At 61.8% G+C, this 57,671-nt stretch carries 50 protein-coding genes (2 of these 50 running past the window's edge); 27 read left to right on the plus strand and 23 right to left on the minus strand.

The features are described 5' to 3' along the window. The 4 genes from BSIN_RS13265 to BSIN_RS25830 form a co-directional block, all read left to right on the plus strand. A protein-coding gene (locus tag BSIN_RS13265) for a hypothetical protein (RefSeq protein ID WP_143757437.1) crosses the window boundary here: on the plus strand, positions 1 to 743 show its 3' portion. 466 nt of this gene lie to the left of the window's left edge; only the last 743 of its 1,209 coding nucleotides appear in the window; its start codon lies off the left edge, out of view; it ends in the stop codon at positions 741 to 743. Positions 744 to 1,066: 323 nt separating this feature from the next. Then, positions 1,067 to 2,821, plus strand: coding sequence for an N-acyl-D-amino-acid deacylase family protein (locus BSIN_RS13270; protein WP_089340853.1), 1,755 nt, complete (start codon positions 1,067 to 1,069; stop codon positions 2,819 to 2,821). Positions 2,822 to 3,005: 184 nt separating this feature from the next. Next, a complete protein-coding gene (locus tag BSIN_RS13275; RefSeq protein ID WP_059519771.1) occupies positions 3,006 to 3,563 on the plus strand; it encodes a PadR family transcriptional regulator in 558 nt (185 codons plus the stop codon). 179 nt (positions 3,564 to 3,742) lie between these two features. Continuing rightward, the gene (locus BSIN_RS25830; RefSeq protein ID WP_159935958.1) at positions 3,743 to 3,958 is read left to right on the plus strand and encodes a transposase domain-containing protein; all 216 of its coding nucleotides are present in this window, start codon (positions 3,743 to 3,745) and stop codon (positions 3,956 to 3,958) included. A 6-nt stretch (positions 3,959 to 3,964) separates the two neighbouring features. On the opposite strand, the gene BSIN_RS13285 is transcribed toward BSIN_RS25830, so the two are convergent. Further along, complete coding sequence (locus BSIN_RS13285; RefSeq protein WP_089340855.1) at positions 3,965 to 4,861, minus strand: alpha/beta fold hydrolase; 897 nt, start codon at positions 4,859 to 4,861, stop codon at positions 3,965 to 3,967. A gap of 33 nt (positions 4,862 to 4,894) precedes the next feature. Next, positions 4,895 to 5,188 carry a hypothetical protein gene (locus BSIN_RS25375; protein WP_143757439.1) on the minus strand — a complete coding sequence of 98 codons (294 nt, stop codon included), beginning with the start codon at positions 5,186 to 5,188 and terminating at the stop codon, positions 4,895 to 4,897. 160 nt (positions 5,189 to 5,348) lie between these two features. Here BSIN_RS25375 and BSIN_RS13295 point away from each other — a divergent pair, with 160 nt between their 5' ends. The 3 genes from BSIN_RS13295 to BSIN_RS13305 all read left to right on the plus strand — a co-directional run bounded on the left by BSIN_RS13295 (position 5,349) and on the right by BSIN_RS13305 (position 7,835). Next, positions 5,349 to 5,795: a hypothetical protein gene (locus BSIN_RS13295; protein WP_059519774.1), complete on the plus strand. Its 447-nt coding sequence runs from the start codon at positions 5,349 to 5,351 to the stop codon at positions 5,793 to 5,795. 76 nt (positions 5,796 to 5,871) lie between these two features. Then, positions 5,872 to 6,123 carry a hypothetical protein gene (locus tag BSIN_RS13300; RefSeq protein ID WP_069235884.1) on the plus strand — a complete coding sequence of 84 codons (252 nt, stop codon included), beginning with the start codon at positions 5,872 to 5,874 and terminating at the stop codon, positions 6,121 to 6,123. A gap of 200 nt (positions 6,124 to 6,323) precedes the next feature. Further along, a complete protein-coding gene (locus BSIN_RS13305; protein WP_089340857.1) occupies positions 6,324 to 7,835 on the plus strand; it encodes a cryptochrome/photolyase family protein in 1,512 nt (503 codons plus the stop codon). A 165-nt stretch (positions 7,836 to 8,000) separates the two neighbouring features. Here the strand turns inward: BSIN_RS13305 and BSIN_RS13310 are convergent, their stop codons facing one another. The 3 genes from BSIN_RS13310 to BSIN_RS13325 all read right to left on the minus strand — a co-directional run bounded on the left by BSIN_RS13310 (position 8,001) and on the right by BSIN_RS13325 (position 10,086). After that, positions 8,001 to 8,660: a carbonic anhydrase gene (locus BSIN_RS13310; protein WP_059519776.1), complete on the minus strand. Its 660-nt coding sequence runs from the start codon at positions 8,658 to 8,660 to the stop codon at positions 8,001 to 8,003. Positions 8,661 to 9,225: 565 nt separating this feature from the next. After that, a complete protein-coding gene (locus BSIN_RS13320) occupies positions 9,226 to 9,633 on the minus strand; it encodes an Hsp20/alpha crystallin family protein (protein WP_089340859.1) in 408 nt (135 codons plus the stop codon). Positions 9,634 to 9,648: 15 nt separating this feature from the next. Further along, the gene (locus BSIN_RS13325) at positions 9,649 to 10,086 is read right to left on the minus strand and encodes an Hsp20/alpha crystallin family protein (RefSeq protein ID WP_059519779.1); all 438 of its coding nucleotides are present in this window, start codon (positions 10,084 to 10,086) and stop codon (positions 9,649 to 9,651) included. Between the two features lie 249 nt (positions 10,087 to 10,335). Between BSIN_RS13325 and BSIN_RS13330 the strand changes: the two genes are divergently transcribed. Then, a complete protein-coding gene (locus BSIN_RS13330) occupies positions 10,336 to 10,719 on the plus strand; it encodes a hypothetical protein (protein ID WP_059519780.1) in 384 nt (127 codons plus the stop codon). Between the two features lie 281 nt (positions 10,720 to 11,000). On the opposite strand, the gene BSIN_RS13335 is transcribed toward BSIN_RS13330, so the two are convergent. Both BSIN_RS13335 and BSIN_RS13340 read right to left on the minus strand, forming a co-directional pair. Further along, the gene (locus BSIN_RS13335) at positions 11,001 to 12,464 is read right to left on the minus strand and encodes a sensor histidine kinase (RefSeq protein ID WP_089340860.1); all 1,464 of its coding nucleotides are present in this window, start codon (positions 12,462 to 12,464) and stop codon (positions 11,001 to 11,003) included. Beyond that, positions 12,461 to 13,135 carry a response regulator gene (locus BSIN_RS13340; RefSeq protein ID WP_089340861.1) on the minus strand — a complete coding sequence of 225 codons (675 nt, stop codon included), beginning with the start codon at positions 13,133 to 13,135 and terminating at the stop codon, positions 12,461 to 12,463. Before BSIN_RS13340 ends, BSIN_RS13335 begins: the two co-directional genes overlap by 4 nt. Before the next feature lie 124 nt (positions 13,136 to 13,259). Between BSIN_RS13340 and BSIN_RS13345 the strand changes: the two genes are divergently transcribed. From BSIN_RS13345 to BSIN_RS13360, 4 genes are all read left to right on the plus strand, one after another. Beyond that, on the plus strand, positions 13,260 to 14,360 hold the full coding sequence (locus tag BSIN_RS13345) for an ABC transporter substrate-binding protein (RefSeq protein ID WP_089340862.1): 1,101 nt from the start codon (positions 13,260 to 13,262) through the stop codon (positions 14,358 to 14,360). A gap of 99 nt (positions 14,361 to 14,459) precedes the next feature. After that, on the plus strand, positions 14,460 to 16,241 hold the full coding sequence (locus tag BSIN_RS13350; protein WP_089340863.1) for an ABC transporter permease: 1,782 nt from the start codon (positions 14,460 to 14,462) through the stop codon (positions 16,239 to 16,241). Beyond that, positions 16,234 to 17,301, plus strand: a complete 1,068-nt coding sequence (locus tag BSIN_RS13355) for an ABC transporter ATP-binding protein (RefSeq protein ID WP_089340864.1) — start codon at positions 16,234 to 16,236, stop codon at positions 17,299 to 17,301. Before BSIN_RS13350 ends, BSIN_RS13355 begins: the two co-directional genes overlap by 8 nt. A 131-nt stretch (positions 17,302 to 17,432) precedes the next feature. Next, positions 17,433 to 18,518: a porin gene (locus BSIN_RS13360; RefSeq protein ID WP_089340914.1), complete on the plus strand. Its 1,086-nt coding sequence runs from the start codon at positions 17,433 to 17,435 to the stop codon at positions 18,516 to 18,518. A 230-nt stretch (positions 18,519 to 18,748) separates the two neighbouring features. Here BSIN_RS13360 and BSIN_RS13365 read toward each other — a convergent pair whose 3' ends face one another. Further along, positions 18,749 to 18,883, minus strand: a complete 135-nt coding sequence (locus BSIN_RS13365; RefSeq protein ID WP_059570723.1) for an entericidin A/B family lipoprotein — start codon at positions 18,881 to 18,883, stop codon at positions 18,749 to 18,751. Between the two features lie 262 nt (positions 18,884 to 19,145). On the opposite strand from BSIN_RS13365, the gene BSIN_RS13370 reads away from it, so the two are divergent. The 4 genes from BSIN_RS13370 (at position 19,146) to BSIN_RS13385 (ending at position 24,313) form a co-directional block, all read left to right on the plus strand. Further along, positions 19,146 to 20,441 carry an aspartate carbamoyltransferase gene (locus tag BSIN_RS13370; protein ID WP_089340865.1) on the plus strand — a complete coding sequence of 432 codons (1,296 nt, stop codon included), beginning with the start codon at positions 19,146 to 19,148 and terminating at the stop codon, positions 20,439 to 20,441. A 203-nt stretch (positions 20,442 to 20,644) separates the two neighbouring features. Next, positions 20,645 to 22,891, plus strand: a complete 2,247-nt coding sequence (locus BSIN_RS13375) for a TonB-dependent receptor (protein ID WP_089340866.1) — start codon at positions 20,645 to 20,647, stop codon at positions 22,889 to 22,891. A 4-nt stretch (positions 22,892 to 22,895) separates the two neighbouring features. Beyond that, on the plus strand, positions 22,896 to 23,633 hold the full coding sequence (locus BSIN_RS13380) for a tetratricopeptide repeat protein (RefSeq protein ID WP_089340867.1): 738 nt from the start codon (positions 22,896 to 22,898) through the stop codon (positions 23,631 to 23,633). Further along, complete coding sequence (locus BSIN_RS13385) at positions 23,630 to 24,313, plus strand: Fe2+-dependent dioxygenase (RefSeq protein ID WP_059519790.1); 684 nt, start codon at positions 23,630 to 23,632, stop codon at positions 24,311 to 24,313. The genes BSIN_RS13380 and BSIN_RS13385 overlap by 4 nt, the downstream gene beginning before the upstream one ends. A gap of 75 nt (positions 24,314 to 24,388) precedes the next feature. Here the strand turns inward: BSIN_RS13385 and BSIN_RS13390 are convergent, their stop codons facing one another. Continuing rightward, positions 24,389 to 24,973, minus strand: a complete 585-nt coding sequence (locus tag BSIN_RS13390) for a cysteine hydrolase family protein (RefSeq protein ID WP_089340868.1) — start codon at positions 24,971 to 24,973, stop codon at positions 24,389 to 24,391. Between the two features lie 185 nt (positions 24,974 to 25,158). Here BSIN_RS13390 and BSIN_RS13395 point away from each other — a divergent pair, with 185 nt between their 5' ends. Beyond that, positions 25,159 to 25,746, plus strand: a complete 588-nt coding sequence (locus BSIN_RS13395) for a nucleotidyltransferase family protein (RefSeq protein ID WP_089340869.1) — start codon at positions 25,159 to 25,161, stop codon at positions 25,744 to 25,746. 196 nt (positions 25,747 to 25,942) lie between these two features. On the opposite strand, the gene BSIN_RS25380 is transcribed toward BSIN_RS13395, so the two are convergent. After that, positions 25,943 to 27,007 (minus strand): hypothetical protein, encoded by a 1,065-nt coding sequence (locus tag BSIN_RS25380; protein ID WP_159935960.1) that lies wholly within the window; start codon positions 27,005 to 27,007, stop codon positions 25,943 to 25,945. 322 nt (positions 27,008 to 27,329) lie between these two features. Between BSIN_RS25380 and BSIN_RS13400 the strand changes: the two genes are divergently transcribed. Continuing rightward, positions 27,330 to 27,707, plus strand: a complete 378-nt coding sequence (locus BSIN_RS13400) for a hypothetical protein (RefSeq protein ID WP_082712068.1) — start codon at positions 27,330 to 27,332, stop codon at positions 27,705 to 27,707. Between the two features lie 723 nt (positions 27,708 to 28,430). Here the strand turns inward: BSIN_RS13400 and BSIN_RS13405 are convergent. Next, positions 28,431 to 29,348 (minus strand): alpha/beta fold hydrolase, encoded by a 918-nt coding sequence (locus BSIN_RS13405; protein WP_089340870.1) that lies wholly within the window; start codon positions 29,346 to 29,348, stop codon positions 28,431 to 28,433. A 103-nt stretch (positions 29,349 to 29,451) separates the two neighbouring features. Here BSIN_RS13405 and BSIN_RS13410 point away from each other — a divergent pair, with 103 nt between their 5' ends. The 5 genes from BSIN_RS13410 to BSIN_RS13430 all read left to right on the plus strand — a co-directional run bounded on the left by BSIN_RS13410 (position 29,452) and on the right by BSIN_RS13430 (position 35,559). After that, positions 29,452 to 29,724 (plus strand): hypothetical protein, encoded by a 273-nt coding sequence (locus tag BSIN_RS13410; protein WP_143757441.1) that lies wholly within the window; start codon positions 29,452 to 29,454, stop codon positions 29,722 to 29,724. A gap of 251 nt (positions 29,725 to 29,975) precedes the next feature. Then, complete coding sequence (locus BSIN_RS25385) at positions 29,976 to 30,893, plus strand: hypothetical protein (protein ID WP_143757442.1); 918 nt, start codon at positions 29,976 to 29,978, stop codon at positions 30,891 to 30,893. A gap of 31 nt (positions 30,894 to 30,924) precedes the next feature. Then, a complete protein-coding gene (locus BSIN_RS25390; protein WP_125910508.1) occupies positions 30,925 to 31,287 on the plus strand; it encodes a hypothetical protein in 363 nt (120 codons plus the stop codon). A gap of 430 nt (positions 31,288 to 31,717) precedes the next feature. Next, on the plus strand, positions 31,718 to 33,271 hold the full coding sequence (locus BSIN_RS13420) for a methyl-accepting chemotaxis protein (RefSeq protein WP_089340872.1): 1,554 nt from the start codon (positions 31,718 to 31,720) through the stop codon (positions 33,269 to 33,271). 518 nt (positions 33,272 to 33,789) lie between these two features. Then, positions 33,790 to 35,559 (plus strand): peptidoglycan D,D-transpeptidase FtsI family protein, encoded by a 1,770-nt coding sequence (locus BSIN_RS13430; protein WP_059519798.1) that lies wholly within the window; start codon positions 33,790 to 33,792, stop codon positions 35,557 to 35,559. 69 nt (positions 35,560 to 35,628) lie between these two features. On the opposite strand, the gene BSIN_RS13435 is transcribed toward BSIN_RS13430, so the two are convergent. Genes BSIN_RS13435 through BSIN_RS13455 form a run of 5 tightly spaced genes read right to left on the minus strand, consistent with a single transcriptional unit; the run spans position 35,629 to position 40,750 of the window. Continuing rightward, a complete protein-coding gene (locus tag BSIN_RS13435; RefSeq protein WP_159935962.1) occupies positions 35,629 to 36,102 on the minus strand; it encodes a GNAT family N-acetyltransferase in 474 nt (157 codons plus the stop codon). After that, a complete protein-coding gene (locus tag BSIN_RS13440) occupies positions 36,099 to 37,307 on the minus strand; it encodes a DegT/DnrJ/EryC1/StrS family aminotransferase (RefSeq protein ID WP_218192422.1) in 1,209 nt (402 codons plus the stop codon). Before BSIN_RS13440 ends, BSIN_RS13435 begins: the two co-directional genes overlap by 4 nt. A 55-nt stretch (positions 37,308 to 37,362) precedes the next feature. Further along, a complete protein-coding gene (locus BSIN_RS13445) occupies positions 37,363 to 38,871 on the minus strand; it encodes a GMC family oxidoreductase (RefSeq protein WP_159935964.1) in 1,509 nt (502 codons plus the stop codon). Then, positions 38,862 to 39,605, minus strand: coding sequence for an SDR family NAD(P)-dependent oxidoreductase (locus tag BSIN_RS13450; RefSeq protein WP_059519802.1), 744 nt, complete (start codon positions 39,603 to 39,605; stop codon positions 38,862 to 38,864). The genes BSIN_RS13445 and BSIN_RS13450 overlap by 10 nt, the downstream gene beginning before the upstream one ends. Beyond that, a complete protein-coding gene (locus BSIN_RS13455) occupies positions 39,602 to 40,750 on the minus strand; it encodes a sedoheptulose 7-phosphate cyclase (RefSeq protein ID WP_159935966.1) in 1,149 nt (382 codons plus the stop codon). The genes BSIN_RS13450 and BSIN_RS13455 overlap by 4 nt, the downstream gene beginning before the upstream one ends. A gap of 611 nt (positions 40,751 to 41,361) precedes the next feature. Between BSIN_RS13455 and BSIN_RS13460 the strand changes: the two genes are divergently transcribed. Then, positions 41,362 to 41,919 carry a 5' nucleotidase, NT5C type gene (locus BSIN_RS13460; protein ID WP_089340915.1) on the plus strand — a complete coding sequence of 186 codons (558 nt, stop codon included), beginning with the start codon at positions 41,362 to 41,364 and terminating at the stop codon, positions 41,917 to 41,919. Between the two features lie 66 nt (positions 41,920 to 41,985). Here BSIN_RS13460 and BSIN_RS13465 read toward each other — a convergent pair whose 3' ends face one another. The 6 genes from BSIN_RS13465 to BSIN_RS13490 form a co-directional block, all read right to left on the minus strand. Continuing rightward, positions 41,986 to 43,749 (minus strand): cation:proton antiporter domain-containing protein, encoded by a 1,764-nt coding sequence (locus BSIN_RS13465; protein ID WP_089340878.1) that lies wholly within the window; start codon positions 43,747 to 43,749, stop codon positions 41,986 to 41,988. A gap of 191 nt (positions 43,750 to 43,940) precedes the next feature. Beyond that, entirely contained in the window at positions 43,941 to 45,083 is a 1,143-nt protein-coding gene (locus tag BSIN_RS13470; protein ID WP_059519805.1) for a branched-chain amino acid ABC transporter substrate-binding protein, read from the minus strand. A gap of 387 nt (positions 45,084 to 45,470) precedes the next feature. Beyond that, positions 45,471 to 46,439, minus strand: a complete 969-nt coding sequence (locus BSIN_RS13475; RefSeq protein WP_089340879.1) for a Rieske (2Fe-2S) protein — start codon at positions 46,437 to 46,439, stop codon at positions 45,471 to 45,473. A gap of 28 nt (positions 46,440 to 46,467) precedes the next feature. After that, complete coding sequence (locus BSIN_RS13480; protein WP_089340880.1) at positions 46,468 to 47,487, minus strand: Rieske 2Fe-2S domain-containing protein; 1,020 nt, start codon at positions 47,485 to 47,487, stop codon at positions 46,468 to 46,470. A gap of 82 nt (positions 47,488 to 47,569) precedes the next feature. Continuing rightward, a complete protein-coding gene (locus BSIN_RS13485; RefSeq protein WP_089340881.1) occupies positions 47,570 to 48,490 on the minus strand; it encodes a terpene synthase family protein in 921 nt (306 codons plus the stop codon). A gap of 125 nt (positions 48,491 to 48,615) precedes the next feature. After that, positions 48,616 to 49,521 (minus strand): SAM-dependent methyltransferase, encoded by a 906-nt coding sequence (locus BSIN_RS13490; protein ID WP_256583785.1) that lies wholly within the window; start codon positions 49,519 to 49,521, stop codon positions 48,616 to 48,618. 484 nt (positions 49,522 to 50,005) lie between these two features. On the opposite strand from BSIN_RS13490, the gene dxs reads away from it, so the two are divergent. Both dxs and idi read left to right on the plus strand, forming a co-directional pair. Then, complete coding sequence (dxs, locus tag BSIN_RS13495) at positions 50,006 to 51,952, plus strand: 1-deoxy-D-xylulose-5-phosphate synthase (protein WP_089340883.1); 1,947 nt, start codon at positions 50,006 to 50,008, stop codon at positions 51,950 to 51,952. Positions 51,953 to 52,077: 125 nt separating this feature from the next. Continuing rightward, entirely contained in the window at positions 52,078 to 52,650 is a 573-nt protein-coding gene (gene idi, locus BSIN_RS13500) for an isopentenyl-diphosphate Delta-isomerase (RefSeq protein ID WP_089340916.1), read from the plus strand. 26 nt (positions 52,651 to 52,676) lie between these two features. On the opposite strand, the gene BSIN_RS13505 is transcribed toward idi, so the two are convergent. Then, positions 52,677 to 54,785 carry a prolyl oligopeptidase family serine peptidase gene (locus BSIN_RS13505; RefSeq protein WP_256583786.1) on the minus strand — a complete coding sequence of 703 codons (2,109 nt, stop codon included), beginning with the start codon at positions 54,783 to 54,785 and terminating at the stop codon, positions 52,677 to 52,679. Between the two features lie 1,545 nt (positions 54,786 to 56,330). On the opposite strand from BSIN_RS13505, the gene BSIN_RS13510 reads away from it, so the two are divergent. Then, on the plus strand, positions 56,331 to 57,671 hold the 5' portion of the coding sequence (locus BSIN_RS13510) for a S10 family serine carboxypeptidase-like protein (protein ID WP_089340885.1). Its footprint extends 423 nt past the window's final position; 1,341 of the gene's 1,764 nt are visible here — the first part of the coding sequence; it begins with the start codon at positions 56,331 to 56,333; its stop codon lies off the right edge, out of view.

Consider the following 57,671-nt stretch of genomic DNA (forward strand, 5'->3'; position numbering starts at 1 on the left):
ACATGCCGGTCGATTTCGACGCGCCCGACACTTACGACCTGCGCATCGAGAGCGGCGAAATCATGGTGCCGTTCGAGGTGCTCGCGACGCTGTTCAACCGCTACATCCTGACTTACCCGGGCGCGCGGTTCACCGACGTCAAAACGAGCTACTACACGGCCAAGCAACTGATGATCACCGGCCGCGCGAATCCTTGGGGCCTGCTGCCGCATCCCAGCGTGCCCGTGACGATGATCGCCGACATCGCGACCATCGACGACCGGCCGGTGCTGCGGCTGACACCCCAGCAAACTCAGGCGTTCGGCCTGCCGCTCACGACAATGATGCACCTGACGGGCATCGGGCTGGCGTCGGTCGTGCCGATCACCGCGGCGGGCGTGGACTTCAAGGGCAATACGCTCGATATCGACTATCAGGCGCTGTTCCCGCCGCCGAAGATCGTCGGCAACGCAAGCGCCGCGTGGGTCGGCGCGCGCGGGCTGTATCTGCGCTTCGGCAAACAGGGCGAAACGGCCATGACTTTCGCGCCGCCCGGCACGTTGCCGCAGTCGTACATCTGGCTGCAATCGGGCGACGTCAAGTTTTTCAACCTGACCTTGCTCAACGCGCGAGCGTTGATCCGGCCGACGCCGTTGACGCGCACGTTCAGATTCGCGCTCAACGACTACCGGCAGCGGCTCGCGTCCGGCGACGCGACCATCGCGCCGGACGGTACGCTCGAAATCGCGCTTCCGCCGAATTGACGCGGTGGCGGGCGCCGCAGGTTCCCCGTCGGCCGATCCGGCGCGGCGCGGCGCCGCATTCGCGTCCAGCGTCACGCCAGCCTCGGCAGCCCCCCTTCGCGTCCGGCCTCTCGGCGCACGGCGCGCTCGTCGACTCCGGCTGAGACGCCGTCAACCGCCCGGCTCGTTCAATGCCTCGCCGATCGGGCCGGCCGGGCGTCTGCCGCCTCTGCGCCGGCGCTATCCGCAATCTTCCTGCTTGCACTTTATCTTTACATCATTCAATGTAACGATAAAAGAGGCGCAGCCGTCTGCGCTCGGAATACGATACGGAGACACGCCCGATGGCGCATTACGACACAATCATCCGGAACGGCTTATGGTTCGACGGCACAGGCGCCGCGCCGCGCACGCGCGATCTCGGCATCCGCGACGGACGCGTCGCCACAGTGTCGGACACCCCGCTCGCCGCCGACAGCGCGCAATCGATCGACGCGAGCGGCAAATGGGTGATGCCCGGCTTCGTCGACATCCACACGCACTATGACGCCGAAATTCTTGTATCGCCGGGCCTGCCCGAATCGGTGCGCCATGGCGTGACGAGCGTTTTTCTCGGCTCGTGCTCGCTGTCGACCGTGCATGCCGACGCGCTCGACTGCACCGACCTCTTCAGCCGCGTCGAGGCGTTGCCGCGCGAGCAGATGCTCAGCGTGCTGTCGCGCGTGAAGACCTGGGATAGCGCCGCCGGTTACGTCAGCCATCTCGAATCGCTGCCGCTCGGCCCCAACGTTGCCGCGTTCCTCGGCCATTCGGACTTGCGCACGTATGTAATGGGGCTCGGACGCGCGGTCGACGACCATGTGCGCCCCGACCGCGCCGAATTGCAGCGCATGGAAGCACTGCTCGACGACGCGCTCGACGCGGGCTTCGTCGGACTGTCGTCGATGACGACGCCGTGGGACAAGCTCGACGGCGAGCGATACCGGTCGAAATCGCTGCCGTCGACGTTCGCGACATGGCACGAATATCGGCGCCTGAACCGGGTGCTGCGCCGCCGCGGGCGAGTGTTGCAAAGCGCGCCGAATACGACTAATCCGCTGAACGGCCTGCTGTTCATGGCCGCGAGCGCGGGCTATTTCCTGCGTAAGCCGCTGCGCACGTCGCTGCTCGTGGCCGCCGACAGCAAGGCTGCCCCGAAAGGCACGCTCGACGTGTTGCTGAACGGCGTGAAGTTCGCGAACGCGCTGCTGCGCGCCAAGCTCGTCTGGCAGCATTTACCCGTGCCGTTCGAAGTGTACGCGGACGGCATCGATTTCGTGATCTTCGAGGAATTCGGCGCGGGGCGCGCGGCGCTGCACCTGAACGATGCGCTCGAGCGCAACAAGCTGCTGCAAAACGAAGGCTATCGGCGCCAATTCCGCAAGCAGGTCGGCAAGGGGCTCGATCTGCGGCTGTGGACCCGCGATTTGTACGATACGTTGATCGTCGACTGTCCGGATGCGTCGGTGATCGGCAAATCGTTTGGCCAGGTTGCAGACGAGCGCGGGCTGCATCCGGCCGATGCGCTGCTCGATCTCGTCGTTTCGCACGGCAAGCAAGTGCGCTGGCGGATGACGATCGCGAATCATCGCGCCGACGTGCTCGACCGGGTCGCGACGCATTCCGCATTGCAGATCGGTTTTGCCGATTCGGGCGCGCATCTGCGCAACATGGCGTTCTACAACGCGCCGGTGCGCTTCCTGCGGCGCGTGCACGAAGCCGGGCAGGCCGGACGGCCGTTCATGACGATCCAGCAGGCCGTGCATCGTGTAACGGGCGAGCTGGCCGCGTATTTCGGCATCGACGCCGGCACGTTGCGCATCGGCGATCGCGCGGATATCGCGATCATCGATCCCGCGCACCTGGACGCGTCGGTCGACGCGTATCACGAGCAGGCGATGCCGGTATTCGACGGGCTGCGCCGGCTCGTGAACCGCAGCGGCGCGGCCGTCGCGGCAACGCTCGTCAACGGACAGACCGTGTACCGCGACGGCGCGTTCGCCGACGGTTATGGCGAGCGGCAACGCACGGGGCGTTTTTTGCGCGCGGCAACCCGTTAGCCTATCCGGCCCGGCCGCCGCAACGTGGCGAGCGCCCGTCTACGCACGCGTCTTCGACGCATCCGGCAGCGGTGGCCCGCCGGGCAGGTTTCGCCGGCCCCTGCGACGGCAGGCCAGGCCCACGCGTTGCGATATGGCAAGATGACGGAAGTTCGATCATTGGCCCTGCGCCGTCCGCCGTCCCATGTCACTGCCTCATGCGCTGCTCACCTCCCTCGCCGAACGCCCGGGCTCCGGCTCCGAGCTGACTCGCCGCTTCGACCGATCGATCGGCTACTTCTGGCATGCGACGCATCAGCAGATCTATCGCGAGTTGGCGCGGCTCGAGCAACGCGGCTGGGTGGAATCGTCGCCGGTCGAACAGGCGCGCGGCCGCAAGCGCGCATACCGGATCCTGCCTGCCGGACGCGAGGAACTCAAGCGCTGGGTCGCGCAGCACGACGATCCGAAGCCGCAACGCGACGAGTTGTTGATCCGGCTGCGCGCGGAGGCGGCGGTCGGGCCGACCGGGCTCGTCGACACGGTCCGGCAGCGGCTCGAACAGCATCGGCAAAAGCTCGCGCTCTATCGCGAAATTGAAGCGCGCGATTTCGCGCACGATGGACAGACAAAAAATCGGCGCTTACAGCATCTCGTGCTGCAAGCCGGGATCATGTACGAGCGAACCCAGGCCGACCTGCTGCAACAGGCGCTGGACATTCTGGCACTGCCTGACGAACGAGCGCGTCCGAGCGACGCCTGACGCAGAGCGCCGCTCGCGAAGCAGCGCCGGCGGGCCCGTTCGCCGCCACGCGCTTCATCAGCACTGTTGCCGAACCGGTCGCACCGGCCGAAAAAAGCGGCGGGCTTGGCGATGGCGGCAACGGCGAACAGCAGCGCCCGCTATGCATTGGACACCGCTCGTGGTTGTTCGCGGACACCGTGAACGGCGCGACCGCGACCGCGACCGCGAGTGCGAGTGCGAGTGCGAGTGCGAGTGCGAGTGCGAACCGCTACGCGTCGGTCGAGACATGCCGCGCGAATCGTCTCGATGCCTACCGCTACCTCGCTTGGCCGCTCCAGCATCTGCTGCTGGCGAAAACCGCCGACGACTACGACGCGCTGCTTCGCTCGAAGATTCGCGACGAACCTCGCTGACACTCGTCAAGTACCCTTCGATAGGAAGGCGTGGAGCATGTCCGCCGTTTGTTCCGGAAGCTCTTCCGGGAAAAAGTGCCCTCCATCGACTGCATAACCTTGAACGTTACAGGCAAAATCCCGCCAAAGTTCCACTGGCCCGCCATGTTCCTGGTACCACTTTTCTATTCCCCCATGCTTGCTCCACACCGCGAGCACGGGAGAGGTAACTTTTCGTCCGGAAGCGATATCGCTCATATCGTGCTCCCGGTCGATGGTTGCAGCCGCGCGGTATTCCTCGCAAATGGCGTGAACTCTGGCGGGATCGCGTAGAGCATCGACGTAAGCGTCTCGGACGTGCTTCGGGAACGTATCCGCACTGGTTCCCCAACAATTCAATGCATCATCAATAACCGCTTCCGGTGCTGCCGAAATAAGCCGCTCGGGAAGCGGCGATGGTTGAGATAGCAGCGACCATGGCCAGAATGACAGCGCCAACCTCGCATCCGCTTTGTCCCAAACAACTTCCGTCGGCAAGATATCCAAAACTGCCAGATGGTGTATTCGATCAGGAAAGTCTAACGCCATGCGATGCGCGACCCTACCGCCTCGATCATGGCCAACGACCGCGAACTCTTGATGGCCAAATCTTTGCATCATTTCAACCATGTCTCCAGCCATTGCCCGCTTGCTATACGGCTCATGGGTGAACGTGGAGTCAGGACAACCACTATTTCCGTATCCGCGAAGGTCGGCACAAAAGACTTCATATCGATCAGACAGCAGCGGCGCAATATCTCTCCACATCAAGTGTGTTTCTGGAAAGCCGTGCAGCAACAATACTGGCATTCCTGATCCGGACTTCCTGACGAATATCTCTGCCACGTCGGTTTTGACGGTTGTAGCTTGGAAGTTGTCGAACATCGCAGCACGCCGAAGAGGACCTCGAAGAGGTCATTATGAGCCACCCGGCCATCTCATCCTCTCGTCGAGGGCGGCAATGATGGATCGCATCCCGCGGATCAAAATAAACGGCATGAAAACCGCCACTTCGCTATCCGCCCCCTTTTCAAGCATTTCACCGTGCCCGCCATCCCAAAAATATCCGGCGTCCGGCAAATCCGCCCGAATCGACTGCATAGCGCGGCCATACGCGCCACGATCGCCCCTGGCATCGCGTCGTTCGGAGCACAAACTTTCGCTCCGCCGATTCATCGGCAGGCAGTTCGCGCTCCATTGGTCGTCCAACATGCGCGCATGCGTTACACATCCGACATGTCAAGCCGATGTCCATCGGCGTTTCGATGTATTAAAATAAGCGGCTGATCCTTGCGCCGAACCTCTTGTCCGGCTCCCCGCTCAACCGCCCGCGCGCTGCGCTCGAGCACAACGCGCCAACCTGGAGACATACGTGTTCGACATGCATGTAGCCCTCCTCGCGCATGACTACGCACGTCGCGAGCCGCGCGATGTAATGGGCGATCAAGGGCTCGTGATCGTCGGCGTCGGCAGGAGCGGCGAACGCGGTTTTCAGATGCTGTACCGGTTCGCGGACGTTTGCGCGTGCCTCGAGTCGTGCGGAACGAACGTGATCTTCGTCTATCCGAAAGAATCGGCGCGCCACGTGCTCGACCCGATTTCGGTGTCCAGCGCGCGAATCAGACACAGCCCGAGCCTCTTTCTCGATGCCGAAGGGCGCTTCTTTCGCCGGCCGTGCCCGCCGAGATCGTTAGCGCTCGCGCATCTGAGCCGCGACATGGAGCCGCTCGATACGGCAACGGTCGTGCTACAGGACGATGGTTGGGAAACCGAACTGCGTGCGTTTCTCGCCCGCGCGCAGGCTCGCGTCATGCATTGAGCCGGCGGTGCAGGTGCAATGCAGTGATCGTGCCGGAAATGACGAAGAGGCCGGACGACGGCCTGGAATTGTTTCGATGAAGCCTTGTGATGTTTGTCTGCCGTTCGCCGGCGAGCGGCCCCCGAGCGACGCGCCGCTGATCGCCGTCGGCAAACCGAAGAAGCTGCGGCCGCTGATGAGCAAGCCGCTGATCGTCGGCAAATTTCGTTGCCACACATGCGGCGGATATTGGATGCGGGAAACCGATATGTCCGAGCCGCAACGCGACCAATGGCTGTTTCTCGGCCACGCGACGAGCATTCTCGAACCAGCCGCGCACCGGCCGTGAACGCCCGCCGGCCGGCTCTGCGCAGCACACGCATGCCGATCACGAACGACGCTCATACGTTGAGAAACGGCATGACGTTCCGTGCGTCCGCTTGGGCGCGGCGTGCGTGCTTGGCAGCCTGTTGGCCCGCCGATCGACGGCTAACGCGCGAGGCCCATATCAGGTAGATTGTCCCGCTCCAACCGCTCTGTGAGTTGCCGATGCCTGCCGCTTCGCCGCACCGCCCGCTCCCGCCGGTCGTCGTCTGGTTTCGTGATGATCTGCGGGTTGCCGATAACCCCGCACTCGCCCATGCCGCCGCATCGGGCCACCCTGTCGTATGCGTTTATGTCTACGATCCGCAGCCACGGAATATTCGCCCACCAGGCGCTGCCGCGCGCTGGTGGCTTCATGAATCGTTGCGCGAACTCGACGTTTCCCTTGCCGCAATGGGCGGTCAACTGACCGTGCTTCGCGGGCCGGAGCAACAGACGATCGAAGCGTTTGCCGTCAAAATCGGTGCGATCAAAGTGTGCTGGAACCGCCGATACTCGGCAGCGCAACGCGAGACAGACGCGGCGATCAAATCGGCGCTGAAAGAACGTGGAATGGCGGTTCTGACTTTCAATGGCCACCTGCTGCGCGAGCCCTGGACAGTGGCCACGCAGGATGCCAGGCCATATCAGGTATTCAGCGCGTATTGGCGCGCGGCGCGCCACGACTATCGCGCCGAAGAGCCGTTGCCCGCGCCGCGTCACATCGACTTTTTCCCCGTGCCGGAAGACGTGAGCGCCCAGGTGAAGGATTTGTCGGCATTGGCGCTTCAGCCTTGCGCACCCGACTGGGCAGGCGGATTGCGCGCGACATGGCAATGCGGCGAACAAGCGGCGCAGCGTCAGCTCGAGTCCTTTCTAGCCCGCGCGCTGGCCGGTTACGCGAGTGGGCGGGACAATCCTGCGATGACGGCAACCAGCCGGCTTTCGCCGTATCTGCGTTTCGGCAATCTTTCGGTGCGGCAGGTATGGCATGCCGCGCGGTCGGCCGCGCGCCCCCGCTCCTCTTCGAGCGCCGCCGACGCGAGTGTGGGCAAGTTTCTCGACGAGCTGGGCTGGCGCGAGTTCTCGTATTATTTGCTTTATCATTTTGCGCCATTGCATCAGGTCAACTTCAAACGCCAATTCGACGCAATGCCGTGGTGCACCGATGCCGGCGAACTGCGCGCCTGGCAGCGCGGCGAAACCGGCTATCCGCTCGTCGATGCCGGCATGCGGGAGCTTTGGCATACCGGCTGGATGCACAACCGGGTTCGCATGGTGGTTGCGTCCTTTCTCGTCAAGCATTTGCTTATCGATTGGCGCGACGGAGAAGCGTGGTTCTGGGACACGCTCGTGGATGCCGACGAGGCAAGCAACCCGGCAAACTGGCAATGGGTAGCCGGCAGCGGCGCGGACGCGGCGCCTTACTTTCGCATCTTCAATCCGGTGCTGCAGGGTCAGAAGTTCGACCCGGACGGCAACTATGTGCGACGCTGGGTGCCCGAGCTTTCGCGTCTACCCGGCGAATCGATTCACGCGCCGTGGCTCGCTCAATCTGCACAGTTGACCGCCGCGTCGGTTCGGCTCGGCCACGACTACCCACAGCCCATCGTGGCTCATCAGTATGCGCGCGAGCGCGCCCTCGCAGCTTTGGACAACATGCGCGGCGGGCACGCGCATCGCACGACGACTCGATAGCGGCTTCGGCATGCGGCAACCGCCCGGCGCTTCCCCGTCCCGGGCGGTGACGGCAAAAGATCGGCGCTGCAATGAAACCGGCAGCCGGGGCTGCCGGATACCTGCCATTTCTGCAATAAATCGCGAAAACGAAAACCGGCTATCGCACCGGCAATTCAGACCGCATCACACCGGTTCGCGGCCGCGCGAAGTCACGGCAACGGTGGTCGGTGACTCGGCGAGCGGTACGAAGCGTCGCGTCGCGCCGTCAAGCGCGTCGATGCTGCCTGTCTCGATGTCGTAGACCCAGCCGTGCAGCGTCATGCGCCCCTGTTCGAGCGCAAGCGCCACCGAAGGATGTGTGCGCAGATTCGCCAACTGGGCGATGACGTTTTCACGCACGAGCCCATCGAGCTTGGCGCGAGGCGTATCGAACTGATGCGCGGCATTGATCGCCTTCGCGGCATCCGAATGGCGCAGCCAGTTGGCCACCGCCGGCAAATGATCGAGGCACGTGCACCGCGAGATCGCGCCCATCGCGCCGCAGTCGGAGTGGCCGCAAATCACGATATCCCGCACACCCAGTACCGCAACCGCATATTCGACGGTAGCCGACACGCCGCCCGGCTCCGGGCCGTAAGACGGCACGATATTGCCCGCATTGCGAATCACGAACAGCTCGCCCGGCTCGCGCTGCGTGAGAAGTTCGGGCACGACGCGACTATCCGAGCAGGTGACGAATAATGCCTTCGGATTTTGCGTCGTCGCAAGTTGCTTGAAAAGTTCGATGCGTTGCGGATAGATCTCGCGCTGAAAGCGCAGAAAGCCGTCGATGATGTCACGCATGTAACGTCCTCCAAATTCGATTGCCGGCGCGACCGTTCGATAAACTGCCGCTCCGGGCGGCCGCCATTATCGCCGAAAATCGAATATCAGCCGAACCTCCGTGTCCGTTTCGATGCGCTCATTTTGATGCGCTCATCCGCGCCGCGCGGCCGACGTGAACATGCCGCGGCGCATACGAATAACGCACCGGTGAGCGAACCGTCGCCAAGCCGATTCGCGTCGCGGCCAGGTCGCCGCTTTCGCCATGCAGGACGGTCGCGCCGTTGCCGCGCGTCGTCCACGCTTGCGCATATCCGCCCTGCGTCAATTCTTCAACCGTCGGACGCCGACCATCGACGGTGACACCGCACGCAACGCATATACGCCAATGCCCGCACGCAGCGCGTGCACGCAAACACGCCGCCGTCACCGAAACGGCGGTCGATCGCATCCGGGCTGGGCATCAGGCGTACTGCAATTCGGACATCGCGCGCACGGTCCGGTTGAGCAGCGCTGCCATGCATTCGCCGCGGCGGCACGCGCGAGCGCTGCCGCCACGGTACTCACGCCGCTCGCTGCCGGCGCGTCAGGCCATTTTCACCTCGATGCGCCGCGGGCGTGCCTCTTCGCGACGCGGAATCGTCAGCTTCAGCACGCCGTCCTGCAGGCTGGCCTCGATTTTCGCCGTATCGAAATCCGGTGACAGCGTGAAAGTGCGCGAGAAATGCGGCTCGCGTACTTCGGCATGCTGCAACTGGAGGTTGGCGGGCGTCGGCACGATGGCTTCCGCTTCGATGGAAAGGTTGTCATCATGGACCCGCACGTCGAGCTTGTCTTTCGTCACGCCGGGCAGGTCGGCCCATAGTGTCACGCCGTGGCTGTTCTCATAGATGTCGACTGCCGGAGTGACTGCCGTGCGGTGCGCGGGCTGCCCGCCTTGCGTGCGCGTGACGGCGGATCGTTGGGGTTGGGTGAGTCTGGTGGTGTCGCTCATTTTCCGCTCCTCGAATTACTGAATAGTGATGGCGCGCGGTTTGGACGATTCGCGCTTGCCCACTCTGATCGACAAGCAACCATTTTCGTAACGTGCGTCGACCTTGTCGGGATCTGCCGTTTGCGGCAGTTCAATGACGCGCCGGAACGTGCCGGTGAAGCGCTCCTGCGCATAGGCGCGCGTTTCCTCTTCGCCCGTTTGCACGGGTTTGCGTTCACCGCTGATAGTCAGCAACCCTTTGTCGATCGAGACGTCGAGCGCCGCGGCGTCGACGCCCGGCACGAACGCGACGATCTCGATCGAATCATCGGTCGCCCCGATGTTGATGGCCGGAAAAGTGCCGAAACGGCTCGCCCGGATGCTGGACGGGAAAGGACCGAACAGGCCCTCCATCTGCCGCTGCAAGCGGTCGAGTTCCCTGAAAAGACCCGTGCCGGAATAAAGATCGCTCATGATGGCGCTCTCCTCATGTGATGCGTCGAGACGAACGGACCTACGCGCTCCAGTTCGCCTGCCGACGTCTGGCAAACAAATCGAAACACGCAACGCACGGCGCAGGTACTCGCCATGCCGCTGCTTGAGCGAAGCTTTAGATAGGCACTCGAATGGGGAATTCAAGAGGCGAAAACGAAATCGCGGACTTGGAAATCGTCCGACAGATCCTATCATCGCAGGCAAAGGCCCCCCCAAACGGAGGACTCCATGGAATTCGACACTGACTGGTTGACGCTCGGCAGGCACCGCGTGCGGCTGCGCTCGACCAAGGGCTTTCCGACGGAAGCGATGCGCACCGTGGCGGAAGTGGTCCGAATCGCGATCGACAACAACATGAGCGCCCGTGCGCGGCTGGTCGAACTCGTCTGCCGGCAGGAAAAGGCCTACGACGTCGTCATCGGAACCACGATCGCCGAAGACAAGGTTTGCGCGCCGCAACTCGAAGCCGCCATCGCGGTCGTGCTCGGGCTGCTGCCGCAGCAGATCAATATCACCGTCACGCCGGTCGCACAGGCGGACGTGGACCTGCACTTCGGCGTCTACGAGCGCATGCTGGCCGAAAAACTAGGCACCGCACCGCCGATCCAGTAGCACCACATGCAACGGACATTCTGCGCGAGGCGTCCGCCTGAACGGCAATGCGCGCAATACGAAGACACGCGCCTGGACACGCCGCGCCCGTGCGGCATACGGCGTGTGCGTGCCCTGCCACGCCGCCTGGCATGCAGCGGGATCGGAACGCGCACGCCGGCGGTGGCGCTCCCTGCCGGCATCACGCCTCCAAAATATGAAAAATGCCGGCGATGGCGGCCGGCATGGCAATCCGGGCGTTGAAATTTGCCCACGATAACGGACTACCCGACGCAACCGGCTCAACCGGTTCGATCGTCGAAAAACCGCATCGATTTGGTTCGCCCATTCGGCAAGCCTCGCGCCGCCTCGCTCGATACCGGCAGCGTCACCGTCGCGATCAATCCGCCGCCGGCGGCATCGGCCAGCTCGACCCGCCCTTGGTGCAACCGCGCGATCTCCCGCACGATCGACAGCCCAAGCCCGGTGCCTTCGACTGTCTGCGCATTGCTGCCGCGATGGAAACGCGCGAACACGGCGTCGCGCTCGTGCGCCGCAATCCCCGGCCCGTTGTCAATCACGTCGAGCCGCGCGACGTCGCCTTCGCGCCCCACGCGCACGGTGATCACCGCGCGATTGCCCGCATAGCGGATCGCGTTGTCGATCAGATTGCCGATCATCTCCGACAGCAATTCGGGCCGCCCGTCCACGACGACATCCGCGTCGTGCTCGAAGCCGAGATCGATGTCGCGCGAGCGTGCGACGGGCGACCAGTCGAGCGTCACGCTGCGCGCGACGCGATGCAGCGCGACCGGCTCGTGCGTGGCCGTGTGGCCGCTATCCGAATCGAGCCGCGACAGCGACAACAATTGCTGAACGATCTTCGCTGCCTGCCGCACCGCACCATCGACGCGTCGCAGATGCACGCCGACCCGCTGTTGCTCGGCCGGCCGCAGCGCAAGCTCGACGCCCGCCTGCACGGCCGCGAGCGGCGTTTTCAGCTGATGCGCGGCATCCGCGAAAAAGCGCCGCCGCGCGATCTGCATGCGCTGGGTGCGGCCGATGTATTGATTGATCGATTCGACGAGCGGCGCAAGCTCGCTTGGCATGCCGAGCGTATCTAGCGGAGCCGGATCGTCCTCGGCGCGCGCGGCGACCGTCGCGGACAGCCGGTTCAGCGGGCGCAGCCCGCGCGCCACGCCCAGCCAAACGATACCGAGCGCCAGCACGACGAGCAGCCCTTCCTGCAACAGCGAGCCGGTCAGAATCTCGCGCGCGAGCGCCTGGCGCGCTTCGATCGTTTCGCCGACCATCACCCAGACGACCCGTGATTGCGCGCTCGGCACATCGTGAATCGGCAGGCGCAGCGCGGCCATGCGCAGCCGCTCGCCGCGATAGACGGCATCGTAGTAATGCGTGACGAACGGCTCGCCGCTGCCGGCGTCGAGCGCCTTGGGCAGCGGCAGATCGGGATAGCCGGTGACCGCGCGGCCGCCGCTCTCGCGAATCAGATAGTAGATCTTGCCGCCGTCGTTCGATTCGAACATCTCCAGCGCGAGATACGGCAGATTGACTTCGATATCGCCGCCATTGAGTTGCACGCCCTCGCAGATCGATTTCAGCGACGACGACAGCGTGCGGTCGAACGCGACATGCGCGGCGCTCATCGCGCGCTGATAGGTGAGCCACGAATCCAGAACGAGCAGCCCCAAAAGCGGCAGCAGCAGCCACAGCGTGAGTTGCGTGCGCAGATTCGGACGCATCATGCCGAAGCGCTCGCTTCGAGCAGATAGCCCAGCCCACGCAGCGTCACGATCGCCACGCCGCGATTGTCGAGCTTTCTACGCAGACGATGCACGTAAATCTCGATCGCGTCCGTGTTGACCGACTCGTCGAGCCCGAAGATCTTCTCCGACAGCGTTTCCTTGTTGATCGCGCGGCCGTTGCGCAGGATCAGCACTTCGAGCACCGAGCGCTCGCGCGGGGTTAGCTGCAGCGCCTCGCCGGCCAGCCGGAAGTTGCGATCGACGCTGTCGTAGACGAGCGGCCCGCACTCGATGCGCGAATGCTCATGTCCCAGGCTGCGCCGGATCAGCGCGCGGGCGCGCGCTTCCAGTTCGGTCAGATCGAACGGCTTGGACAGATAGTCGTCGGCGCCGAGGTCAAGCCCCCTCACGCGATCCTCGACCGAGCCGTGCGCGGTGAGGATCAGCACCGGCACCGGATTGCGCCGCGCGCGCAGGCGCCTGAGCACTTCGAGCCCGTCGAGCTTCGGCAGCCCAAGATCGAGAATCACGAGCGCGTAATCCTGGGTGCGCAGCACGTGGTCCGCCGCTTCCCCGTCCGCCATGTGATCGACCGCGAAACACGCGGTGCTCAGCGCATCGGCAAGCGACTGCGCAAGGATCGGATTGTCTTCGACGAGCAGCACACGCATGGGAACCTCGGGAAATCCATGACACAAAATGCATTATTTTGAACCGAAATGAAAGCAGGCTGAAAGTGCGCCGCCCTTACCATCCGCGTCACTCGAACAACACAACAAGCCATTGGAGGAAGACATGCCGTTCGCACCCAAGCGCGTAGCCGCGATCGTCACGCTCGTCGCGAGCGCGGCCGCCAGCGCCGTCTACGCGCAGGTTCCCGCCGGATATCCGGGAAATTACCAAGGCACGATCGACGCCGCGAAAAAGGAAGGCAAGCTGATCGTCTATTCGACGACCGACACCGGCCTGGTGCGGCCATTGCTCAAGGATTTCGAAAGCCTATACGGCGTGAAGGTCGAATACAACGACATGAACAGCACCGAGCTGTACAACCGCTACATCAGCGAGAACGCGGCGAACAGCACGAGCGCCGACGTGCTGTGGAGTTCCGCGATGGATCTGCAGATCAAGCTGGTCAACGACGGCCTGATGACGTCATACGATTCGCCGGAGAGCGCGTACATCCCGCAATGGGCGCAGTATCAGAAGCAGGCTTACGGCACGACCTTCGAGCCGCTCGCGATCGTCTACAACAAACGGCTGATTGCCAACAACGAAGCGCCCAAGACCCGCGCCGATCTGATCCGGCTGCTGCAATCGCAGCCCGAACGCTTCAAGGGCAAGGTCACCACCTACGACATCGAGAAATCCGGCGTCGGCTTCAACTATCTGACCCAGGATGCGCACGTCAACGAGAAGGTCACCTGGGAGCTGGTGAAGGCGATCGGCGCCACCGGGCCGAAGCTGCAATCCAGCACCGGCGCGATGATGGAGCGGATCTCGTCCGGCGAGAACCTGATCGGCTACAACATCATCGGTTCGTATGCCTACGCGAAAGCGAAAAAGGACAAATCGATCGGCTATGTGTTTCCGAGCGATTACACGCAAGTCGTCAGCCGCCTCGCGACGATCTCGAAGAAAGCGAAGAACCCGAATGCCGCGCGGCTGTGGATCGATTACCTGCTGTCGCAGCGCGGCCAGACGCTGATCGCGAATCAGGCGAATCTGTATGCGATCCGCTCGGACGTGAACGGCGAGACGTCGGCGGCGGGCTTGTCGAAGGCGCTCGGCGATTCGTTGAAGCCGATCCAGATCGGCACGGGCCTGCTGGTCTATCTCGACCAGTCGAAGCGCCTCGCGTTCCTCAAGCAATGGCAACAGTCGATCAAGCGCTGAGCGCCGCCCGCGCGGCGCGCTAGGCGCCCTTCCCTTTTCGACGACCTCCCTTTCGGTGATTTTCTTTTCACGCGGCCTGCGGGCCGCAGGGGCAAACTCATGCTTTCAACCAGTACACGCGGCGCCCCGCCGGGCGCGTCCCCGTGCGCCGCGCAGCCCACGGCCGACGGCGCGGCGCAACCGCTGCCGGCAAGCAGCTTGCGGCCGCTCGGCGGCATACTGCGCTGGATCGTCATCGCGACGCTGAGCGTCGCGGTCGCGCTGCCGCTCGGCTTCATTCTGTTCCAGAGCCTGCTGTCCGCGCCGTTCTTCGACGCGAACAAAACGCTGGGCATCGACGGCTTCCGTTTCATTTTCGACGATCCCGATTTCTGGTCGGCCGCGAAAAACTCGTTCGTGATCGCGGGCGGAATGCTGCTCATCTCGATTCCGCTCGGCGGCATCCTCGCGTTCCTGATGGTGCGCACCGACCTGCCCGGCCGCCGCTGGCTCGAGCCGCTGCTGCTCACGCCGGTATTCGTGTCGCCGATGGTGCTCGCGTTCGGCTATGTCGTCGCGGCGGGCCCGGTAGGCTTCTATTCGGTGTGGTTCCGCGAATGGACGGGCGCCGCGAGCGCACCGTGGAACATCTATTCGATCGCCGCGATCACCGTGATCGTCGGTCTTACGCACGTGCCGCACGTGTACCTGTATTCGTCGGCCGCGCTGCGCAACCTCGGCTCGGACGCCGAGGAAGCCGCGCGCGTGACGGGCGCGCGGCCATTTCGCGTCGCGCTCGACGTAAGCCTGCCGATGACCATGCCCGCGCTGCTGTTCGCCGGCGTGCTGGTGTTCTTTCTCGGCTTCGAGGTATTCGGCCTGCCGCTGGTGCTCGGCGACCCGGAAGGCCATCTCGTGCTCGCCACCTATCTGTACAAGCTGACCAACAAGCTCGGCGTGCCGTCGTATCACCTGATGGCCGCAGTGGCGATCTGCATCGTCGCGATCACGTTCCCGCTCGTGCTGCTGCAGCGCCGCCTGCTGAAAAGCGCGAACCGTTTCGTCACCGTCAAAGGCAAGGCCACACGCATGACGGTGCTGCCGCTTGGCGCATGGCGCTGGGTCGCGGTCGCGCTCGTCGCGCTGTGGCTCGCGCTGAGCGTGATCGTGCCGCTGTCCGGCATCGTGCTGCGCGCGTTCGTGACGAACTGGGGCGAAGGCGTGGCGCTTGCCGAGGTGCTGACGCTCGCGAATTTCGTCGAGCTGTTCGAGCAGGACAACCTGGTGCGCGCGATCGTCAACACGCTCGGCATCGGCGTGGCCGGCGGCGCGCTGTCGGTCGGCTTCTATTCGCTCGTCGCGTTCGCCGGCCACCGGCGCCACGACTGGGCAACCAAGCTGCTCGACTACCTGGTGCTGCTGCCGCGCGCGGTGCCGGGCTTGCTCGCGGGGCTCGCGTTCCTGTGGATCTTCCTGTTCGTGCCCGGCCTGCGCGAGTTGAAGAACTCGATGTGGAGCATCTGGATTGCGTACACGGTGGTCTGGCTCGCGTATGGCATCCGGCTCATTCAAAGCGCGCTGCTGCAGGTCGGCCCTGAACTGGAGGAAGCCGCGCGCAGCGTCGGCGCGACGCGCGAGCGCGCGTCGCTCGACGTGACGCTGCCGCTCGTGCGCTTCGGCCTGCTCGCCGCATGGCTGCTGATCTTCATGATCTTCGAGCGCGAATACTCGACGGCCGTCTACCTGCTGTCGCCCGGCACCGAGGTGATCGGCTCGCTGCTCGTGTCGCTGTGGGCAACGGGCGCGGTCGATCAGGTTGCGGCGCTGTCTGTCATCAACATCGCGATGGTCGGCGCCGGTCTCGGCGTGGCATTGCGCGTCGGAGTCAAACTTCATGGATAAGCTTACCGTCGATAATCTTCATCTCAGCTACGGCACGAACGCGATTCTCAACGGCGTGTCGTTCGAACTGAAGGCGGGCGAGGTGGTGTGCCTGCTCGGCGCGTCCGGCAGCGGCAAGACCACGCTGCTGCGCGCGGTCGCGGGCCTCGAACAACCGTCCGGCGGGCGCATTCAACTCGACGAGCAGGTTTTCTTCGACGGCCCGCGGCGCATCGATCTGCCCGTCGAGCAGCGCTCGCTCGGGCTCGTGTTCCAGTCGTATGCGCTGTGGCCGCATCGCACCGTCGCCGACAACGTCGGCTATGGGCTGAAGCTGCGCCGCGTCGCGCCGGCCGAGCAGCAGCGCCGCGTGCGCGGCGCGCTCGAGCAGCTCGGCCTCGGCCACCTCGCCGAGCGCTTGCCGCACCAGCTCTCCGGCGGCCAGCAACAGCGCGTCGCGATCGCGCGCGCACTCGTCTACAACCCGCCCGTGATCCTGCTCGACGAGCCACTGTCGAATCTCGACGCGAAGCTGCGCGAAGAGGCGCGCGCGTGGCTGCGCGAATTGATCGTGTCGCTTGGGCTTTCAGCGCTGTGCGTGACGCACGACCAGACCGAGGCGATGGCGATGTCCGACCGCATCCTGCTGCTGCGCAACGGCCGCATCGAGCAAGAAGGCACGCCCGCCGAACTGTACGGCGCGCCGCGCTCGCTCTATGCGGCCGAGTTCATGGGCAGCAACAACCGGATCGACGCGCGGGTCGCGGCCGTCGACGGCGACTGCGTGACGCTCGCCGGCGACGGCTGGCAGCTACGCGCGCGCGCCCGCGACACGTTCGCACCGGGCCAGCACGCGCAGGCGGTGATCCGCCTGGAGCGCGTGCAGCTTGCCGACGGGCCCGGCGCGAACCGGTTGCACGCGGAGCTAGTCACGTCGATGTATCTCGGCGATCGCTGGGAATACCTGTTCCATTGCGGCGGCTTGCGGCTGCGCGCATTCGGCACCGGGCCGCGCGCGGCCGGCAAGCACTGGCTGGAGTTTCCGGCCAACGACTGCTGGGCATTCGCGAAAGCGGGCTGAGCCGCGCGCAGCGGCATGCCGGCCGATCCGGCAGCCGCGCACGGCGTGCCATGCACATCGGCGCATCCGTGCAGCGCAGCGCGCCGCGCCGCGCAGATTTTCCCCACCATAAGAAACTGGAGACACCGTCAATGAAGTCATTCGCGAAATGCGCGCTTCGCACGGCGGCAGCCGGCGGCTCGGCCGCCGTGCTCGCGGCCGCCACCGCCGCCCATGCGCAATCGTCGGTCACGATCTACGGGATCATGGACGCCGGCATCGAATACACGAACCACGCGGCGCCGGACGGCGGCAACGCATTGCGGCTCAAGTCCGGCAACAAGAATACGTCGCGCTGGGGATTGCGCGGCGTCGAGGATCTCGGCGGCGGGCTCAACGCGATCTTCCGCCTCGAAAGCGGCATCGACCTGGCGAACGGCGGATTCGACGACGGCCCCGATTCGATCTTCGCGCGCCGCGCGACGATCGGGCTGAAAGGCAAATGGGGAGAACTGTCGCTCGGGCGAACGTTCACCGTCACCTACGACTACATGCTGCCGTTCGACCCGATGGGCTACGCGCAAAATTATTCGTGGGCGACGTCGTCGATGGCCACCGGCGCACGCAAGGACGGCATGCTCACGCGTTCGTCCAACGCGGTGCGTTATGACGGCGATTTCAGCGGCGTCAAGTTCGGCGCGATGTACGGTTTCGGCAATGTGCCGGGCAGCTTGAAGACCAGCTCGAAATACGATTTCGCGCTCGGCTACGCAGCCGGACCGTTTGCCGCGGTGGCCACGTTCGACCGGCAAAACGGCGCGGCCGACAGCGTGACGCCCGCCGATCCGGTCAACTACACACAGGGCATTCATGCGGGCCTGTCCTACGATTTCGGCGCGTTGAAGACGATGGCCGGCTACCGTCATTACCGGCGCACGTTCCACGCGGCGGCCAAGCAGTTGAGCGACATGTATTGGATCGGCGGCTCGTATCAGCTTACGCCGGCGTTTTCGTTGATCGCGGCGGTGTATCACCAGAACATCAAGGGCGCCACCGATGCCGACCCGACACTCGTTTCGATGCGCGCGCAATATGCGCTGTCCAAGCGCACGGTGCTATACGCGGCGGGCGGTTTCGCGATCGCCAAGCATGGCAGCAAGGTCGGCGTATCGCGCGACGTCGCCGGGTACGGCGATACGCAAGTCGGCGTGACCGCGGGCATTCAGCAGCGGTTTTGATCGCGGCGGGCGGCGCGCAATATCCCGGGGTTCCATCGTCGAACGCCGCCCGCCGCACGCGTCACTTTCGCGCGTATTCGGCCGTGTATTCAGCGCATATGGACCAACCGCGAACGAAGCGCAGCCGCGTCAATTCGGGCAGCCGAAACGGCGCGGGCCCGGCAATTCGCCGGGCCCGCCCGCATCGCATACCCAGGCTCGTCGAGCCGGCTGCTTGTGATTTATACCGCTTACTTGGCCTTTTCGGCCGTGTTCGAAATGGCTTGGCCACCTTTCGAAATGTCCTGGCCGACGCCCGCGATCGTGTTGCAACCAGCCAGCGCGGCAGTGAAGATCAACAGTGCTGCGGCAATCACACGGTTCATTCGTTTTCTCCTGATCAATGCGGTCGCGTCGACGAGCGCCCGTTATTAGCGAAACTCACCCACGCATGGGCGCGCGGGGGCGGGGTCAGATTATACGGATGCACCGGCCGTTCGAAATACTGCAATTGTTAAACGTCGTGCGGTGCAGACAACGCTGAATGCCGCCGCGCGTCACGCGGTCTCGCCCGCATTTTTACTTGACTTCAACCGCCACCCGCATATTATACGCACCGCGTATATTTTCACCCACTCCCACCGACCGATGAGCGTCCCTCAACAAGCGTTTCTGCGCGACGCGATGCGCCGCCTCAACATGACCCGCGACGCGTTCGCCAACCGCATTGGCGTCAGCCGCCGCGCACTCGACACCTGGCTGCTGCCCGATGATTCGCAGGAATCGCGCGGCATGCCCGAGATCGTCGAACGCTTCGTGTCCGAAATCGTCGCCGCGCCGCCATCGTCACCAGGATATACGCAAAGCGTAGATTCCCGGCAGCCGCTTGCGAATCAAATCCTGCACGAAGGCAAGCCCCAGTTGCTGTCGGTCGATCAGTTCTCGCGCGATTCGGTCGAGGCCCTGTTTCGCGTGGCCGACGTGATGCAGCCGATCGCCCGCCGCCGCAAAATTTCGCGCGTGCTCGAAGGCGCGGTGCTCGGCAATCTGTTCTTCGAAGCCAGCACGCGCACGCGCGTGTCATTCGGCGCGGCATTCTGCCGGCTCGGCGGCTCGGTGTGCGATACGACGGGCTTCACGTTCTCGTCGATGGCCAAGGGCGAATCGATCTACGATACGAGCCGCGTCATCGCGGGCTACGTCGACGCGCTGGTGATCCGCCACCCCGAGCAAGGCTCGGTCGCCGAATTCGCCCGCGCGACGAATCTGCCCGTGATCAACGGCGGCGACGGCCCCGGCGAGCATCCGAGCCAGGCGCTGCTCGATCTGTATACGATCCAGCGCGAGTTCTCGCGGCTCGGCAAGATCGTTGACGGCGCGCATATCGCGCTGGTTGGCGACCTCAAGTACGGCCGCACGGTCCATTCGCTCGTGAAACTGCTCGCGCTCTATCGCGGGCTGAAATTCACGCTCATTTCGCCGCCGACACTGGAGCTGCCCGCATACATCGTCGAGCAGATCGCGAAAAACGGCCATGTGATCGAGCAGACACACGATCTCGCGCATGGGTTGAAAGGCGCGGACGTCGTCTATGCGACGCGAATCCAGAAGGAGCGCTTCACCGACGAGTCGTTCGAGGGTTACACGCCGGATTTCCAGATCAATCAGGCGCTCGTCGACGCAACCTGCGGCCGCGATACGCTGATCATGCATCCGCTACCGCGCGACAGCCGGCCAGGCGCCAACGACCTGTCGACCGACTTGAATCGCGACCCGCGCCTGGCGATCTTCCGGCAGACCGACAACGGGATTCCGGTACGGATGGCGATTTTCGCGGTGCTGCTCGGCGTCGAGCATCTGGTCCAGCACTCGATGCGCGACGCGGCCTGGCGCCCGCCCGCTTACCTGGGGCCGGAAGACGCGCCGTTTCATGGGAGCGATTGAACCGGCGGCGAGGAGCCCACACCCGCCTCGCCGCCTGCATCTTTCAAAAAACATGAACGATAACGCTTCTCATTTATAAATTTATTTACTAAAATGTCGCCCGAAAACAATTTGTAATATTCGGACGCGAGCCGTCGAGCAATCCCGCTGGTTCTCATCGCGCCCTCGTCCGATCGAGTCTTATCTGGCAAGGATTACCATCGATGAAGTCGCGCCCCGACGAGTTGAAGCTCGGAAAATTCACCACGCTAGTCGGCGTACTCGCCACCAGCCCGGCGTTCGCGCAAGACGCCGCGCCGAGCGCCGCACCCGCCGGCCACGACAACGAGCTTGCACCGATCCAGATCAAGGGCGCCGCCGAGCATAGCTACAAGGCCGATTTCGCGTCGTCCGCGAAATTCACCGCCCCGCTCGTCGACACGCCGAAATCGGTCACCGTGATTCCGCAAGCGCTGATCGAAAGCAGCGGCGCCTCCACCCTCGCCGAAGCCCTGCGCACCGTGCCCGGCATCACGTTCGGCGCGGGCGAAGGCGGCAATCCGCTCGGCGACCGTCCGTTCCTGCGCGGCTACGACACGCAAGGCAGCCTGTTCGCCGACGGCATGCGCGACGTCGGCGCGACCACGCGCGAGATCTTCAACACCGAGCGCATCGAAATCACGAAAGGCTCGGACGGCGCCTACGGCGGGCGCGGCGGCGCGGGCGGCAGCATCAACCTGGTGACGAAGACGCCGCATCTCGGCACGGCCGCCGCCGCGAGCGCCGGGCTCGGCACCGACCGCTACCGCCGCTTCACCGCCGACGGCAACTGGCAATTTGCCGAACACGCGGCATTCCGGCTCAACGTGATGAGCCACAACAACGACGTCGCCGGCCGCGACTGGGTGAACAACGAGCGCTGGGGCGTCGCGCCGTCGATCGCGTTCGGCCTCGGCACGCCGACGCGCGTCACCGCCAGCTACTATCACCTGTCGACTGACGACCTGCCCGACAGCGGCATCCCGTACTTCTACACGACGTCGAACAAGCCGGCGAACGTCGATACGATCTATCCGGCGAACGTGAACCGGCACAATTTCTACGGCCTCGTCGACCGCGATTTCCGCAAGACCACGTCCGACATCGGCACCGTGCGCATCGAGCACGACCTCACGCCGTCGCTGACGGTGCGCAACACGACGCGCTATACCAAATCGACGCAGGACTACATCTGGACCCAGCCGGACGACAGCCAGGGCAACGTGATCAACGGCCGCGTCTGGCGCCGCAACAACAATCGCGACAGTTCGGTCCATAGCATCGCGAACCAGACCGAGCTGTCCGGCGAGTTCAAGACCGGGCTGCTCAAGCACAGCTTCACGACGGGCATCGAACTGTCGCGCGAATCCTCCGAGCGCGACGCATACACGGTCGCGGCCGGCAACGGCAAGAGCTGCGCGGCCGGAATCGGCGCTGCGTCCGGCTACAACTGCACGAGCCTGTGGTCACCGAGCCCGAGCGATCCGTGGGCCGGCTCGATCGCGCGAAACAACGATCCGTCGTATGCGCGCACGGTAACGAAGTCGATCTACGGCTTCGACACGATCGAACTCAGCAAGCGCTGGCAAGTCAACGCCGGCGTGCGGATCGACGATTACTCGACCCGCTTCACCGACACCCGCGCGAACGGTTCGAAGACCTACACGCGCGACGATACGCTCGTCAACTGGCAGTTGGGCGTCGTGTTCAAGCCCGCGCCGAACGGCAGCGTCTACGCGTCGTATGCGACGTCGTCGACGCCCGCCGGCGCGCTGCTCGGCGAAGGCGCCGAAACCCAGTCGCTCACGCCCGGCCGCGGCGGCGTCGGCGCGAACGCGGACCAGCTCGCGCCGGAGAAAAACCGCAGCATCGAGCTGGGCACCAAGTGGAACGTGCTCGCCGACAAGCTGTCGTTGACGGCCGCGCTGTTCCAGATCGATACGACGAATGCGCGCGTCACGCTGCCGAACAACGAATACGCGATGGCCGGCAACAAGCGCGTGCAAGGGCTCGAACTCGGCTTCGCGGGCCGGCTCACGCGCGCGTGGCAAGTGTTCGGCGGTTATACGTACATGAAGAGCGAGTTGCGCGACAACGGCAAAAACCAGGCCGACAACGGCCATCAGTTCCCGAACACGCCGAAGCATAGCTTCACTTTGTGGACGAACTACGACGTGACGCCGAAATTCACGCTTGGCGGCGGCGCATTCTATATGTCGAAGGTGTTCGGCGATACCGCGAATCTGCGCGCCGTGCCGTCGTACTGGCGCTTCGACGCGACCGCGCAATACCGGATCAACAAGAAGCTCGATGTGCAATTGAACGTGCAGAACCTGTTCAACCGCACGTACTACGATCAAGCGTATCCGGCGCACTACGCATCGATCGCGCCGGGCCGCTCGGCATTCGTCACGCTCAATGCGCGCTACTGACGCGATGCAGGCGGTATCGCTCGCCGCGCTGGCGTCGGCCACGCACGAATCGCTCGTCGAGATCCTCGGCGGCCCGCCCGAGCGCGCGGCCGCATGGGTCGCGGCGGCGGCCGAAAACGGCATCGTCGACGCACAGGCCGTATACGGCCAATATCTGCTCGACGGCCACGGCGTCGCGCGCGATCCCGCCGCCGCGCTCGAATGGTTCAAGCATGCGGCGCGCGCCGGCCATCCGATGGCGATGAACATGGTCGGACGCTGCTACGAGTTCGGCTGGGGGACAGCCGCGAGCGCGGCCGTCGCCGTGTATTGGTATCGCGAGGCCGCGCGTGCCGGGCTCGATTGGGGCATGTACAACTACGCGACGATGCTCGCCCTCGGCAATGGCATCGACGAAAACCGGGCCGCCGCGCTCGAATGGTTCGAGAAAGCGGCCGCGCTCGGCCATGCGAAATCGATCAACCTGATCGGCGGATTTTACGAGGACGGCTGGGTCGTCGCCGCAAACCGCGACATCGCCTTCGATTACTACCGGCGCGCGGCGCAGGCCGGCGATTTTCGCGGGCAGTTCAACTACGCACGGCTGCTCGCCGAGCGCGGATGCATTGCGCAAGCGCTCGAATGGCTCGCGCGCGTGCCGCGCACCGCCACGCCCGCGTTCGTCGCGAAGATGCGCGCCTATCTGGCCGCTTCGCCGATCGATGCGTTTCGCGCCGCGGCAGCGCAGGAGTTCGCCGGATGATGCTCAGAATTGCCGCCGTGCTGACGAAAGACGAGGTCGCGCAATGCCGGGCCGTGCTGGACCAGGCGGACTGGACCGACGGCAATGCGACGTCCGGCGCGCAATCCGCGCTCGCCAAGCGCAATCTGCAATTGCCGGAAGATTCGGCCGCCGCGCGCGCGGTCGGCAACGCGATCCAGGACGCGCTCGCGCGCCATCCGCTGTTTTTCTCGGCCGCGCTGCCGCTCAAGGTGTTTCCGCCGCTGTTCAACCGCTACGCGGGCGGCGACGCGTTCGGCACGCACGTCGACAACGCGATCCGGCTGCTGCGCGGCACCGATTTTCGCGTGCGCAGCGATCTTTCCGCGACGCTCTTTCTCGAAGAGCCCGATGCATACGACGGCGGCGAGCTATGCGTCGAGGATACCTTCGGCGTGCATCGCGCGAAGCTGCCGGCGGGCGATATGGTGCTGTATCCGGCGTCGAGCCTGCATCGCGTGACGCCGGTGACGCGCGGCGTGCGGGTCGCGTCGTTTTTCTGGATTCAGAGCATGGTGCGCGACGATGGCGACCGCACGCTGCTCTTCCAACTCGATACGCAGATCCAGCAGCTCAGTGCGGAAAAAGGCGCGGGCGACGCGGGCGTGATCGCGCTCACCGGGATTTATCACAATCTGCTGCGACGCTGGGCGGATGCTTGAGCGCCGGGGCCGCGCGACGCGCCGGCTGCTGCCGGCCGCGCTTGCATCGCGCGCAACCGGCGTGGCGCGGCGGACTCATCCGCCAGCCTGAGCCGTGCGCTCGACGATCTCGCGCGTATCCATGATCGTTGCGTAGTCCATCGCGAGATTACTCAGCGAAAGCGCATGAACGTCGGCCGCCGCCCACACGCGCCCCGACAGATCGCGCTGATCGAACGTGAAGCACGCATCGCCCGCGACAATCGTATCGAAGCCGAGATTACCCGCCGAGCGCGCGGTCGATTCCACCGAATTGTTCGTGATCACGCCGGCGATCACGAGTTGCGTGATGCCGCGCTCGTGCAGCCAGCGCGCGAGCCCCGTCGCCGCGAACGCGTCGGGGACGTTTTTTTCGATCACGTGCTCGCGCGCGAGCGGTGCGAATGCGTCGTGAAATTCGGCGCCCAGCTGGCCGGGCCGGAATACCGAATCCGGCGAGCGGGAAATATGCCGGACATGCACGATCGGCCGGCCGGTACGGCGCCAGCAGTCGAGCAGCGTCGCCCAATGCGTTTGCGCATTGGGATTGTTGCGCGGGATAGCCGGATTCGGCGCAAGAATGCCTTTTTGCAGATCGATGAGCAGCAGCGCGGCATGCGCGCAAAGCGGCGACGTATCCATGCGGGGGGCGGCAGCGGAAGTTGAAATAAGCCATTCTAGCGGCGCGCTGCGAACTTCACGCCGCGCCGCACCCGCGCGCATCCCGCTGGCCGGGCTGGACGGACGCCTTGCAATCGGACTGCACGTGCTTGCGTCTGCTTCTCCTGCATCGCACAATCGCGACACGTCCGCCACCGGTTACCGCCATGACATACGCGTCGCTCGCCACCGGAGTGCTGCTGGCCGCCGGCCTCGGCACCCGCTTCGATCCCGGCGGCATCCACAGTAAGCTGCTCGCGAAGCTGCCCGACGGGACGCCCGTCGCGGTCGCCGCCGCGCAACGGCTTACCGCCGTGTTGCCCAACGTGATCGCGGTAGTTCGGCCCGGCGCGGAAAAGCTCGCGCAGCTGCTCAACGGCGTCGGCTGCCAAGCGGTGTTCGCGCCAGACGCCGTCCGGGGGATGGGCGCGAGCCTCGCGGCCGGCGTGCGCGCGAGCGCCGACAGCCCCGGCTGGATCGTCGCGCTCGCGGATATGCCATGGATCGCGCCGGCGACGATCGAGGCGCTCGCACGGACGCTCGAAGTGGGACCGGCATCGATCGTCGCGCCCGCCTATCGCGGGCAACGCGGGCATCCAGTCGGGTTCGCGAGCCGCCACTACGAGGCGCTTGCCGCGCTCGACGGCGATTCGGGCGCCCGCGCGCTGCTCGTCGCCCATCCGCCCGCGATCGTCGACGTCGACGATGCAGCCGTGTTGCGCGACGTCGATACGCCGGCCGATCTGCCCGGCTGAGAGCCTGTTCACGATCGCAAAGTGCACCCTACACCCGCCCCGCCAGACTCAAACCGGCGCGCCCCATCGTATCTACGGCCGCGAAGGCCGTTTTCGAGCGTACAGACAGATCAAATAGGACGTGCGCTGGCCGCCGGCAATTTCGTTTATCTCTTCGTATTCTTCGATGTTGCACATCCTATATCGGATATCCCGATCAACCGCCATAGAACATGAAGGGGCCTGCATTGGTGTTGTAAGACGTGGAAATTTGATTAATTTTGGTCGCGGGCATCCGTTTATTTTCAAGGTCTACCGAGGCCAGATCGATCTCAAATAAAATCAGCTTGGTTTTATTTCTATCATCCGGATCCGGACCGAAAGCACAAACGTATGCACGTTCGGTATTGCGTTTTCCGTTGAGATAACATGGCGCAGCCGACGGTGACGATGTGATGCTAAATTCCTGCCCCTCCCCAGAAAGAACTGCGGCATCGACTTGCCAACCCAATTCCGTGCCACGCCAGTCGAAAACACAACAACGAAGCACGTTGTTCGAGGATTTGTAAAACACAAAAATATAACTTTCAGTAGTCCCGTCAACAATGAATTCACCCATAATGGCGGCTGGCCGACCGTCAATCACATTATCGAAGCTTTCCAGGGCTTTCAGCTTTTGATTTTGAAAGCTTTCTACCGCAGAGTAACTTATTCTCCCATTATCGTCGCACGCAATTATCCATCCAAAATCATCGGCAATCACGCGCTGTACGATACTTGGATAACTCCTTGTCGGTAAGTCCGTAATTTTCACGCTACCGCTTCCCGCCGCCCACCACAAAGCCCCGTCTTCAGTTTTATAGAACCAGTGGTACATCAATGTCTTTCCAACTTCGTTATCTTGTCTAAATGGCACGATTGCACTGTAGGGCGATGCCACATTGATCGACGTCATAAAATTGAAAGTTCCCTGCCCGCCCGGCAGGGCAACATAAGGTCTGACCGCATATGCGATTCTGTCGATGCCGGTAACCAAGGTGAATTGAGGTTGCTTTGGATCCCTGATTCCTCCGTTATAGAACACCCCGGTTGGCGGGTAATCGGTAGGATTCAAATACAGTGAATATTCATTTGGAATATCTCCATTTTTCCCACCAGTTCTTATATATTTTTCCGGAGAAAATTTTTTATCACTCTGGTCAAATGAAATATATCCAGAATAGCAATAGTAGTTTCTCGGAGATCTTTCAATTATCGCATAGATAATGTAGTATTTTGCCATGATCTTTATTTTTACAATCAAAGGATTGCGGTTGCATTGCGGCAAAAACCGCGAAGCATTATTCACAGCACAAACTGATTGCCGATCATCGAACTATGCAAACACACATCTATAAATAACGATGGTCCGCATTGCCTTATCGAAAACAAGATAATCGAACAACGGGATAATCACTTAGAAATAAGGATCACCAATGCGGACGACCCATGGATTACTTGAATATAGGTAGAAAAATATTGGCGAACACCTCCGATAAATAACAGCTTTCTTTGCAAGGACGGAGCCAGTACATTCAACCAAAAATCAATGGGAGAAAATTTAAATGGCCGACGTCACAAATATAAAAATGATTATAAATAATACCTTCAATTTAATTGCCATCAAAAATGGAGACAGCGCTTCCCAATTGTTCTCCGTTCCGGCAAGCGGAGCGTGGACTGGCGATATATGGGTTCCGTGGATCGCCGGTCAGAGCGAGGGGAATAAGGCAATAAATATTATTGATGGCGCCCCCTCTCAAATACTGATTTTTCTATTTCAAGATTACTGGAATCCGCCAGGCAAGGACGCCATCAAGTATTGCAATGCTCCATTTTCGTATAACGATGCAACCGAAGTTCCGGGTAACAATCAAGGTGGAGGCAATAAAATTCTTATTTTGAATCCTTCCGAGAATGGATTTGCGTTATACATGAAATGAATTTTGGAATTTTAATTGCAGACTGAAGCCGCTTCTCCGATCGGTTCATTCCCGGCGTGCGCAGTAACAAGCTATGCGGTCGGCCAGATTTCCCCGCGAAGGTTCGCGCGGTAGAGGAGGAGCACCCGGCGCTTCCCCCTACTCCTCCGCCGATCCGCCCGCCACCTCCAAGCCGCCGATGTCGATCGGCTTCGGCTCGCGAACCATTAATCGACGGTCTACGCCGCGATCCGGCAAATGCACGTCCAATCGCCTATAACAGAGAAACGAAACCCGGTGCGCGTCGCGCGTCCGCGCGGGCATGCGCGCGCATTGCAAGACTTGCAGGCAGACCGTTATGACTGATCACACATCACCGCAGCCTGAATCGCCCACCGACCCTACTCGCGACCCCGAAGAGGATGCGTTCGCGCCGCCGTCGTCCGGCCATCACCACCATCACGAGCATCCGCAAAAGCCGCAAGAGCCGCCCAGCAAAGATCCGGTTTGACAAGGCCGGCTGCGACAGACGCGCAACGGGCGGGCACGACGGCGCAAAACGATTCGTTTGTATGCGCCGCGCCTAGTCGCTGCGCATGCTCTTGAGCCTGCACCTGCGCCGCGCATGCGCGGTTGGATTGACACCACCGCGCACGCTTTCCTGCGAAACGATACGGTAAACAGCTCGACAATCATCGCCAGCGCAACAACCGGCATAGCGCCGGTGTGGGCCACGTGTCGAAATCAACCGACAAATCCACGAATCAGCGTATTGATCCGTTCCGGCTGCTCGTGTATCACCCAATGCGATCCTTCCGGAATGCGCTCGATCCGCAGATCCGGCACGAAACGTTCGATGCCGTCGAGCAGCGTTTTGGGCAATGCAGTATCGCTTTCGCCCCAAATCACCATCGTCGGCACCTGCACGACCCATTCCTCGGGCACAAGCTTCGATATGTCCGGCGCCGCCTCGCCACCGGCCGGCGGATGCAGCGGTGACACGCGGTAGTAGTTCAAGCCGCCCGTCAGGCCGTGCGATCCGCCGTCGCCGGGCACGGACCACGCCGCATGATATTTGCCGCGCACTTCGGGCGTATACCACGACGCCCCGGACTGCCCGCCTGCCGTGAAAAATTTTTCCAGATTCGCGAAATCGTTGGCGGCAAGCGCGTCTTCCGAGCCGGGCTGCCGCAGCCAGTTCATGTACGCGGAAGCGGCTTGCTGCGCGGGATCGTTTGCGAGCGCGTTCGCAAACAGCCACGGATGCGGCGCATTCACAATCACCAATTTGTCGATCAACTGTGGAAACTTGATCGCGAGACTCCAGCAAACCGCGCCGCCCCAATCGTGAGCGACGACGATTGCCCGGCTGTAGCCGAGTGCGTCGATCAGTTGAGCCAGATCGTCGACGATCAGCTTGGGATGGTATTCGCCCGGCCCCGCCGGCTTGCTCGACAGGTTGAAGCCGCGCAAGTCCGGCGCGACCGCGTAATACGCATCGCCGAATGCAGACAGTTGCGCTTGCCATGCGTACCAGAATTCGGGGAAGCCGTGCACGAACAGCATCAACGGCTGGCCGGGCTGGCCCGCGCTCGCATAATGCAGGCGCACGCCGTTGTTCAGCGTTACGAACTGCGGATGAACGATGTTTCCATGATCCATGTAGGGTTCCTTCGTGTTGGGAGGTTTGAGGAAAATATCCGGCGGGTTGCCGACACCTCGGCATGGACGGGCCGGTCGCGATTGATTGTACGCGAGCGCCGACATGCCGATCGACCGCTTCGACGCGACGCGTCGAAGCGCAGCACGCAAGCCACGGCAAATATTCGATGGAATGATTATGATGCTGCGTTTCTCGCCGCGGGTTTATGAAAGCGGCATATCGATCGAGGTTGACTGGGGCGCTGCGTCAGAATTGCCATTAACCAGACGGCTTGGCTTGATTACACGTATGGCCTTGAAGCCGCTTCAAATTAGCGTCAAATCTCAATTTCAATTCGACGACCGAACTGAATCGTTTCAATTCAATTTATTTTAAAAAAATAAATTATTGAATCGAATAAACATTCAGACAAAAAAATCTTCCTTTATTGACAAATAAAATACCTGGAAATACACTCAATACGACCCCTCCGCTATAAAAATCATCGAAATTTAACCGACCAACAGATACTCTGACTTCAAAAATTCGGCAAGTGCAATTCAGAACACTCACCGCAAATACTATGCACGCAATTGTTTATAATTTATACATCGCCATCAAGACGCGACCAGCCACAATTCAACCGCATGAGTGATCATAAAATGCGATCTCATATTTTAATTATACTCGCAGCGTGGATAGCGACTGCATCCGCACTATGTCACGCCGATCCGGAAGATTTCCCGCCAGGTTCATATGAGCTTGAACTTGGGGCGAGACCAGGAGCGCCATACCCGCCGCTACAAAATTATAATATTGACCTTTCAGCACAGGGAAGCGGCCCCGATTACTCCGTTGAAGTAAGTCGTCACCATATTATCCCTTACAATGTGCTGCGCGCGTTCTATAACAGAGTGATGGAAACTCACGGCGAAATACTAAGATTTCGTAGCTTTCTTATAGTTTTTGGAAGAAATATTCCATCGTATGCGTCGGCAGCCAGCCTGGATTGCGAAAGAAATCGCCTCGATTACCTAGAAGCTTCAAACTTGGCGCTTGCCGTCGCCGATAATTATGCCAGATGGGGTGGAAACCGGCCGCCGCCAGGGTTGGATACATTTCAGGAATTTTACACCTGGCTGCCAGGAAATCTTTTCATCGGCCCCAACAATCGCTCTGATGACCCAGGAGAAGGATTCGAAGAAGGCGCGGTCGAAATCGTCGGGCAGAATGCGTTCAATACATTAAGTTCGGTTTATCAAAACATGGTCCGCTACAACAATGGCGATCAAAGTGTGCTTGGCTCCATAGTTACCGGATTGACACAAATTGCCGACAGACGAAGCGTTTATCCTTTATATTCCGGCGATTGGCAGTACGTCAATGGAGAATATCGAATAAAAACCCCTCAAGGAAAACGAACAAATACACATCCCACAAGTATTCCAGCCTCAGCGGCCACCTCGGATACGTGTAACAGAATCATTCCAGATTTTGAAAAAATTAAGGCAAAGTATGCATTTCCGGTAATTTCGCCAACAAATTTGCTGTGGGATAAAAAATAACGCCGTCATTGCGAATTGCATGGAGAGTACCATGAAACTTAAGATCCCTTTGATTTTTACCTTACTAATGGCAACCAGCCACCTGGCATTCGCCGGAATCGGTACGGTTTGTGCCAAAGGTTATATCGTCGACATCGTGGGCCCTTATTCCGGATCAGGCAAATCCGCCTGGAGTGAATTTGGCGTTTACATCAATGACAAACCGTATTGGACCGACACCGCTAAATTTTATTATCACGATTCCAGTGATATACCGCTGGATACGAATCCGGTAGGGCGCGTGTTATTTTCCCAAGCTCAGCTTGCATTCACCTTGGGCACTCAGGTTCAATTAAGCTCTCCAATCAACAGCTGCGGCAACTTGGGGTTCGGAACTATCGAGACATGGAGATGACGCTCGCCGGCATGAGCTTTGATCTCGCCGGCCCGAAGAAACGCCAACTCTCGATAAAATGAAGTTCTGGACAAGCCAAATAGATTTTCCGCGAAATCCGGGAACGTGGAGGCCGCCGCGATGCGAAAACATCTCGGCGCCATGCCCCTCATACTCCTCGCTATGAGCATCGATCCCGCTTCTATAGAGTCGCCGCCAATCGCATAAAAATGCGGCGCTGCCGCAAAACGCCTCAACATAACAGCGGGCGTCGCTCACGATACGCTCGCAAGCCCGCCCTCACCTAACTGCCCTTGAACTGCCGCCATCGCATCCCGCGGCCATGCAAACCGATTCAGCCTATAGGGAATACCCGCCTGCGCTCGCGTCGCTCCACGCCGATAAACAGGCATCCCCGTCTCCACACGCCGCCGTCCGGCGCTCCGAACCTATGCGCAACCTGTCGTTGAACCACAAGCTCACATCGCTGATCGTCTTCGTCTGGATCGGGCTGCTGATGATCGGCTCGATCGGCGCATGGCAAAACCGAGCATCGATGATCGCGGAGCGGCGCGCGCAGCTCGCGAACCTCACCGCGCAAGCCTATGGCGTCAGCGAATACTTCCACGCGCTCGCCCAGCAGCGCGCGATGCCCGAAACCGATGCGAAGCGCGCTGCGCTCGACGCGATCGCCGCGATGCGCTACGGCAAGGACGGCTACGTATCGATCAACGATTCGAGACCCGTCATCGTGATGCACCCGATCAAACCCGAGCTGAACGGCAAGGACGCGTCGAATCTCGCCGATCCGGCCGGCACGCGCGTGTTCGTCGAAATCGTCAAGGCCGCCAACGCCGGCGGCGGCCTCGGCTACGTCGAATACCAGTGGCCCAAGCCTGGCGCCGACCAGCCGATCGACAAAACGAGCGCCGTGCGCCATTTCGCGCCGTGGGACTGGTACATCGTGACCGGCATGTACATGGACGACGTGCAGGCGGCCGTGCTCGTCAGCATCGGCCGCTGGCTGGCGATGGCGGCCGCGCTCGGCGTGGTCGGGACCATCGTGATGGCGGGCGTGCTGCGCAGCGTGCGGCGCAGCCTCGGCGGCGATCTGGAGGCGGCCGTCGCCACCGCGCACCGGATCGCGCAGGGCGATCTGACCGCGCAGGTGGGCGTGTGCGGCAACGATCGTTCCAGTCTGTTGCACGCGCTGCGCGCGATGCAGACGGCGTTGATCGACATGGTGTCGCGCGTGCGGCTCGGCACCGAGAACATCAATGTCGGCGCATCCGAAATCGCGGCCGGCAATACCGACCTGTCGCAGCGCACCGAGCAGCAGGCGGCGGCGCTCGTGCAAACGGCCACGAGCATGGGCCAGATGACGGCGAACGTGAAACAGAATGCCGACAGCGCGCTGCAAGCCGCGCGGCTCGCCGACGAGGCGGCGCAGGTTGCCACGCGCGGCAGCGCGGTCGTCGGCGACGTCGTGCGGACGATGGCCGAGATCACCGGCGCGTCGCGCAAGATTGGCGACATCATCGGCGTGATCGACGGCATTGCGTTCCAGACCAATATTCTGGCGCTGAACGCGGCCGTCGAGGCGGCGCGCGCGGGCGAGCAAGGGCGTGGCTTCGCGGTCGTCGCGAGCGAGGTGCGCTCGCTCGCGCAGCGCTCGGCGAGCGCGGCCAAAGAGATCAAATCGCTGATCGAGACGTCGAATGCGACGGTCGAGCACGGTGCGTCGCTCGTCACGCGCGCGGGGACGACGATGACCGAGATCGTGCAATCGGTCACGCGCGTCAACGAAATTCTCGACGAGATCAGCCATGCGTCACGCGAACAAAGCACGGGAATCGATCAGGTGAACCGGGCGGTCGGCGAAATGGATCAGGTCACTCAGCAAAACGCCGCGCTCGTCGAGCAAGCCGCCGCCGCCGCGCATTCGCTGAAGGATCAGGCGGACGCGTTGCGCGCGGCGGTTGCCCAATTTGCATTGCCAGCGTGATGCGGCAGCACCCGGCGCGATGAGGCTCGCGGCGGACGCGATCCGGCACGCGCCCGGCCGCAGGTGAGCGGCCGCGGACAGCCAACCCGCAGCTGACAGATTCGCGGCGAGCCGCGTCGCCGTGGGCCGCACCGGCATGCGGCACAAACGCAGGCACGCGCTCAGCCGCCCGAAAACGAAGCGCACGCGTCCGCACGAACGCGATGCGCCCCGCTCTGCCATCCGCGCGATGGTTGGCCGCCCTGGCAACCGCGCGCCCAGGCGGTGTACGCCGATGCGCGCGAAAAATCGATCGCTTGCCGCGCGACGCAGATCGTGATCATCGCGAAAACCACGCGCAGCCCCAACTGCGCGCCCGCGCTGCTTCCCGTGCCGCTCCCTTCCCTTCGCATCCGTCTCGAATTGTCAGATTTATCAAGATGTTGCCGTCATTTTCAGACGAAACGATTACTTATTAATTACAATTACATTCATTTCAACCTCCTCTGGCCGCCCGACGCACGCGATAGCCTCCCCTCATGCGCCTGAAGAAGAAATCGACCTCGTCCTCCGATCCGTACCTCGCCGTCGCCAAAAATCCGATGCTGGCATCGAGCCTGCCGATGTGGCGCTCGAAATTTGTCGTGATCCTGGTCTTTGCCGGGTTCGCCGCGCTGATCGGCCGCGCGTTCTGGGTCCAAGTCGCCAACCAGGATTTCTATGTCGGACAAGGCCAAAAACGCTATCAACGAACCATCGAGCTAGGCGCGATGCGCGGCAGCATCGTCGATCGCAATGGCGCGCTGCTCGCCGTGAGCCTGACGACCTATGAAATCTGGGCGAATCCCAAGCAGGTCGACGAAGCCGCTTACGCACCGCTCGCGAAGCTGCTCGACATGCCGCTCGCCGAAGTGCGGCGCCGGCTGACGAGCGAACGCTCGTTCGTGCTGCTCAAACGCCAGATCGACCCCGAAACGGCTGCCCGGATCGAAAAACTCGACGCCGACGGCATCACGCAGATTGCCGATTCGAAGCGCTTCTACCCGGAAGGCGAATCGGCCGCGCACGTCGTCGGCTTCACGAACGTCGAGGATCGCGGGCAAGAAGGCGTCGAGCTTGCCGCGAACGCACGCTTGTCGGGCACCGCGGGCGAGCGCCAGGTGATCCGCGACCGGCTCGGCCGGATCATTTCCGATACCCGTCCGCTCGTGCCGGCGCAGCACGGCGCGACGATCGAGCTGACGATCGACCGCCGCATCCAGCAACTCGCGTATGCGCAACTGAAGTCGGCCGTTATCGCGAACCACGCGCAAGGCGGCAGCGTTGTCGTGCTGGACGCGAAAAACGGCGAGATCCTCGCGCTCGCGAACTATCCGACGTTCGATCCGAACGATCGCGCGCGCCTGACCGGCCAGCAATTGCGCAACCGCGCGGTGATCGACACGTTCGAGCCCGGCTCGACGATCAAGCCGCTCGTCGTTGCGCTGTCGATCGACGCGGGCAAGGTGCGGCCGCAAACGGTGATCGATACGTCGCCCGGCTCGTACAGGATCGGGCCCGCCGTGATCCATGACACATCGAACCACGGCGCGATCACCGTCGCGCAGGCGTTGCAGATGTCGAGCAACATCGCGCTCGCGAAGCTCGCGCTCAACCTGCCGGCGGAAATGATCTGGAACAAGTATCAGGAATACGGAATCGGCCGTGCGCCGGAGCTGACGTTTCCCGGCGTCGCATCGGGCCGGCTGCGTCCGTACAAGCGCTGGCGGCCGATCGAGCAGGCGACGATGGCTTACGGCTACGGGCTGTCGACATCACTGCTGCAAATCGCGCAGGTCTACACCGCGTATGCGGGCGACGGCACGTTGCACCCGGTGTCGCTGCTGAAGACGTCGGCCGATGCGCAAACCGACGCCGCGCACCGCGGCCATCGCGTAACATCGCCCGCCACCGCGGCCGCGATTCGCTCGATGCTCGAAATGGCGGTTGGCCAGGGCGGAACCGGACGCGCGGCGCGCGTCGACGGCTACCGGATCGGCGGCAAGACGGGAACGGCGCGCAAGCAAGTCGGCGCGTCGTATGCGAAGGGCAAATACCGCGCGTTGTTCGCCGGCATGGCGCCGATGAGCGACCCGCGCCTGATCGTCGCGGTGATGATCGACGAGCCGAGCGGCAAAGGCTATTACGGCGGGACGGTCGCCGGTCCGGTGTTTTCTTCGGTGACGAGCGGATCGCTGCAATTGCTCGGCGTGCCGCCGGACGCGCCGGCCGGAAACGACAAAGCGGCATCCGGAAAACCGAAGGCGTGACGTCGGCCGGCCGCGGCGCGTCCGCCAGCCCGCCAGGTCGCGCCGCCGCATTGGCCGGGCCATCGGACGTCAGCCGATCCGCTTCGCGAAAAACGTCATCGCTTGCGGATCGTGCGTCTCGCCGATCGTCGCGAGTTCCGCATAGCCGCACCGGCGATAGAATCCGGGCGCTTGAAACCGGTACGTATGCAGCCACACGTGCGACGCGCCCTTCTCGCGCGCCCACCCCTCGGCATGCCGCAGCAGCCGCTCGCCGAGACCGCGCCCCCTGAAGCATTCGTCGACGTGGATCAAATCGACATAGAGCCGGCCATACAACAGACTGCCGGTTATGCCGCCGGCCACGATTCCATCCGCGCCGACGAGCGCGGCGACTTCGAGCGTGCATTCGTCGTGCGGCCGGCCCCCTTCAGCCGCATCGCACTTCAAACGCTCGAGCAGCCGCGCGTGCAAGCCCGCGCTCGAACCGTCCGCGAGCCGCACGGCGGCGCCCAAGTCTTGCGCCGTCGCCACAAGCGTCACCCATGCGCCAGGCGGCTTCACGATGCCGAAAGAATCGCGTCGCGAAGCGTGCGCGCACGCGCATCGATCGTCTCGTCGTCATCCTGGACCGAGATGCCGAAGCCTGCGCCGAGGTATCGGTCCGACACGCCAATCGATATGCCGACCGAGCGCCCGAGCAGATCGTCGGTCCGGGTAAGCGAAGGAAACGTGCCGAGCGCCGGATCGCCCGCGTAATGCCGATGAAACACGGCCGACGATTTTACGCGATCGCCAAGCCGATGCAGTTGCGACATGTTCCGGTAGTAATGCCGGCCCGAATCGTCGAGCGTCTTCGAACCGAGCGTCGTGGCGAGGCGCTTGGCCTGCTCGCGTTCCGCGCAGGTCAGCACCAGCACCGTCGCGCAATCACCCGCTTCGTCGTTCAATCGGCGCGGCTGAATCGGGCAGTCGCCCGGCAGCGCGAGCCGGCTCAGCAGCGCCGATTTCGCGCGGCGCGTCGCGGCGAGCACCCGGTCGAGCTTCGCGATCTGCGCAACCGCCACCGCGCCGGCAAGCTCCGCCATGCGCAGATTGAGTCCGAACAGGATGTCGCCCTCGCCCGTGTCGCGACGCAGCGGGAACCAGCCCTGATCCTGAAACGCGTATGCACGCTGGTACAGATGCGGATCGTCGGTGATGACGAGCCCGCCTTCGCCCGACGTGATCACCTTGAACGGATTCAGCGAGAACGCGCCGATATCGCCATGCGCGCCCAGCCGCCGCCCCTGAAAACTGCCGCCGCACGCCTGCGCGACATCCTCGACGATCTTCAGCCCGTGACGCCGCGCGAGCGCGCCTAGCGCATGCATGTCGCATGCCGCGCCGAGCATGTGAACCGGCATGATCGCCTTCGTCCTGCTCGTGATCTTGCGTTCGACGTCGGCCGGATCGATCGTCAGCGTATCGTCGATTTCCGCGAGCACGGGCGTCGCGCCGCTCAGCACGATGCTGCCGATCGATGCGACGAACGTGTACCCCGGCACGATCACTTCGTCTCCCGGTCCGACGCCGAGCGCGGCGAGACTCGTGATCAACGCGGACGTCCCGCTGTTGACGGCGATCGCATGCCGCACGCCGGCAAGCGACGCGAATGCCTCTTCAGTCTGCCTGACGAACGACGTGAAGTTCGGCACGTCGTATGCGAAACGCGTCAGGCCCCACGTATCGAGCACTCGGTTGACGTTGTCCCGCTCTTCGTCGCCCAAAAAAGAATATCCCGGTCCCGCCATATCGTTAGCTCCTCTAAGGATGAAATGGACTTCAGCCGCCGGCCAGCGAATCGGCCGCGAGCATCGCGAGCGCCATGATCGGCGCACACGTGTTCGCCCTCGTGATCGACGGAATCACCGATCCGTCGACGATCCTGACGTTGTCCAGGCCGATGACCTTGAAGTCCGGCGCGACCACCGCGTCGCCGCCGTGCCCCGCCTTGCAGGTGCCGACCGGATGAAATTGCGTATGCGCGTGCGAGCGGCAGAACCGCCGGATCGCGTCGCGCTCCCGCAACCGGTCGAAATCCCTGCCCGTCGTGCCGGCAAGTGCGGACAACCGCGGATGACCGACGATCTCGCGGCAGATCGACACGCCGTGGGCAAGCACGGCGAGATCGCGCTCGTCGCTCAGATAAGCGGGATCGATACTGATTCGCAGCCGGCCCGCCACACGCCGAATACCAACCCGGCCTCGGCTCGCCGGTAAGCCGACCGACGGCCCGAGCGAAAATCCGCCGCCGATGTCGCCGCCGCGGCTCAAGCCGATGATCGGCGCGAACGCAAGCTGCGTCGACGACTGCTCGGCCGATGCCGGCGTATTCAGAAAACCGCCGACTTCACCGAGATTCGACGTGCGCGCAACGGGCATGCTGGTGAACGACCGGACGGACAACGTCACCTGCGCGTGATCGTGCAAATTCGCGCCGACGCCTTCGAGCGCATGCGCGATCGGAATGTCCGCCGCGCGCAGCGCGCGGGCAGGACCGACGCCCGAGCGCAGCAGAATGGCTGGCGAGCCGATCGTGCCCGCGCACAAAATCGCCTCGCGTTCAACGCGGATCGGCTGCGTGCCGTCCACGCACTCGACGATCACTTGCCGCGCGTGGCGGCCATCGAATCCCAGCCGCTCGACCCGGCAATGCGTGAGCATCGTGAAATTCGGCCGCGCCAACGCTCTCGCCAGGCAAGTCCGCGCGGGAAACGAACGCAGGCCGTCGCGCTGCATCACGTGGTATCGGCCAACTCCCGGGTGCGCGCATACGTCGACCATCTCGCGGCACGGCAAGCCGAGCGTCTGCGCGACGTCGAGAAACGCTTCGCAGAAAGGATGCAGCGACGTCGGCCGCTCGACCGACACGATCTCACCGCTCCCTTGCTCGAACCGCTCGAAAAAGCGTTGCAGGCTCGCCCAGCCCCACGAAGGCGCAACCTCGTCCGCCCAGCGCGCGAAATCGTCCGGATGGCCGCGAACGTATACCATCGCATGCATGGCCGCCGAGCCGCCGACCATCTTGCCGCGCGGCCAAGCGACCGCGCGATTCCCGAGTGCCGGCTGCGGTTCGGTTCGATGCGCCCAATCGTGCGCCGAATCGATCAGCACCGGCCAGCGGCTCGGCGTGAGCACGTCTTCGCGGGCCGACAGATCGTCGCCCGCCTCCAGCAACAGCACGCTCACCGAAGGATCGCGTGACAGGCGCTCGGCGACGATGCAGCCGGCCGGCCCTGCACCGACAATCACGTAATCGTAGACCGGCGCCACGGCATCGTTCAGTAGCACGATGCACCTCCGTCTATGCCGACGATCTGGCCATTGATGAACGACGCGCCGGACGAAAACAGGAACATCACCGTCTGCGCGACCTCGTCCTCCGTACCGATGCGCGCGAGCGGAATGCGCGACGGCCACGTGTTCGCGTCGGCGCTGTCGACGAGGCTGCGGCGGTACATGTCCGTATCGATCGGCCCCGGCGCGATGCCGTTCACCCTGACACCCGCCGGCCCGGCCTCGAGTGCGGCTGCCTTGGTCAGCGCCGCCCCCGCCGCCTTCGATGCCGCATAGACGCCGACGCCAGGAAACATCGTGCGGACCGCATGAATCGAATGATTATTGACGATGACGCCCTGCCCCGCGCCCACCATGCCGGCCAATTGGAACCGCAAGTTCGCCCACAGGCCGAACACGTTCGTATCGAAGCAGCGTCGCACCGCGTCGGCGTCGATCGCCGCGAGCGAGCCGGCGGCGGCAATGCCGGCATTGTTGAATGCATACGCAATGCGGTGCGGGCCTGCGAGCCGCTCGTACTCGCGCTTCAGCGCCGCGAAATCCGAAACGTCGACCTGACGGTAGTAGCACTCGCCCGGGCCTTCGGAGAGCGCATGCACGAGCGCCTCGCCCGCACGCGCGTCCCGCCCCCACGCATGAACGATCCAGCCGGCACGCACCGCATGACGGGCGACAGCGGCGCCGATCCCCCGCGTCCCCCCTGTAATCAGCAGAATCGGCGCCGTCATGTCGGGTATGTCTCCATGAGAAAACCCACGCTGCGGCTCGCTGACGAAAACCGTGACAACGCCTCGGATGCAGTGCGCATCTCGGCAGGCGTCAGATCGTTGACGAATACCGCATCGCCAAGGCCGCGCATCAGAGGCAAATTCTGATGGCCGTCGCGATGAATCGTCGTGTCACGTAACGCATCGGCAACGAGTTGCCCATCGCCGAAGCCGCGATGATACAGAGGAAGACGAAGCTTTTTCGCAATATCGAAAATCCGATCGACATCGGCTTCGTCCAACATGCCGCGCTGCTTCGACAGCAACGCCGAATATAGACAGTCGAGCGCGACGGCTTCGCCGTGCAGCAGCTCGTCGATATAGGTCATCTCGATCAACGGACTGAACGAATGCCCATAGTCGACGATGCGGCGCAGATCGCGCTCCCACAGGTTCGGCTCCAGCTCTTCGGCCATCGCTATCGCCGCCAGATGAATGATTTCGTTGACGAACGGATTCGTTTCGACACCCGGCTCGAAGAATGCATGCCCATGCTCGTCAAGCAGATCGAGCAGGCGGCGGCTTTTGATCAGCGCGACCTTGAATACCTCGGCCAAGCCGTTTGCGATATGCCGGCCGGGCAGCGTATCGAGAAAGCCGGGATACAAATAAGTGGCGGCAGCCGGATGAAATGAACCGAGCCTGTTTCGGTAACCGAAATGATTGACCGCCGTCTTCGCGGCAACACTCACGTCGACCATGCCGAGCAGCGTGGTCGGCACGCGAATGAACGGAATACCGCGACGATAGAGACTGCATGCAAATCCCACCAGGTCGCAGACCACCCCGCCGCCGATCACGACCGGCGGCGAGGACCGGCGCTTCGTGCCGGACTGATTCAATATCTCCGCAATCCGCAGCGCATTACCGAGCGTCTTTTGATCTTCCTCTGCGTTGACGCAATGGCAGCGCACGTTGATCCCGGCAAAGCGAAGCGCGGCCACGAGCGAGTCGGCATGCGCGCGCGGCAAACCCTGGTCGATGAAAACGCTCATCGCACCGCCATCGGCGAAAGACGCGACACCCGCCGCCATTTTCTCCAGAGAATCGTGCGATTCGATGCTGTACTCGATCTCCTGCGCCGCGCAGATTCTGATTTTCCTCATCGAAATCCCCTGCATTTTCAAACACCGTCATTCCGTTGAAATTCAAAATAAACCGGCATTCAGGATGAGATAAAACACCCATAAAAAATCATTGTTTTCCCCACAAAAATGAAAAAATAGTTATGAATTTTTTATTTAATACTCAAACCACGATATGCATCGCATGCCCCATCGTCATGCTCAACACACTCCACTGCATTATTGGCGACAAGCGCCCGATAGCACTCACGAACCTGCACGCCCACTCTTTAATTGACCAAATAAATCAATTAAAAATGCAAGCAGAGTCTAAACACGGTTAAGAAAAAATCAAGAAAATATCATCATCAACCTATAAAACTTGGTAGGTTCACTCATCCATTTTGTTTAAAATTCATCAACGCTTATACAATTTAAATTATTTAATTAAATTAAACGTCGAAATGTGCGAATCGCTAACGGACTGCTGGCGCAGCCCGCTCCGGCGGATGACGGCGGTCGATTCCCGGTTGCACACGAGCGAGCAGCTCGAACACCGGGATCGCGCCAGTGCCGGGAAGACCGCCGCGATGCGGCCCCGTGGCCCGAGCAGCGTCGAAACTCTTTATCATACGAAACGCAGTGAGTTGACGATGCGCGCCACTCGGGAGACGACGATGATCCGGATTGCCATCGATATGGACGAAGTGATTGCCGACGCGTTCTCGGCGGAACTCGCCTGGTATCGAACCACTCACCATTACGCGCTGTCGCGCACGGCTTGCATCGGCAAACCGCTTTCGGCGTTCGTCTCGCCCGAGCACGCGGCGATGATGGAAGCGCTGCTCGCCGACGGACGTTTTTTCGAAACGCTGCCCGTCATGCCGGGAGCGCAACGCGCATTGCGCACGCTGTCGAGCCGATTCGAACTCTTCGTGACCACTGCGGCGATGGAATATCCGAATTCGTGCGAATACAAATTCCGCTGGCTACGCCGGCATCTGCCGTTCATTGAGCCATCGAACATCGTGTTCTGCGGCGACAAAAGCATCGTCCATGCCGATTATCTGATCGACGACAACACTCGTCACTTTCACCGTTTCAGCGGCCAGGGCCTGCTCTTCACCGCGCCTCACAATGCCAGCCTAGACTGGCAGCCGCGCGTCGACGATTGGGATGCCGTCTTGCGCTATTTCAGCGAGCACGGCTGATACGCGGCGGCGGGAAGAGCCGCGTCAGCCAAAACGGCGGTAGCGACTGCCGTCCGATGGGGCATGCTAATGCGCAACCGCTTGCCTTTTATGCACCGCCTCCTTCCCCATCCGCGCGAGCACATGCTCGGTCATCCCGCGCGCCAACTCCGCCTCACCGACGAACACCTCGCCCATCCCTTCGCTCGCGAGCAGCGCCGCTTCGTCGTCGCTGTTCGTGCATAGCGCGATTTCAAGCGGTGGATTGAGTGTGCGGGCAATCTCGACGATCTGCCGCACGTCGAACACATCCGGCAGCGTGACGACGAGCATCGCCGCCCGCGCGACGTGCGCCTGCACAAGCACGACAGGCTCTATCGCGTCGCCCGACACGGCCGCGACGCCGTCGTTGCGCAGCTTCTCGACGATCTCGCGATTCTGCTCGACGACGACATATGCGATGCCCCTGCTATCGAGCGCCTGCGCGATACGCATGCCGACCCGCCCATAGCCGACGATCACCACCTGCCCCGTCAAATGCGCCTGCGGCGTGGACATCGGCAACGCCGCGAGCGGATCGTCGCGCGCCTCCAGACGGCGCGCGAGCGCCGAGCGTTCGCGAATCCATGCTAGCGCCGGATCGATCGCCGCGAACAGCAGCGTGTTGAGCGCGATCGACAGCAGCGCGACTGCAAGAATCAGGCTTTGCCCTTGCATCGACAACAGGCCCAGCGCACGCCCAAGCCCCGCGAGAATGAACGAGAACTCGCCGATCTGCGCGAGCCCCGCGCCGACCGTCAGCGCGGTATTGAGCGGATAGCGGAATGCGAGCACGAGCGCCGCCGCGGCAATTGTCTTGCCGACCACGACGATCGCCGCGACTTCGAGCACGTGCAGCGGCTCGTCGATCAGCACGCGCGGATCGAACAGCATGCCCACGGAGATGAAGAACAGCACCGAGAATGCGTCGCGCAGCGGCAGCGTCTCGTCGGCCGCGCGGCGGCTGAATTCCGATTCGCGCATCATCATGCCGGCGAAAAACGCGCCGAGCGCGAACGACACGTCGAACAGCTTCGCCGCGCCGAACGCAACGCCCACCGCTGCCGCGATCATGCACAGCGTAAACAACTCGCGCGAGCCGGTACGCGCAACGAGCCACAGCACACGAGGGAATACGCGCTTGCCGACCACAAGCATCAGCGAGACGAACGCGGCGACTTTCATCAACGTGACGCCAAGCGCGCGCCACAGATTGCCGTCCGCCGATGCGCCACCGTGCGCATCGTGAGCGGCTTGCGTGCCGGCCGTGCCCACGTCCGCGCCGCCGAGCAGCCCGGCCAGCGGCGGCAGCAGCACCAGCACGAGCACCATCACCAGATCCTCGACGACAAGCCAGCCGATCGCGATGCGCCCGTTGACCGATTCGACGAGCCCGCGCCCTTCGAGCGCGCGCAACAGCACCACCGTACTCGCAACCGATAGCGCAAGACCGAACACGAGCGCCCCGCCTACGCTCCACCCCCACAACAGCGCAAGCCCCGCGCCGAGCGCCGTCGCAACGGTGATCTGCACGATCGCGCCAGGCAGCGCGATCTTGCGGACCGCCAATAGATCACCGAGCGAGAAATGCAAGCCGACCCCGAACATCAGCAGCATCACGCCGATTTCGGCGAGCTGCTGCGCGAGCGCGATGTCGCCGACGAAACCGGGGGTGCCTGGGCCGATTACGATGCCGGCGAGCAAATAGCCGACGAGCGGTGGCATTTTTAGCAGCGACGCGAGGTAACCGAAGATCATCGCGAGACCGAAACCGGCCGCGAGCAGCGCAATCAGGCTGACGTCATGAGGCATCCTGGCATCCTTGCATGTAAATCATTCGTAAGGTTCAAGGATAAGGGATTGCGATGAACAACGGGTGAATTGAATCAGCGGCCGCGCTGCGGCGCACAAAAACGCGCGGCCCCGCACACGAACAACCGTGCGCGGGGCCGCGAAACGCCGAACCGGGCCCGGGACGAGCGGGCCGCGTTGTTCGAAACGCGTTACATCTCGACCTGATCGAGGAAGGTCTTCTTGCCGTCCTTATAGTTGTACAGCGAGATCACGCCATGCGTGAGATCGCCCTTCGAATCGAAGGTCGTCTCGCCGATCACGCCCTTGTACTTCGTCGTCGGAATCGCCGACAGAATCTTCGCCGGGTCCGTCGAATTCGTGCGCTTCATCGCATCGACGATGATGTAGACAGCGTCATACGCGAACGGCGCATCGAACCGGATCGGCTGGTTGAAACGCTTCTCGTATTTCGCCTTGAACGCGGGGCCGCCGGGCATCTTTTCGACCGCCGCGCCCGCCTGCGAGCAGATGATGTTGCCCACCGCATCGCCCGCCAGGCTCGCGAGCCCGTCGGTGCACACGCCGTCGCCCGAAAGAATCTTCGCGCGCAGGCCGAGCTGCTTGGCCTGCTTCGCGAACGGGCCACCCGTCGCGTCCATCCCGCCGTACATGATCGCGTCCGGGTTTTCCCCCTTGATCTTCGTCAGAATCGCGCGGAAATCGACCGCCTTGTCGTTCGTCGCGTCGTGCGACAACACTTTCAGACCGAGCGATTTCGCCTTTTTCTCGAATTCGTTCGCGAGGCCTTGGCCATACGCGGTCGAATCGTCAACGACGGCCACCGTCTTCACACCCTTCGACGACGCATAGTTGGCCAGCGCCGGGCCCTGCTGCGCATCGGTCGCGACGACGCGGAAGGTGGTCTTGAAGCCTTGCTGCGTATAGGCCGGATTGGTCGCCGACGGCGAAATTTGCACGATGCCGGCGTCGCTGTAGATCTTCGAGGCCGGAATCGACGTACCCGAGTTCAGGTGGCCGACCACGGCGACGACCTTGTCGTCGACCAGCTTCTGCGCGACCTGCGTGGCCGTGCGCGGGTCGGCCGCGTCGTCCTGCGCGTCGAGCTGGAGCGTGATTTTCTGGCCGCCGATCGTGAGGCCCTTCGCGTTGATCTCCTCGATGGCCAGACGCGCGCCGTTTTCATTGTCCTTGCCGAGGTGTGCGATGCCTCCCGTCAGCGGCTCGACGCTGCCAATCTTCACGACCTGATCCGCGGCCGCATTCGACGCGGCGGCCGCCAGCAACATTGCCGCCGCGCTGAGCGGCATTATTTTTTGCAGCTTGACATTCATGGGAGTCCCCTGTTTCCGATTCGTGTTGACCCAGGCCGCCCGACAACGGTGCGTGCGCGGCTCATGTCAGCGTGCAATCGTGCCGAAAAATATTTGTTTGAGCAAGGTAGATATCGACGCATGTGATGGCTGCGGGAAAACCATGTCGCCCGGCATCGCCGCGCCGCAAAAATGAGGGGCGCCTTTTGCCGCGCAGCCGAGTGCCTTCGCCCCCGGCTGCAAGCCAATGCAGCCTCGGGCCGGACCGGTGCGCGTGATGCCGGCTTCCCCGGCATCGCACCAGGTCAAGCAAGACCGGGCAATCCATGATGTGCCGGATCAGGCTATTCGTTCGACAAACGGCTTGTGCAGCGTTGCACTCGCCACATCCGGCAAAATATCTTCATGCTAGTCGACTGATGAATAAAATTGCCGTGCCCAACGTTGAAATACCGCATATGGACTGTTTCCGGCCCCGGGCCGGCCGTAACCGGCGTAATCGCGGTTGCTCCAAACCATGATGTCTTCATTGAAGACCGGCACAAGCCATAAACGATGCAGTATGCGCGCGAGTATCGCGTAGATCGGATGCTGTAGCCACGACGGCCAGTTCGATAGCCATGAGAAACGAAACGAGATGCCATCGCGAAAGGTCCATCGCAACGGCGCGATCTGCACGCCGCATGCAAATATCTTCGCTTCAAGTCCGAGCGCCTTCATCTGATGGTCGGACGACACACAGCCAAGTCCATGCACACCGATGACCGTGCTCCATTTCACGCTCCGCCACTTCATGTCGACCCGCATCGAAATCCTCGGTCCATCGACCACCGGCGGATGCGGCACCATGTCCCTCCATCGATGCAATGCGCCGAAATGCTCGAGGTCGTAGCCGTTCTCCGGCAAGTTCTGCATCACGCCGCGCAATGTATACGCACGGCCGATGGGCTTCGAAAAACCTTCCATATCGACCTCGGGTAACGCCCACGTCGGCTCGAGCCCGCGTGCGTGCTGCCAGACGAATACGAAACCGTTCCATTCGCATACGCGCAGGGTCCGCAGCGCGAGTGCCCGGCCGCGCTCGCACGCGACACCGGCACGCCGACCGTCTGTTCCATAGGCATAACCATGAAACGGGCAAACCAGATTCTCTCCCTCGACGGTGCCACCGCGCCCTAGATGCGCACCTTGATGCGGGCAATACGCGTCGACCGCACATGCAACGCCGAGTGCGGTTCGATACAATACGACGTCGCGCCCCATGAACGGCGTCGTCAATACTGCTCCCGGCTTCAGCTCGTCGCTGAAGCACAGTGCGAACCATCCGTCCGGATAGGGCAGCGGCGGAACGTCGACAGCGCACGCGGCGTCATTCATTTCGATCTCCTACCAACAGTCGGGGAAATCAACGCGCAAAGCGGCGGTTCGAGTTGCTGCTGATGTCTCGTGCATAATCTGGCGCGCACGAATAGAACTGCGATGCCCAGCGACGAAAGATCATGATCGCCATTTCTCCCGCCATCAGCGTCGGGCGTATATCGTAATTCCGGTGATGCCAGATTAGCAGATCACGTTTGAATTGCGGTACGAACCATAAACGGTATGCGGCAGTCGCGAGTACTTCGTGCGCGACGCGTCTTATGGTGGCCGGCCATGACGACAAACGCTCGACGCGCAATGCCACCAGCTCAATGCAGGTCCATCGATCGGGCTCGATCTGCGTTGGGAATAACACGACACGCGCATGCAGCCCCAGGCGCGGCAGTTCCATGCGCGCCGCCATGCAGCCAAGACCGTGCATCGTGATATCGAGTCGCAGCGGCTGGCCAAGCAACACAAGCGTCGAGCGCATCGTCATCATGTGGCCATCCGCTTGCGGCGGCTGCAACACCGGGTTGGACCAACCATGCACCGGGCCGAAATGATTGACATCGACACCGTTCTCCGCCGGATTCTGCAAATTGCCGTTGAGCGTATGGCAACGCCCGCGCGGGACCGAATAGCCGCTCAGATCGAGGTCCGGCAACGCCCATTGCGGGGCATCGCCAACACCGCTGTACCATGCAACGATGATGCCGTTCCACTCGCGCACGTGCCGCTGCCGCAGCATCGCCGCCGGCGGCTTCAGCGCACCCGGTGCGTGCGCACAAGTTCCCTCCGGACCGAATGCAAGATGATGAAACGGGCAGACGAGATTTTCCCCATCGACCACGCCGCCGTGTCCCAGATGTGCGCCGAGATGCGGACAGTGCGGTTCGATCACGCGCAGCAGCCCGGATCGCGTTCGATACATCACGACGTCGTCCCCCGCGAAGCGCTTGACTACGACCGCGCCGCGCTTCACGTCCCGGCTGTAACCGAGCGCAAACCAGCCGTCCGGATAGCGGCCCAATGGCGTATTCCGACATTCGTTGCGAGCCCTCATCGATTTTTCCCTTACCGTCAAAACGCGATCTGTGCTTGCCTACCTGGCCTGCCGTCAACGTGATCTGCTGTCTACCCGCACGTCACCCGCTATCGCGCTCCTCTGCGTGGTAGCGCGTGCTGAATCGATGGAACTCCGCGTTTCCGGCGCTCATGTGGCCCAGCTCGGCAATATAGGCACGCACGTCGGCCCGCTGGCCGAGCGCGCTCACGGCAACCGAGTTCTGCGCATCGATCAGCCGACGTTCGTTTAGCTCGCATAGCTCGGCGAGCCGGCATATCGCAGCCTGGGTATCGAGTTGCTCGACGCGCATCAAAATCCAAACTGCATTCAGTGTCTCCGCCGCCGACGATTCCTTGCGGAACGAAAAAAGGTCGTTGACGAGAATCACCGAGTCGATCACCGCATCGCGCATGCCGATCAATGACTCGTCCAGTAAATCTCCCATGTCGACGTCAAGCGCGTATTCGGTCGTTAGCGTGATCCAATGGCCAAATCCCTCGACATGTCTGAGCTGGAGATATTCGTTGAATGACAGGTGCGCAGCATCGATGGCTGACGGATTCGCCTGCATATCGATCTGCTCGCCGATGCAGCCGATGAATCGTCGCCAGAAACGGGGGCGCGACGTGCGCACGCCATCCATCAATCGCAGCGTCTCGTACAACAGCTGGGCGGACGGCGTATTCGGAGAAGAACATTTGCCACCAATGGCGGCAATGAAATCGTCGCGCAGCGCATCGAGCCCCGGTTGATTGCCGTCCCGCGCGAATGCGGTAAACGCGTCGTCCATCAAGGTCATCACATTCATCAACTGCTCGACCGCATAGATCCGCTCGTTCAGGGCGTTCGGGTAACACAGGCCACCATATGCCGGAATGCGTTGCGACAGATAACGGCGTGCGGCCTGTTCGTTGCCGCAGTGACGCAGTAGATATGAATAGTTGTCGACAGCCAGTTGCTGCTCGATCGCGTCGTGCAGCGGATGCCATGCGGCCTTCAATTCAAGTCGCGGCGACGGAAAAAACAATTCATCCGATACAGCCGCTCGTTCCGTTGCGGTTGCTACGCTGGATTCAGTCATACGACGCTCCGTATATCGAACCAACAGCCGGTGTGCACATGGGATCAGCCGATCTGCCGAGTGGCGATTACGCTGTATGTCGAAACCTTGTTCTTGATCAGTGCGACGGACCAGTTCTCGGCCAGTACGCGCAATTCCTCGAGCGTACCCGTCGCCCCATGCGGAAAATGTTTCTCAATATTCGCTTTCGACTCCATCAACCAACGGGCAACGTCGATATTCGACGGCAATACGCGCATGTCGAGTATCTTGAAGCCGGCATCGGTCAACACCTGCGAAAAATACTTGGGTGTTTTACGGTGCTTACATGCGATACGATCCACTTCGTCCGGCGTATCCGATGTGTATTCATCGAGATTCACGTTGTAAAGATTGTCTGAAATCACCACCATACCGCCGGGCCGTACTCTTCCATGCAAAGTTTTCATCGATTTTTCATATAATTCGTTCGGAAAGTGCGAAATCACACCTCGGATGATGACGAGGTCATATGGGGCCGCATGGTCCGGCAGAAGATGAACATCTTGAGCATTGCATTGATACAGATTGATCCGATCCGCCAGCCCATGTTTTGCATGGAAACGGGCGCAATATTCAAGCTGTTCCCGGCTCACGTTGATGCCATCGAGTCGCATGCAGTTAGGAAAGCGTTCAGCCAGATATTTAAGTATGTAGCCCCACCCACACCCGATATCGAGAATCCGTTCTACATCGGGATGGTCAGGATCGTCAAAACCCGCGAGGTTTAGCTGACGCTCGAAATACCGGATGCCGGCCTCATCCAGCGAGATCGGCGGCGTCGAGCGGGGATCGTCATAGACGCCGAACTGAAATAACAAACAGTCGCCAATTGCCTTACGCCATTCTTCCGGATCGCCTTGATAAGTCGTTTCGATCTTACTTTCGTAATCGTTGACAGCATCGCCGCGTAAGAATCTGATCGGCAACATTCGGGAATTCATTGAGTGATGGGCAGACGCCCCCCTTTGAGCATTGGCATGTTCCATATTTCACCTTTCCGCATGAAAAATCAGGATTTATTACTTCACGAAATATATCCACAAAAAATCACATGCAGCAAGACTTTATTAGATCTTAAATCAAAAAATCTTCATTCCTTGAAAATTACAAAGCACCGACACGAATCCATTCATTCGTAATCGAAAAATTCATGATGTACTTATTTAAATTAATTTTCACGACAAAAGATTAAATTTTTGGAATTAACCAAATTTATCAAACAATATCCAACCTGGAGTTTTTTAATTTTTAATACTACGATCCTCAAAAAAGGGGATGTTATTTTTATATGAAACAGTTTTTTATTTTTCAAGGACTTCATCAACCAGGGAACACCAACGCAGAAATTATTGTTTTAAATCGCTTAATAAAACGGGATGTAATTGGCACTATTATTACTACGGGAAAGCCATCATGCATAACCTCCTCCAACACATCCGCCTACCCTGCGACCTCCGCACGCTCGAGCGTGCGACGCTCCCTCAACTCGCCAACGAGTTGCGCGCTTTTGTGCTCGACAGCGTATCGAAGACCGGCGGCCATCTCGCCTCAAACCTCGGCAGTGTCGAACTCGCGATTGCTTTGCATTACGTATTTGACACCCCGCACGACCGCATCGTCTGGGATGTCGGCCATCAGTCATATCCACATAAAATCCTTACCGGCCGCCGCGATGCGATGCCGACCATCCGTCAGCTCGGCGGGATTTCCGGTTTCCCCCACCGCAGCGAATCGCAATACGATGCGTTCGGCACCGCGCACTCGAGCACGTCGATCTCAGCCGCCCTCGGGATGGCACACGCGGCCCGGCTTCAATGCACCGCACGCCATTGCGTCGCCGTCATCGGCGACGGTGCACTATCCGCCGGCATCGCTTACGAAGCCCTGAACAACGCCGGCATTGTCGACGCATTGCCGTTCATCGTTGTCCTAAACGACAATGACATGTCGATCTCTCCATCGGTGGGCGCGCTCAGGCACGCGCTCGGCAGGCTGATTGCGGGCCGATCGCGGATGCACGCCAAGCGGCATGCTCAGGATCTGCTGAATCTCGCGCCACCGACACGCCAGCCCGTCAACCGGCTCGAAACACCGGTCCAAGGCCCGGCCGCCCCCGTGGCATGGTTCGAAGAGTTCGGCTTCAACTACGCCGGCCCGATCGACGGCCACGACGTCAATCAGTTGATTGACGCGCTGGCCGGCCTGAAACGCGCGCCGGGTCCGCATCTGCTGCATGTCGTCACGCAGAAGGGCCACGGCTATCCGCAGGCCGAAGCTGATCCGATCCGATATCACGGGCCCGGCAAATTCGATACGGCCGTGGGCATCGTACCGGGTCAATCCAAGCGAAAAACCTATGCGCAAGTCTTTTGCGAATGGCTATGCGACGAAGCCATGCGCGATGAGCGCGTCGTCGCGATCACACCGGCGATGCGCGAGGGCTCTGGCCTCGTCGAATTCGAGCGGCGCTTTCCGGCCCGCTATTTCGACGTCGCAATCGCCGAGCAGCATGCGGTTACGTTTGCGGCCGGGCTAGCAGCGGACGGCATGCGCCCCGTCGTCGCGATCTATTCAACGTTCCTGCAACGCGGCTACGATCAGTTGATCCACGACGTCGCGATCCAGAACTTGCCCGTCACGTTCGCGATCGACCGCGCGGGCATCGTCGGCGCGGATGGCGCCACACACATGGGCGCATTCGATCTCGCGTATCTGCGCTGCATCCCCAATCTGATCGTGATGGCACCATCGAACGAGAACGAGTGCCGGCAAATGCTGCATACCGCGCTACGGCAGCCCGGACCTTGCGCGGTTCGTTATCCGCGCGGCGGCGGACCGGGCGCGGTAATCGAAGCGGAGATGACGGTGCTGCCGATCGGCGTCTCGGCGCTGCTGCGCTCGAGCAATGCGCCGAACGGGCGACGCATTGCACTGCTTGCGTTCGGGACGATGGTGGCACCGTCGTTGAGCGCGGCCGAAGCACTCGACGCAACGGTGGTCGACATGCGCTTCGTCAAACCGCTGGACACCACGCGGCTGCGCGAGATCGCATCGACCCACGACGTTCTCGTCACGATCGAGGAAGGCTGCCTGCATGCAGGTGCGGGATCGGCTTGCATCGAGACGCTGGCCGACATGCTGATTTACCGTCCAGTGCTGCGCATCGGCTTGCCGGATGCGTTCGTCGAACACGGCGAGCCGGACGAATTATTGACATTGAATGGGCTCGACGCTGCCGGCATTCGAGCGTCGGTCGAGCGTTTTATCGCCCGGCTCGATAGATGGCCCGCAGCGACCACTGTAACCATCCTGCCTTTCGACGCAATGCTCGACAACGCTCCGCACCCGTATTCGCTGTAATGTTTGCACTGCTATCGTTACTCGGCAAAAGAAGCGGCATTCCGATCAATCGGCAAGCACAACGGTCCGTGCCGACCACTGCATCCGCGCGCGGACACAGCGGCGCGGAAATATCAGGAGACCAGATGGAAGAGCGCTTGATCCTCGTCGATGCCGATGACCGCGCCCTCGGCGTATGCGGCAAACTGCACGCCCATCGCGAAGGGCTGCTGCATCGCGCATTCTCGATTTTCGTGTTCGATTACGCAGGCCGAGTACTGTTACAGCAGCGGGCGCATGGCAAATATCACTCGGGCGGACTGTGGACCAACACTTGCTGCGGGCATCCGCGCCCCGGCGAAACGTTACTCGATGCCACACGCCGCCGTCTGCACGAGGAAATGGGTTTCGCCTGCGAACTGAGGGAAGTCGACACGCTGTTGTATCGCGCGCCGCTCGACAACGGGCTCGTCGAACACGAGTTTCTACATATCCACACCGGCGCGGCTCAGGATGTGCCCGCTCCGGACCCGGCCGAAGTTGCCGCGTGGCGATGGATCGATCTGCCGACGCTGCTCACATGGATCGCGGCAGACCCCGATGCATTCACTATCTGGTTCCGGCACATCGTCGCGCGAACGGGCAAAGACGGCTTGTCGGCATGGGCCGCCAACGCGGGCCGGTTGAGCGCCGTTCGCAGCGCCTCTGCCACGCGCTGACGCACGGCTCGCCCGACAAACGTCCATCAATCGCGGCATGAACCGATCGTCGTCCATAGGAATTCGTACACCGTCGCATACGCGCGCGCGACGGCTTCCAGCTCGACACCGGGCCCATGCCCACCGTCGCGCTGCTCCCAATACCACACCTGTTCATGCCCGAGCGCCTGCATCTTCGCGACCATCTTACGCGCATGCCCCGGATGCACCCGGTCGTCCGTTGCCGACGTCGTGAATAGAACGGGAGGATAGGCAACGCCCGCTTTCACGTTCTGGTATGGCGAGTACGCCATCAATGCGCGCAGTGCGTCGGCATCGTCGGGATCGCCATATTCGTCGATCCATGCCGCGCCTTGCAGCAAAACATGAAAACGCGCCATGTCGAGCACGGGCATCTCGGACACGACCGCGCCAAACAAATCCGGGCGCTGTATCATGCAGGCCGCCGTCAGCAAGCCGCCATTGCTTGCGCCTCGAATAGCCAGTTGCTTCGGCGTGGTTGTCGCGGCATCGACCAGCGACTGCGCGACGGCGATGAAATCGTCGAATGCTGTCTGACGCTTATCGCGCAGTGCGGCGCGGTGCCACGAAGGCCCGAATTCGCCGCCGCCGCGGATGCCGGCAATCGCCAGCACGCCGCCCGCTTCGAGCCATGCGTAGCCGTCGACGTTCAGATAAAACGGCGTATCGAATTCGACTTCGAAACCGCCATAGCCGAACAGCACGCACGGCTGCGGATTGCCGCGCAGATCGCTCTCGCGGCCTATGATCCAATAAGGAATCCGAACCCCATCGGGTGCGGCTGCATAGCAACGCTCGACGGCCAGCCCCGCTGCATCGAACTGCGCAGGCAGCCGGGCAATCAGCTGCCAGGGCGACTCATCCGCGAGATCGGCCCAATACAATGACGGCGGCGTCAGGAAATGCTCGGTGTGAATCAAGACCGTGTCGTCGCGAATTTCATCGATTGCGCTCAACGACACTTCGCACCCCTGCGGCAATGCCCATTCGCGGTCTTGCCACGCGCTTTCGGCGGCAACGGGCGGCCGCCATAGCGTCACCTGCGTCATCCCGTCCTGTTTATGTTTGATGATCAGCCAGTTTCGCGTGTAACTCACGTCCGACAGGATATGCCGCTCGCCCGGTGCGAAAAGCACGGTGACATCACGCACCCCTTCGACAAATGCGGACCGTCGGAACGCCAGCAACGTACCGCCCGCCTGCGTCGTGCCGCCAACGGTCCAATCCGAGCGAATCGTGACAAGCAGCCATCCGTTCCATTCGAACACGCTTGCGTCGCGTGGCACGTCGTAGCGTTGCCACGTGCCGTCCTGATCGAGCCAGAATCCCTCTGACTCGAAGAACGTGACGTCGCGCCACGCCAAATGCCGTTTATTCACATCGTCATAGGTCGCCACCACGGACACGTCATCCCGTCTGCCTTCGAAAACGACTGGCGCCGCTGCCACGTCGGTGCCTCGCCGCCATTTGCGCACTTGGCGCGGGAAACCCGACGCAGTGAGTTGCGGCGCGTCGTTAAGCGCGCTGTCGTCCCAGCCGACATAGATCGTGTCGCGATCGATCCACGACACGCAGTGCCGCCCCGCTTGGGCAAGCTCGAAGCCGCCTTTCACAAACATGCGTGAATTCACATCGTATTCACGCACGATGCACGCGTCCGCGCCGCCCGGCGAAAGCATCACGAGCGCGCGGTCGTAGGTGGGATGAACGAGGGTGAAATCCACCAACACCCAGCGCGGGCCGTCGCCGTCGCGATTGTTTAAATCGATCGTACCGACATCCAGTACATCCTCCCACTGCGGCCGGCCGTCGAGCCATGCCTGCCAGGGCGTGCGCCGAACCAGGCCAAGCGGATGCGTGTCGTCGATCCACGTGTTGTAGCCCCATGCGTCGAAACGCGAACACTGTGCGATACGTTCGCTCGACGTGAGAATTTGAGCAATGCGCCGGGCACGTGCCTGCGAACGCGCGGTATCGCCGAATGCACGCATCGTGCGCGTGTTCTGCTCGCCGATCCAGGTCTCGACATCGGAATCCTGCGCCGCCTCGAGCGCAAGATAGGGATCCGACGTGTGCGCCGACGGCGACTGAGTGGTGTGAGGTTTCGATAACAATGTAATGCTCTTCCGATTGATCGACGCGATCCGAGCCCATCGCATGCATTATTTCGGATCGTCTCAAGAACACTTCCTGACGGGCTCGCGCCGGAAATGCTTGAAGCCTCTTTCATGAAGGCTCCAGGTGTTTAGTCCATCATATGTCATCCGTTGAATTGAGTAGCATGACTAAGTTGGCGGCGGCTCTGTCCAGGAGCGGCCATGAACGCGGTGAGTCCACTTGAGTGCATAGCCCGTCTTATTCACTTCGTCGCGTACGCAAGCAGAACTGGAAAATCCGGATCTCACGAAACAGTGAGCGCCTCCGTGCATTCGCACTGCACGACGAGACGGACATGTGATACGCAAAACCGCCGTGATGCCGCAATCGAATGTATGCGTATATATGCGAATACAAATTCAGTACGCTACCCATATTGCGAAGTCACCGCTGTTCGCGTCAACCAACATGTTGCTTCAGCAACAAAAATCAACAATGCTTCGTTACCGGGTAATCGGTATCCGTGACATGTCGCATTCGTGCAAGTTAGCAGGGGAAGAACTACGGCTATTCGCCAGACTCTCGCGCACGCCGGTCAACATCGACAGCGGTATCGTTCCAGAGGTGCATGCACTGCGCTTTTTTCGAACCCGATACCGATGACCATGAGGCCAGGGTGACCAATAAAAAGCGATCGACCCAAATCGCCCGTTACCGGCAAATCGTGCGGACATTCGTCGGTACCTCGTGAGCCGTTGACGACAGGGTCTCTACACTGTCACGAGCGCTCGCCCGTTGTTCCCGAAAACGCTCGTTCATTTTTGCAACGGGCGTTTATAGCCTGATTTTTGTTGATTTTTATAGTCGAATTTTACATCTGGAATTTCATCATTCAATTCATCAACGGCTGCGCAAATAGATTCCGACGAGATCCTCGCAATAGAAGATTTACTTTAACAAGCATTCATCACACCATATTGAAACACGGCGAAATTGATTTAAATTTTACGAAATCAGACTGCGCTCACGTCCGCTCAGACCGTTAAGGCTGGCATGCGTACTCGCTCGCGCTTTTTTTCCACTGAAACATGAGCGCTTGCCCAGGTTTGCATGAGCAACACGCGCAACGGCCACTGAAGGGCCGCCCCGGCGACGCAACCGCGACGTGCTGCATCGCCGCAATCGGGGACGTAGCCATCCCGATGCGCGCCGTGCCTTGTCGATTCGATGCGATCGAATTGCAACAGGCCGCCGTTACGCCGAGCGTCGCGATGTAAATTTTTTGAAAGTATTTGTCCTCACGATGCGCTGCGTACCTGCGTGGCCAATCAAGCGCCCTTCTGTGCACGCCATTGCGACGGTACGTCACCGAATAGCAAAAATTCTCCAATGCCGCTAAAAAATTTAGCGTAACTAAAGTATATTGATCGGGCTGGGTCTGCGGCGTCTCACTCGCTTGCGACGCACAAACTCGGGCGGGCTTCACCGCACGGCGCGCGGCCCGCAATCTCGCAAGATCACAAGAGCCATTCCAAACCCATTCAGAACACAAGGGACGAGAGATGGAAGAAATACGAGACGAAGCCAGGTTCGTGCTGAAGCGGGCTGCCCGGCATGCAGGGGGAACTTTGCTGGCATGCATGGTGCTGGCATCGATTGCCGGGTGTGGCGATGACATCGACACCCAGCCGCTGCCGCCCGACCGGCCCTTTACCGACACCATCGCCTACTCGACCAAGTCCGGCGACAGCCTCCCTGCCGCACAGGTCACCGAACAAGCGGCTGTCATGCATCACCAGTGGAAGTCCGGCGGCACGATCGTCAACTATACGACGACGACGGGCCACTTGACCGCCACGGACCCGAACGGCAATCCGCAGGCGTCGATGTCGTATGTCGCTTATACCGCGCCCAGCCTGGACGGCTCACCTCGGCCGGTCACGTTTTTTTATAACGGCGGCCCCGGCTCGTCTTCGATCTGGCTGCGGCTGGGTTCGTTCGCGCCGACACGGGTTGCGACGCCCGATCCGTTGATGACGAACTGGCCGAATTTCCCGCTCGTCGACAACAAGGAAAGCCTGATCGCGACGACCGACATGGTGTTCATCGATCCGCCCGGCACCGGCCTGTCCGAGGCAATCCAGCCGAACACGAACAAGACGTTCTGGGGCGCGGATGCGGATGTGAAAGTGATGCGCGACTTCATCCGGCGTTATCTTGCGGTGAACAATCGCTCAAGCTCGCCGATTTATCTGTATGGCGAATCATACGGCACGCCGCGCACGAACATGCTCGCGCTGTCGCTCGAATCCGCCGGCGTGAAGCTGACCGGAATCGTGCTGCAATCATCGATTCTCAATTACTTCGCCGATCCGGGCGAAACCTACGCGATCACGAACGGCGATCCGAGCGCGAACGCGGTGGAACTGAAGCTCGCGAGCGACGGCATGATCGGCTACTTTCCGAGCTATGCGCAGGTTGCCGCTTACTTCAACCAGGTGTCGCCGACGCCAACGGATCTCGGCGCGTATGCAACGCAGATCCTGAACTTCGTCACCGCACAGTACACGTCGCTGTCTCAATACGGTCCGACGTTCTTCTTCGCCGGCACGCCGCTGGTGCCCACACCAGTGTTCCCGGACAACAATACGCTCGCGTCGTGGTCCACGCAGACGAAGATGACGGTATCGTCGCTAAACGCGTACTTCGGCAATAGCTATTACGGCACGGCGCTCGTGCCCGGCTCCACGATCGGCCGCTATGATGGCCGCGTATCGCTGCCGAGTTCGGACCCTCGCCTGCAAAACGACTCCGATCCGTCGGATATCCTGATTTCCCAGCCGTTTACGAATGCGCTCGCGACGCAACTGCCGAATTATCTCGGCTATCAGGCGCCGAACGCA

The organism is Burkholderia singularis (genome assembly GCF_900176645.1).
In the GTDB taxonomy this organism is placed as follows: domain Bacteria; phylum Pseudomonadota; class Gammaproteobacteria; order Burkholderiales; family Burkholderiaceae; genus Burkholderia; species Burkholderia singularis.

Bases quoted from the DNA above. Each gene is read 5' to 3' on its own strand.
- BSIN_RS13330 (WP_059519780.1), top strand. From the start codon at position 10,336: ATGGAATTCGACACTGACTGGTTGACGCTCGGCAGGCACCGCGTGCGG.
- BSIN_RS13335 (WP_089340860.1), bottom strand. From the start codon at position 12,464: ATGATGCGTCCGAATCTGCGCACGCAACTCACGCTGTGGCTGCTGCTG.
- BSIN_RS25375 (WP_143757439.1), bottom strand. From the start codon at position 5,188: ATGTTGGACGACCAATGGAGCGCGAACTGCCTGCCGATGAATCGGCGG.
- BSIN_RS13430 (WP_059519798.1), top strand. From the start codon at position 33,790: ATGCGCCTGAAGAAGAAATCGACCTCGTCCTCCGATCCGTACCTCGCC.
- BSIN_RS13270 (WP_089340853.1), top strand. From the start codon at position 1,067: ATGGCGCATTACGACACAATCATCCGGAACGGCTTATGGTTCGACGGC.
- BSIN_RS13490 (WP_256583785.1), bottom strand. From the start codon at position 49,521: ATGTTGCCGATCAGATTCTTACGCGGCGATGCTGTCAACGATTACGAA.
- BSIN_RS13455 (WP_159935966.1), bottom strand. From the start codon at position 40,750: ATGAGGAAAATCAGAATCTGCGCGGCGCAGGAGATCGAGTACAGCATC.
- BSIN_RS13380 (WP_089340867.1), top strand. From the start codon at position 22,896: ATGCAGGCGGTATCGCTCGCCGCGCTGGCGTCGGCCACGCACGAATCG.
- BSIN_RS13355 (WP_089340864.1), top strand. From the start codon at position 16,234: ATGGATAAGCTTACCGTCGATAATCTTCATCTCAGCTACGGCACGAAC.
- BSIN_RS13350 (WP_089340863.1), top strand. From the start codon at position 14,460: ATGCTTTCAACCAGTACACGCGGCGCCCCGCCGGGCGCGTCCCCGTGC.
- BSIN_RS25380 (WP_159935960.1), bottom strand. From the start codon at position 27,007: ATGGCAAAATACTACATTATCTATGCGATAATTGAAAGATCTCCGAGA.
- BSIN_RS13460 (WP_089340915.1), top strand. From the start codon at position 41,362: ATGCGCGCCACTCGGGAGACGACGATGATCCGGATTGCCATCGATATG.
- BSIN_RS13360 (WP_089340914.1), top strand. From the start codon at position 17,433: ATGAAGTCATTCGCGAAATGCGCGCTTCGCACGGCGGCAGCCGGCGGC.
- BSIN_RS13480 (WP_089340880.1), bottom strand. From the start codon at position 47,487: ATGAGGGCTCGCAACGAATGTCGGAATACGCCATTGGGCCGCTATCCG.
- BSIN_RS13285 (WP_089340855.1), bottom strand. From the start codon at position 4,861: ATGTTCGACAACTTCCAAGCTACAACCGTCAAAACCGACGTGGCAGAG.
- BSIN_RS13300 (WP_069235884.1), top strand. From the start codon at position 5,872: ATGAAGCCTTGTGATGTTTGTCTGCCGTTCGCCGGCGAGCGGCCCCCG.
- BSIN_RS13325 (WP_059519779.1), bottom strand. From the start codon at position 10,086: ATGAGCGATCTTTATTCCGGCACGGGTCTTTTCAGGGAACTCGACCGC.
- BSIN_RS13275 (WP_059519771.1), top strand. From the start codon at position 3,006: ATGTCACTGCCTCATGCGCTGCTCACCTCCCTCGCCGAACGCCCGGGC.
- BSIN_RS13470 (WP_059519805.1), bottom strand. From the start codon at position 45,083: ATGAATGTCAAGCTGCAAAAAATAATGCCGCTCAGCGCGGCGGCAATG.
- BSIN_RS13395 (WP_089340869.1), top strand. From the start codon at position 25,159: ATGACATACGCGTCGCTCGCCACCGGAGTGCTGCTGGCCGCCGGCCTC.
- dxs (WP_089340883.1), top strand. From the start codon at position 50,006: ATGCATAACCTCCTCCAACACATCCGCCTACCCTGCGACCTCCGCACG.
- BSIN_RS13340 (WP_089340861.1), bottom strand. From the start codon at position 13,135: ATGCGTGTGCTGCTCGTCGAAGACAATCCGATCCTTGCGCAGTCGCTT.
- BSIN_RS13365 (WP_059570723.1), bottom strand. From the start codon at position 18,883: ATGAACCGTGTGATTGCCGCAGCACTGTTGATCTTCACTGCCGCGCTG.
- BSIN_RS13420 (WP_089340872.1), top strand. From the start codon at position 31,718: ATGCGCAACCTGTCGTTGAACCACAAGCTCACATCGCTGATCGTCTTC.
- idi (WP_089340916.1), top strand. From the start codon at position 52,078: ATGGAAGAGCGCTTGATCCTCGTCGATGCCGATGACCGCGCCCTCGGC.
- BSIN_RS13310 (WP_059519776.1), bottom strand. From the start codon at position 8,660: ATGCGTGACATCATCGACGGCTTTCTGCGCTTTCAGCGCGAGATCTAT.
- BSIN_RS13375 (WP_089340866.1), top strand. From the start codon at position 20,645: ATGAAGTCGCGCCCCGACGAGTTGAAGCTCGGAAAATTCACCACGCTA.
- BSIN_RS25390 (WP_125910508.1), top strand. From the start codon at position 30,925: ATGAAACTTAAGATCCCTTTGATTTTTACCTTACTAATGGCAACCAGC.
- BSIN_RS13370 (WP_089340865.1), top strand. From the start codon at position 19,146: ATGAGCGTCCCTCAACAAGCGTTTCTGCGCGACGCGATGCGCCGCCTC.
- BSIN_RS13465 (WP_089340878.1), bottom strand. From the start codon at position 43,749: ATGCCTCATGACGTCAGCCTGATTGCGCTGCTCGCGGCCGGTTTCGGT.
- BSIN_RS25385 (WP_143757442.1), top strand. From the start codon at position 29,976: ATGAGTGATCATAAAATGCGATCTCATATTTTAATTATACTCGCAGCG.
- BSIN_RS13390 (WP_089340868.1), bottom strand. From the start codon at position 24,973: ATGGATACGTCGCCGCTTTGCGCGCATGCCGCGCTGCTGCTCATCGAT.
- BSIN_RS13320 (WP_089340859.1), bottom strand. From the start codon at position 9,633: ATGAGCGACACCACCAGACTCACCCAACCCCAACGATCCGCCGTCACG.
- BSIN_RS13450 (WP_059519802.1), bottom strand. From the start codon at position 39,605: ATGACGGCGCCGATTCTGCTGATTACAGGGGGGACGCGGGGGATCGGC.
- BSIN_RS13475 (WP_089340879.1), bottom strand. From the start codon at position 46,439: ATGAATGACGCCGCGTGCGCTGTCGACGTTCCGCCGCTGCCCTATCCG.
- BSIN_RS13400 (WP_082712068.1), top strand. From the start codon at position 27,330: ATGGCCGACGTCACAAATATAAAAATGATTATAAATAATACCTTCAAT.
- BSIN_RS13345 (WP_089340862.1), top strand. From the start codon at position 13,260: ATGCCGTTCGCACCCAAGCGCGTAGCCGCGATCGTCACGCTCGTCGCG.
- BSIN_RS13405 (WP_089340870.1), bottom strand. From the start codon at position 29,348: ATGGATCATGGAAACATCGTTCATCCGCAGTTCGTAACGCTGAACAAC.
- BSIN_RS13410 (WP_143757441.1), top strand. From the start codon at position 29,452: ATGCCGATCGACCGCTTCGACGCGACGCGTCGAAGCGCAGCACGCAAG.
- BSIN_RS13385 (WP_059519790.1), top strand. From the start codon at position 23,630: ATGATGCTCAGAATTGCCGCCGTGCTGACGAAAGACGAGGTCGCGCAA.
- BSIN_RS13305 (WP_089340857.1), top strand. From the start codon at position 6,324: ATGCCTGCCGCTTCGCCGCACCGCCCGCTCCCGCCGGTCGTCGTCTGG.